59 protein-coding genes and 1 riboswitch (2 of these 60 only partly in view) are annotated in these 54,527 nt (G+C 59.7%); of the genes, 39 read left to right on the top strand and 20 right to left on the bottom strand.

Features of this window, described 5'->3' with window-relative positions:
* The 3 genes from lpdA to lipA form a co-directional block, all read left to right on the top strand.
* Positions 1–556, top strand: partial view of a dihydrolipoyl dehydrogenase gene (gene lpdA / locus ACQZ60_RS06955; RefSeq protein WP_003502607.1) — the final stretch only. 890 nt of this gene lie to the left of the window's left edge; only the last 556 of its 1,446 coding nucleotides appear in the window; its start codon lies beyond the left edge, outside the window; its stop codon occupies positions 554–556.
* A 99-nt stretch (positions 557–655) separates the two neighbouring features.
* Positions 656–904 (top strand): GlsB/YeaQ/YmgE family stress response membrane protein, encoded by a 249-nt coding sequence (locus ACQZ60_RS06960; RefSeq protein WP_020012453.1) that lies wholly within the window; start codon positions 656–658, stop codon positions 902–904.
* Positions 905–1,007: 103 nt separating this feature from the next.
* Entirely contained in the window at positions 1,008–1,979 is a 972-nt protein-coding gene (gene lipA, locus ACQZ60_RS06965) for a lipoyl synthase (RefSeq protein ID WP_448734964.1), read from the top strand.
* Positions 1,980–2,180: 201 nt separating this feature from the next.
* Here lipA and ACQZ60_RS06970 read toward each other — a convergent pair whose 3' ends face one another.
* The 3 genes from ACQZ60_RS06970 to ACQZ60_RS06980 form a co-directional block, all read right to left on the bottom strand.
* Complete coding sequence (locus tag ACQZ60_RS06970) at positions 2,181–3,110, bottom strand: DMT family transporter (protein ID WP_448734965.1); 930 nt, start codon at positions 3,108–3,110, stop codon at positions 2,181–2,183.
* Between the two features lie 93 nt (positions 3,111–3,203).
* Positions 3,204–3,938: an AraC family transcriptional regulator gene (locus ACQZ60_RS06975; protein WP_448734966.1), complete on the bottom strand. Its 735-nt coding sequence runs from the start codon at positions 3,936–3,938 to the stop codon at positions 3,204–3,206.
* A gap of 127 nt (positions 3,939–4,065) precedes the next feature.
* Positions 4,066–4,242 carry a hypothetical protein gene (locus tag ACQZ60_RS06980; protein WP_003496171.1) on the bottom strand — a complete coding sequence of 59 codons (177 nt, stop codon included), beginning with the start codon at positions 4,240–4,242 and terminating at the stop codon, positions 4,066–4,068.
* A 239-nt stretch (positions 4,243–4,481) separates the two neighbouring features.
* Between ACQZ60_RS06980 and ACQZ60_RS06985 the strand changes: the two genes are divergently transcribed.
* Both ACQZ60_RS06985 and ACQZ60_RS06990 read left to right on the top strand, forming a co-directional pair.
* Positions 4,482–5,051 carry a P-loop NTPase family protein gene (locus tag ACQZ60_RS06985; protein ID WP_448734967.1) on the top strand — a complete coding sequence of 190 codons (570 nt, stop codon included), beginning with the start codon at positions 4,482–4,484 and terminating at the stop codon, positions 5,049–5,051.
* Positions 5,052–5,060: 9 nt separating this feature from the next.
* Complete coding sequence (locus tag ACQZ60_RS06990; protein WP_080852117.1) at positions 5,061–5,516, top strand: type II toxin-antitoxin system RatA family toxin; 456 nt, start codon at positions 5,061–5,063, stop codon at positions 5,514–5,516.
* Here ACQZ60_RS06990 and ACQZ60_RS06995 read toward each other — a convergent pair.
* Positions 5,498–6,007 carry a CinA family protein gene (locus ACQZ60_RS06995; protein WP_448734968.1) on the bottom strand — a complete coding sequence of 170 codons (510 nt, stop codon included), beginning with the start codon at positions 6,005–6,007 and terminating at the stop codon, positions 5,498–5,500. The two genes, ACQZ60_RS06990 and ACQZ60_RS06995, sit on opposite strands and share 19 nt — an antisense overlap.
* Positions 6,004–7,191 (bottom strand): bifunctional 2-C-methyl-D-erythritol 4-phosphate cytidylyltransferase/2-C-methyl-D-erythritol 2,4-cyclodiphosphate synthase, encoded by a 1,188-nt coding sequence (locus ACQZ60_RS07000; protein WP_448734969.1) that lies wholly within the window; start codon positions 7,189–7,191, stop codon positions 6,004–6,006. Before ACQZ60_RS07000 ends, ACQZ60_RS06995 begins: the two co-directional genes overlap by 4 nt.
* A 276-nt stretch (positions 7,192–7,467) precedes the next feature.
* Here ACQZ60_RS07000 and dusB point away from each other — a divergent pair, with 276 nt between their 5' ends.
* The 8 genes from dusB to hflX all read left to right on the top strand — a co-directional run bounded on the left by dusB (position 7,468) and on the right by hflX (position 18,224).
* Complete coding sequence (gene dusB, locus ACQZ60_RS07005) at positions 7,468–8,484, top strand: tRNA dihydrouridine synthase DusB (protein ID WP_448734970.1); 1,017 nt, start codon at positions 7,468–7,470, stop codon at positions 8,482–8,484.
* Entirely contained in the window at positions 8,481–9,629 is a 1,149-nt protein-coding gene (locus ACQZ60_RS07010; protein ID WP_448734971.1) for a two-component system sensor histidine kinase NtrB, read from the top strand. Before dusB ends, ACQZ60_RS07010 begins: the two co-directional genes overlap by 4 nt.
* Positions 9,626–11,077, top strand: a complete 1,452-nt coding sequence (gene ntrC, locus ACQZ60_RS07015; protein WP_003521350.1) for a nitrogen regulation protein NR(I) — start codon at positions 9,626–9,628, stop codon at positions 11,075–11,077. The genes ACQZ60_RS07010 and ntrC overlap by 4 nt, the downstream gene beginning before the upstream one ends.
* 150 nt (positions 11,078–11,227) lie before the next feature.
* Positions 11,228–13,489, top strand: coding sequence for an ATP-binding protein (locus tag ACQZ60_RS07020; protein WP_448734972.1), 2,262 nt, complete (start codon positions 11,228–11,230; stop codon positions 13,487–13,489).
* The gene (ntrX, locus tag ACQZ60_RS07025) at positions 13,479–14,843 is read left to right on the top strand and encodes a nitrogen assimilation response regulator NtrX (RefSeq protein WP_003521348.1); all 1,365 of its coding nucleotides are present in this window, start codon (positions 13,479–13,481) and stop codon (positions 14,841–14,843) included. Before ACQZ60_RS07020 ends, ntrX begins: the two co-directional genes overlap by 11 nt.
* A gap of 48 nt (positions 14,844–14,891) precedes the next feature.
* Positions 14,892–16,268, top strand: coding sequence for a Trk system potassium transporter TrkA (trkA, locus tag ACQZ60_RS07030; protein ID WP_003521347.1), 1,377 nt, complete (start codon positions 14,892–14,894; stop codon positions 16,266–16,268).
* A 184-nt stretch (positions 16,269–16,452) separates the two neighbouring features.
* On the top strand, positions 16,453–16,695 hold the full coding sequence (gene hfq / locus ACQZ60_RS07035; protein ID WP_003496145.1) for an RNA chaperone Hfq: 243 nt from the start codon (positions 16,453–16,455) through the stop codon (positions 16,693–16,695).
* 92 nt (positions 16,696–16,787) lie between these two features.
* Complete coding sequence (hflX, locus tag ACQZ60_RS07040) at positions 16,788–18,224, top strand: GTPase HflX (RefSeq protein ID WP_448734973.1); 1,437 nt, start codon at positions 16,788–16,790, stop codon at positions 18,222–18,224.
* Positions 18,225–18,453: 229 nt separating this feature from the next.
* Here hflX and mazG read toward each other — a convergent pair whose 3' ends face one another.
* Both mazG and ACQZ60_RS07050 read right to left on the bottom strand, forming a co-directional pair.
* A complete protein-coding gene (gene mazG, locus ACQZ60_RS07045) occupies positions 18,454–19,299 on the bottom strand; it encodes a nucleoside triphosphate pyrophosphohydrolase (RefSeq protein ID WP_448734974.1) in 846 nt (281 codons plus the stop codon).
* A gap of 77 nt (positions 19,300–19,376) precedes the next feature.
* Complete coding sequence (locus ACQZ60_RS07050; protein ID WP_448734975.1) at positions 19,377–20,009, bottom strand: deaminase; 633 nt, start codon at positions 20,007–20,009, stop codon at positions 19,377–19,379.
* A gap of 218 nt (positions 20,010–20,227) precedes the next feature.
* Here ACQZ60_RS07050 and cysG point away from each other — a divergent pair, with 218 nt between their 5' ends.
* From cysG to ACQZ60_RS07075, 5 genes are all read left to right on the top strand, one after another.
* Complete coding sequence (gene cysG, locus ACQZ60_RS07055; RefSeq protein WP_448734976.1) at positions 20,228–21,691, top strand: siroheme synthase CysG; 1,464 nt, start codon at positions 20,228–20,230, stop codon at positions 21,689–21,691.
* Positions 21,684–21,998, top strand: a complete 315-nt coding sequence (locus tag ACQZ60_RS07060; protein WP_035217422.1) for a DUF2849 domain-containing protein — start codon at positions 21,684–21,686, stop codon at positions 21,996–21,998. The genes cysG and ACQZ60_RS07060 overlap by 8 nt, the downstream gene beginning before the upstream one ends.
* A gap of 8 nt (positions 21,999–22,006) precedes the next feature.
* Positions 22,007–23,677: a nitrite/sulfite reductase gene (locus ACQZ60_RS07065; RefSeq protein ID WP_003521340.1), complete on the top strand. Its 1,671-nt coding sequence runs from the start codon at positions 22,007–22,009 to the stop codon at positions 23,675–23,677.
* 10 nt (positions 23,678–23,687) lie between these two features.
* Entirely contained in the window at positions 23,688–24,194 is a 507-nt protein-coding gene (locus tag ACQZ60_RS07070) for a DUF934 domain-containing protein (protein ID WP_059752880.1), read from the top strand.
* 146 nt (positions 24,195–24,340) lie between these two features.
* Positions 24,341–25,153 carry a ferredoxin--NADP reductase gene (locus ACQZ60_RS07075; RefSeq protein ID WP_035264028.1) on the top strand — a complete coding sequence of 271 codons (813 nt, stop codon included), beginning with the start codon at positions 24,341–24,343 and terminating at the stop codon, positions 25,151–25,153.
* A 58-nt stretch (positions 25,154–25,211) separates the two neighbouring features.
* Here the strand turns inward: ACQZ60_RS07075 and ACQZ60_RS07080 are convergent, their stop codons facing one another.
* Positions 25,212–26,498: an MFS transporter gene (locus ACQZ60_RS07080; protein WP_448734977.1), complete on the bottom strand. Its 1,287-nt coding sequence runs from the start codon at positions 26,496–26,498 to the stop codon at positions 25,212–25,214.
* Positions 26,499–26,693: 195 nt separating this feature from the next.
* Between ACQZ60_RS07080 and ACQZ60_RS07085 the strand changes: the two genes are divergently transcribed.
* Positions 26,694–27,197 (top strand): hypothetical protein, encoded by a 504-nt coding sequence (locus tag ACQZ60_RS07085; protein ID WP_196377794.1) that lies wholly within the window; start codon positions 26,694–26,696, stop codon positions 27,195–27,197.
* 38 nt (positions 27,198–27,235) lie between these two features.
* Here the strand turns inward: ACQZ60_RS07085 and ACQZ60_RS07090 are convergent, their stop codons facing one another.
* The 5 genes from ACQZ60_RS07090 to ACQZ60_RS07110 all read right to left on the bottom strand — a co-directional run bounded on the left by ACQZ60_RS07090 (position 27,236) and on the right by ACQZ60_RS07110 (position 33,143).
* Entirely contained in the window at positions 27,236–28,039 is an 804-nt protein-coding gene (locus ACQZ60_RS07090) for an endonuclease/exonuclease/phosphatase family protein (RefSeq protein WP_269827749.1), read from the bottom strand.
* Positions 28,040–28,195: 156 nt separating this feature from the next.
* Positions 28,196–31,060, bottom strand: a complete 2,865-nt coding sequence (gene gcvP, locus ACQZ60_RS07095) for an aminomethyl-transferring glycine dehydrogenase (protein WP_035217412.1) — start codon at positions 31,058–31,060, stop codon at positions 28,196–28,198.
* Entirely contained in the window at positions 31,060–31,422 is a 363-nt protein-coding gene (gene gcvH / locus ACQZ60_RS07100) for a glycine cleavage system protein GcvH (protein ID WP_003496104.1), read from the bottom strand. The genes gcvP and gcvH overlap by 1 nt, the downstream gene beginning before the upstream one ends.
* 28 nt (positions 31,423–31,450) lie before the next feature.
* Entirely contained in the window at positions 31,451–32,590 is a 1,140-nt protein-coding gene (gene gcvT / locus ACQZ60_RS07105) for a glycine cleavage system aminomethyltransferase GcvT (RefSeq protein ID WP_035264032.1), read from the bottom strand.
* 155 nt (positions 32,591–32,745) lie between these two features.
* Positions 32,746–32,833: riboswitch (glycine riboswitch) on the bottom strand.
* Positions 32,834–32,957: 124 nt separating this feature from the next.
* Positions 32,958–33,143, bottom strand: a complete 186-nt coding sequence (locus ACQZ60_RS07110; protein ID WP_035264062.1) for a DUF3008 family protein — start codon at positions 33,141–33,143, stop codon at positions 32,958–32,960.
* Between the two features lie 173 nt (positions 33,144–33,316).
* Between ACQZ60_RS07110 and ACQZ60_RS07115 the strand changes: the two genes are divergently transcribed.
* A complete protein-coding gene (locus tag ACQZ60_RS07115) occupies positions 33,317–33,697 on the top strand; it encodes a hypothetical protein (RefSeq protein WP_080707361.1) in 381 nt (126 codons plus the stop codon).
* 87 nt (positions 33,698–33,784) lie between these two features.
* Entirely contained in the window at positions 33,785–34,756 is a 972-nt protein-coding gene (locus ACQZ60_RS07120) for a copper chaperone PCu(A)C (protein ID WP_035264036.1), read from the top strand.
* Positions 34,757–34,995: 239 nt separating this feature from the next.
* Here the strand turns inward: ACQZ60_RS07120 and ACQZ60_RS07125 are convergent, their stop codons facing one another.
* Entirely contained in the window at positions 34,996–35,298 is a 303-nt protein-coding gene (locus tag ACQZ60_RS07125) for a hypothetical protein (protein ID WP_035264065.1), read from the bottom strand.
* Positions 35,299–35,502: 204 nt separating this feature from the next.
* Here ACQZ60_RS07125 and crcB point away from each other — a divergent pair, with 204 nt between their 5' ends.
* The 6 genes from crcB to ACQZ60_RS07155 all read left to right on the top strand — a co-directional run bounded on the left by crcB (position 35,503) and on the right by ACQZ60_RS07155 (position 39,622).
* The gene (gene crcB, locus ACQZ60_RS07130) at positions 35,503–35,880 is read left to right on the top strand and encodes a fluoride efflux transporter CrcB (RefSeq protein WP_035264038.1); all 378 of its coding nucleotides are present in this window, start codon (positions 35,503–35,505) and stop codon (positions 35,878–35,880) included.
* Between the two features lie 66 nt (positions 35,881–35,946).
* Positions 35,947–36,936, top strand: a complete 990-nt coding sequence (locus ACQZ60_RS07135; RefSeq protein ID WP_035264040.1) for an RluA family pseudouridine synthase — start codon at positions 35,947–35,949, stop codon at positions 36,934–36,936.
* 6 nt (positions 36,937–36,942) lie between these two features.
* Positions 36,943–37,611 (top strand): HAD family hydrolase, encoded by a 669-nt coding sequence (locus tag ACQZ60_RS07140; protein WP_035264044.1) that lies wholly within the window; start codon positions 36,943–36,945, stop codon positions 37,609–37,611.
* 29 nt (positions 37,612–37,640) lie between these two features.
* Entirely contained in the window at positions 37,641–38,435 is a 795-nt protein-coding gene (locus tag ACQZ60_RS07145) for an ATP12 family chaperone protein (RefSeq protein ID WP_035264046.1), read from the top strand.
* Positions 38,436–38,495: 60 nt separating this feature from the next.
* Entirely contained in the window at positions 38,496–38,984 is a 489-nt protein-coding gene (locus ACQZ60_RS07150) for a hypothetical protein (protein ID WP_035264048.1), read from the top strand.
* A 248-nt stretch (positions 38,985–39,232) separates the two neighbouring features.
* Positions 39,233–39,622, top strand: a complete 390-nt coding sequence (locus tag ACQZ60_RS07155) for a RidA family protein (protein ID WP_035264051.1) — start codon at positions 39,233–39,235, stop codon at positions 39,620–39,622.
* Positions 39,623–39,682: 60 nt separating this feature from the next.
* Here ACQZ60_RS07155 and fghA read toward each other — a convergent pair whose 3' ends face one another.
* From fghA to ACQZ60_RS07170, 3 genes are read right to left on the bottom strand one after another with little or no spacing between them, the layout of a single operon-like run.
* Positions 39,683–40,516, bottom strand: a complete 834-nt coding sequence (gene fghA / locus ACQZ60_RS07160; protein ID WP_035264052.1) for an S-formylglutathione hydrolase — start codon at positions 40,514–40,516, stop codon at positions 39,683–39,685.
* Positions 40,517–40,545: 29 nt separating this feature from the next.
* Positions 40,546–41,205, bottom strand: a complete 660-nt coding sequence (locus tag ACQZ60_RS07165; protein WP_035264055.1) for a DUF1345 domain-containing protein — start codon at positions 41,203–41,205, stop codon at positions 40,546–40,548.
* 25 nt (positions 41,206–41,230) lie between these two features.
* Positions 41,231–41,686, bottom strand: a complete 456-nt coding sequence (locus ACQZ60_RS07170) for a YaiI/YqxD family protein (protein ID WP_059762553.1) — start codon at positions 41,684–41,686, stop codon at positions 41,231–41,233.
* Between the two features lie 166 nt (positions 41,687–41,852).
* Here ACQZ60_RS07170 and ACQZ60_RS07175 point away from each other — a divergent pair, with 166 nt between their 5' ends.
* Together ACQZ60_RS07175 and ACQZ60_RS07180 are read left to right on the top strand one after the other, a co-directional pair.
* Entirely contained in the window at positions 41,853–42,305 is a 453-nt protein-coding gene (locus ACQZ60_RS07175; protein WP_035261129.1) for a DUF5680 domain-containing protein, read from the top strand.
* A gap of 31 nt (positions 42,306–42,336) precedes the next feature.
* The gene (locus tag ACQZ60_RS07180; RefSeq protein ID WP_035261124.1) at positions 42,337–43,140 is read left to right on the top strand and encodes a hypothetical protein; all 804 of its coding nucleotides are present in this window, start codon (positions 42,337–42,339) and stop codon (positions 43,138–43,140) included.
* Positions 43,141–43,206: 66 nt separating this feature from the next.
* Here ACQZ60_RS07180 and ACQZ60_RS07185 read toward each other — a convergent pair whose 3' ends face one another.
* Positions 43,207–43,863 (bottom strand): peroxiredoxin, encoded by a 657-nt coding sequence (locus tag ACQZ60_RS07185; RefSeq protein WP_035217366.1) that lies wholly within the window; start codon positions 43,861–43,863, stop codon positions 43,207–43,209.
* Between the two features lie 245 nt (positions 43,864–44,108).
* Here ACQZ60_RS07185 and ACQZ60_RS07190 point away from each other — a divergent pair, with 245 nt between their 5' ends.
* Entirely contained in the window at positions 44,109–45,320 is a 1,212-nt protein-coding gene (locus ACQZ60_RS07190) for an MFS transporter (RefSeq protein WP_448734978.1), read from the top strand.
* Between the two features lie 106 nt (positions 45,321–45,426).
* Complete coding sequence (locus ACQZ60_RS07195; protein ID WP_448734979.1) at positions 45,427–46,077, top strand: glutathione S-transferase family protein; 651 nt, start codon at positions 45,427–45,429, stop codon at positions 46,075–46,077.
* A gap of 42 nt (positions 46,078–46,119) precedes the next feature.
* On the opposite strand, the gene ACQZ60_RS07200 is transcribed toward ACQZ60_RS07195, so the two are convergent.
* Positions 46,120–46,557 carry a GNAT family N-acetyltransferase gene (locus tag ACQZ60_RS07200; protein WP_448734980.1) on the bottom strand — a complete coding sequence of 146 codons (438 nt, stop codon included), beginning with the start codon at positions 46,555–46,557 and terminating at the stop codon, positions 46,120–46,122.
* Positions 46,558–46,705: 148 nt separating this feature from the next.
* Positions 46,706–46,846 carry a DUF1127 domain-containing protein gene (locus ACQZ60_RS07205; protein WP_080853169.1) on the bottom strand — a complete coding sequence of 47 codons (141 nt, stop codon included), beginning with the start codon at positions 46,844–46,846 and terminating at the stop codon, positions 46,706–46,708.
* 298 nt (positions 46,847–47,144) lie between these two features.
* Here ACQZ60_RS07205 and ACQZ60_RS07210 point away from each other — a divergent pair, with 298 nt between their 5' ends.
* The 8 genes from ACQZ60_RS07210 to ACQZ60_RS07245 all read left to right on the top strand — a co-directional run.
* On the top strand, positions 47,145–48,335 hold the full coding sequence (locus ACQZ60_RS07210) for an ABC transporter substrate-binding protein (protein ID WP_448734981.1): 1,191 nt from the start codon (positions 47,145–47,147) through the stop codon (positions 48,333–48,335).
* A 21-nt stretch (positions 48,336–48,356) separates the two neighbouring features.
* Positions 48,357–49,229, top strand: coding sequence for a branched-chain amino acid ABC transporter permease (locus tag ACQZ60_RS07215; RefSeq protein WP_448734982.1), 873 nt, complete (start codon positions 48,357–48,359; stop codon positions 49,227–49,229).
* Between the two features lie 143 nt (positions 49,230–49,372).
* On the top strand, positions 49,373–50,359 hold the full coding sequence (locus ACQZ60_RS07220; protein ID WP_080817073.1) for a branched-chain amino acid ABC transporter permease: 987 nt from the start codon (positions 49,373–49,375) through the stop codon (positions 50,357–50,359).
* Positions 50,356–51,129, top strand: a complete 774-nt coding sequence (locus ACQZ60_RS07225) for an ABC transporter ATP-binding protein (protein ID WP_080817072.1) — start codon at positions 50,356–50,358, stop codon at positions 51,127–51,129. Before ACQZ60_RS07220 ends, ACQZ60_RS07225 begins: the two co-directional genes overlap by 4 nt.
* The gene (locus tag ACQZ60_RS07230) at positions 51,119–51,862 is read left to right on the top strand and encodes a branched-chain amino acid ABC transporter ATP-binding protein (protein WP_448734983.1); all 744 of its coding nucleotides are present in this window, start codon (positions 51,119–51,121) and stop codon (positions 51,860–51,862) included. The genes ACQZ60_RS07225 and ACQZ60_RS07230 overlap by 11 nt, the downstream gene beginning before the upstream one ends.
* 36 nt (positions 51,863–51,898) lie before the next feature.
* A complete protein-coding gene (locus ACQZ60_RS07235) occupies positions 51,899–53,107 on the top strand; it encodes an aspartate transaminase (RefSeq protein ID WP_448734984.1) in 1,209 nt (402 codons plus the stop codon).
* A gap of 321 nt (positions 53,108–53,428) precedes the next feature.
* Positions 53,429–54,367, top strand: coding sequence for a nitrogen assimilation transcriptional regulator NAC (gene nac, locus ACQZ60_RS07240; protein ID WP_059762552.1), 939 nt, complete (start codon positions 53,429–53,431; stop codon positions 54,365–54,367).
* A gap of 146 nt (positions 54,368–54,513) precedes the next feature.
* A protein-coding gene (locus ACQZ60_RS07245; protein ID WP_448734985.1) for a hydantoinase/oxoprolinase family protein crosses the window boundary here: on the top strand, positions 54,514–54,527 show its beginning. It continues 2,050 nt past the right edge of the window; the window shows 14 of its 2,064 coding nt (coding positions 1–14); the start codon lies at positions 54,514–54,516; its stop codon lies beyond the right edge, outside the window.

Raw genomic sequence — 54,527 nt, forward strand, 5'->3', positions numbered from 1 at the left:
GGCTGCCGGCGTGAAGACGGATCGCGGCTTCATCGTCATCGACGGTTACGGCAAGACCAATGTGCCTGGCATCTACGCCATCGGCGATGTCGCCGGCCCGCCGCTGCTCGCCCACAAGGCCGAGCATGAAGCAGTGATCTGCGTGGAAAAGATCGCCGGTCTGCCGAATGTGCACCCGATGGACAAGCTCAAAATCCCGGGCTGCACCTATTGCAACCCGCAGGTCGCCTCGGTCGGTCTCACCGAAGCCAAGGCCAAGGAACAGGGCCGCGACATCCGCGTCGGCCGTTTCTCCTTTGCGGCGAACGGCAAGGCGGTTGCGCTCGGGGAAGACCAGGGCATGGTCAAGACCATCTTCGACAAGAAGACGGGTGAACTGCTTGGCGCGCATATGGTCGGTGCGGAAGTGACCGAACTCATTCAGGGCTTCGTTGTTGCGATGAACCTCGAAACCACTGAAGAAGACCTGATGCACACGATCTTCCCGCATCCGACCATTTCGGAATCGATGAAGGAAAGCGTGCTCGACGCCTATGGGCGTGTGCTGAACGCATAAGTGCTCCGTGATACCCGGCATTGTCTAACCATGCCGGGTGTCCCATATGTCTCGATGCAGGCTTCTTAAAAGGGGCTGGTTCTTTCAGGGAGCGTGGGAATGGAAAGTGTAGGCTGGATTGCAGCAATCATCATCGGCGGTCTCGCCGGCTGGCTTGCGGGCAAGCTCATGGATATGCGCTTCGGCATTTTCATGAACATCGTTCTTGGCATCGTCGGTTCGGTGGTTGCCGTTGCGGTGCTTCGAACCTTCGATGTTTTCGTGCAGGACAGCAGGCTCGGCTATTTCGTCACGTCGTTCATCGGCGCCAGCCTTTTGCTGTTTCTGGCGAAGCTGGTACGGCGCTGAAAGGCTTCGTGACCGGAAGGGGCTTACGCTTTTTCTGGAATTGTTCTAAAGCATCGGGCCAACAGATGTTTAGGTCGCCAGGGGCGATGGAAGCAGGTTTTTAATGGTCACTATTCTCGACAGGACGTCGTCCGACGAAAAGCGCATTCGCCACCCGGAAAAGGCGCATAAGCCCGATACCGAGGTCATGCGCAAGCCGGAATGGATCCGCGTCAAGGCGCCGACATCCAAGGGCTATCACGAGACGCGTGAACTGGTGCGTTCGCACAAGCTGGTGACGGTGTGCGAGGAAGCCGGCTGTCCGAATATCGGCGAGTGCTGGGACAAGAAACACGCGACCTTCATGATCATGGGTGAAATCTGCACCCGCGCCTGCGCTTTCTGCAATGTCGCGACCGGCAAGCCCAATCCGTTGGATATGGCCGAGCCCGAGAACGTCGCCAAGGCCGTCAAGCAGATGGGCCTTTCCCACGTCGTCATCACCTCGGTCGACCGCGACGATCTCGCCGATGGCGGTGCTGAACATTTCGAGAAGGTCATCTGGGCGATCCGTGCTGCGTCTCCGACGACGACCATCGAAATCCTCACCCCCGACTTCCTGAAGAAGCCAGGCGCGCTGGAGCGTGTCGTGGCCGCCAAGCCCGATGTCTTCAACCACAATATGGAAACCGTTCCGGGCAATTACCTCACGGTTCGACCCGGTGCGCGCTATTTCCACTCCGTGCGCCTCCTGCAGCGGGTGAAGGAACTCGATCCCACCATGTTCACCAAGTCAGGCATCATGGTCGGCCTCGGCGAAGAGCGTACCGAAGTGCTTCAGCTGATGGACGACCTGCGCAGCGCCGATGTGGACTTCCTGACCATCGGCCAATATCTGCAGCCGACCCGCAAGCACCACAAGGTAGAGGCCTTCGTGACGCCGGAAGAGTTCAAGTCCTACGAGACCGTGGCTTATACCAAGGGCTTCCTGATGGTGTCTTCCAGCCCGCTGACCCGCTCCTCGCACCATGCCGGCGACGATTTTGAGCGCCTGCGTGCGGCCCGCGAAAAGAAGCTGCTAGCAGCTGCTGAGTAAGGGACAAAGGTTCGGCAACATAGGTTGCTGCATCGGGCGATATACGCTCTCTCCACCGTCATGCTCGGGCTTGTCCCGAGCATCTGCAACCTATCGATTGTACGATACGTGATTGGATCCTCGGGACGGGCCCGAGGATGACGTGAGTAGGAGGCGAGGCTTGTGAAATGGCTCCGCCACCTGTTCCCGACCTTCAACCGATCACACCACAACCTTCTCCGGCCTATGCGCCCGCATGCACAAGATCACACTCAGCACCACCGAACATATTGCCACGACCTCAATCAGTGTCGGGCCACGCCCTTCCCAGAGAAAACCGTAAAGCAGCGCAAACAGCGTTTCAAACAGGATCATCTGCCCGACCATGGTGAGCGGCAGAAGGCGACTCATGCGGTTCCATAAGGCATTGCCGAGGATGGAGGCAGTGAAACCCAGCCCGGCTGCAACAGCCACAAAATGCAGCCATTCTCCCGAACGATGGCTTTCGCCGCCAAAGCCAAAGGCCGGGATGGCGAGCGTGAGCGCAAGCCCACCGGTCACCACACCCGTCATCATGTTCCAGTCATCGGCGCTGACATCGTGAAGGCGGGAGAGCCAGCGGGCGTTACCGACGGCAAATGCTGTCCATGACGCCAGCGCACCAAGCGCACAGGCAAGCCCGATGACGCGAGAGACATCGAGCCCGGCATCGTTTTCCGTTAGCGACTGCCAGGAAATGCCGATAATCCCCATCGCGCCGAAGGCGAGCGACGGCCACAGCCGCTTCAGCGACACCGCGCCGTGATCGCGGCTGCCGATGATGGTGACGGCGACGGGCAGGAAACCGATGATGATCGAGGTGAAGGCGACACCGCTCAATTTCACCGCCGTCGATATGAAGACGTAGTAGGCGATGTTGCCGATCATGCTCAGCCACCCGAGTGCTATCCACTCCCGCGCGCCAAAATGCGCCGACACGCGTTTCAGGCGCGGCCCGATGATGATGAGGGAAATCAGCCCATAGGTGAGATAACGCGCCGTCGACAGTTGCAGGGCCGAAAAATCCGGCACTAGTTTCGGGGCGAGAAAAATCCCACCCCAAAGCGCACCCGCCAGCATGCCGTAAAAAACACCGAGACCTGTTCTGTTCATGTCATTTCACATCCGCATTCACATTTGCCTGCGATGTGCCACAGCCCTCTGCGGCTGTCTTGACAAAAACTCCTGACGGATATGCTGGCGGTTTTAATGAAACCCGTAGGTCCGACGGTAGGCTGCGGGCGTTTCACCCACTGCATTGCGCATGGCGCGCGTCAGTGCAGTCTGGTCTGAAAAACCGGCCCGCAAGGCGATCTCGGCAATAGGCAGGGTGGAATTGCTGAGCAATGCGCAGACCTTGTCCATGCGCAGCCCGGCCAGCCAGCGGTGAGGCGGGAGGCCGAATTCCTCGAGAAACAGCGCATGCAGGCGGCTGTCGCTGATCGTCACGCAGGAGGCCAGCATCTCGATGGTCCAGGGGAAGAACGGCTCCGCCCTGATAAGTGCAACGAGCCTGTGCAGGCGTTGGCGGATGTCGGCTTTCTCATTGGCAAGGCTGTCGACCAGGAGCGGCGCCCATAGGCCGGCAATATCGTCGCGTCGCCCCTCTGTTCCGATGACGCCGCGCATATAGGCAATCAATTGCCACGTATCCTGCGCTATGTCGAGAAACGGCGATCGAACGAATTTCTCGAGCGTTTGCTCGGGAAGGGCGCCTTCATCGATATCGACCACCAGCGAGTGGTTTCTTGCCGTCGCTTCCTGCGTATGCGGCGCGTCGCGATGGATGAACACGCCGCGTCCGGTCGACAATTCGTCCTGCCGTCCGGCGACATCGATCAGAAGACGCCCGGAGACCGGAAGAACGATCTGAACGAAGCCATGTCGTTCCTTCGGTCTTTCTTCCCTGTAGGTTCTGATATCGGCGGATGCGGCTGTCATGACGCTGTCGTTTCCATTGTGCAAAGAAATGGCCGCCTCGAAAAAGCGGCCAGTTCATCGTTTGATTATGACATCGTCTTGAAGATTGGGCCAGTCGGCTTTATCGGTCGGCTCTGCGCGCCGGCAATTAACAGTCTTCCTTGGCGGTCGATTCGCCGCGTTTGCGTTTGCGCAGAACCGGCTTGTTCTCTCTCGCCTCGCATTTCGCGACGTCGATCAGATAGGCAAGCACGGGCATGCCGTTCATCGATGCGAGTTGCTTGGCGGATTCGAGAAGGTTGATGATGTTGGAAAAATCGTCCATCGGCTCACTCAGTGGCTCAAAGCGGTTATATGTCGGGTCTGAACCCAAGGATGAATACGCTGGGTGAAATCGGGAGCTTCCAGCGCCGTTGCATCCAATGGGTGTAATATTAGTCGCAAATAAATAGCAATCCCTGCGACGGGGTTACAATAGTCAATTTTCCGTAACTGTCATGCGCGGCGAAGATATCGCTGCGGGGCGATGGCAGAAAAATCCAGCAGTCAGATGAGGTTTCTGAAATGCCAAACTATCTTCACAGGGTGGAAGATGCTGCTGCGATCATCGCCGGGGCGCAGCGAATCATGGTCGTGGGCTGTTCCGGCGGCGGCAAGTCGACGCTTTCGCAGAAGCTCGCGCGCAATTTCGGACTTCGCTACATCTCCATGGATCGCGATGTTTTCTGGCTGCCCGGCTGGCAGGTGCGCCCGCGCGACGAGCAGCGAGAGAGGATAGCCACCATCATTACCGAGGAGCGCTGGCTGATGGACGGCAGCAATCCGTCGTCTTTCGATATACGGCTGCCGCGATCCCACATCGTTTTGTGGGTGCGCATGCCGCGCTGGCTCTGCCTGTGGGGCGCCGTCAGCCGGGCGATCAAGGGCTATGGCAAGGCCCGTCCGGAAATGGCGGAGGGGTGCCCCGAAAGAATAGACATCGAATTCCTGCGCTATATCTGGAATTTCGAGCGGCGCCATACGCCCATCTTCGAGCAGAATTTCGCGCTTTATGGTCCTGATGTGCCGGTATTCCAGCTGAAAAGCCGAAAACAGTTTCGCCGCCTTCTTGATCTTCTGCGTATCGAGGATTAACTGCCGCTCATGCCACAGTTCGAAACGCATCGCCACGTCAAACACTCGCCCGACCGCATGTACGACCTCGTCGCCGATGTGGAGAAATATCCGCAGTTTCTGCCCCTTTGCGAGGCGCTCACCATCCGCTCGCGCAAGGAGCGCGATGGCAAGGTGCTGCTGGTGGCGGATATGACGGTGGGCTACAAGGCCATTCGCGAAACCTTCACCACGCAGGTGCTGCTGAACCCGGCCGAGCGCGCCATCGACGTGAAATATATCGACGGCCCGTTCAAATATCTCGACAATCGCTGGCGTTTCGAGGCCTCGGACGAGGGCGGATCGGCCATTCATTTCTTCATCGATTATGAGTTCAAGAACCGTCTGCTCGGCGCGGTGATGGGGTCGATGTTCGACCGGGCCTTCCGCATGTTCGCCGAAGCCTTCGAAACGCGTGCCGACAAAATTTATACGGACCCGGTCTGATTGAGGGCTATCAGCATCTCAAGCGCGGTCCTCACCGTCGCAAGCCGGATTTCGGTGCGGCCGATATCTCCGTAACGCATTTCCTTATGCAGGCTACCGCCATTGCGCGCTCTGGCGGCCAGATGCACCAGCCCCACCGGCTTGTCGGGGGAGCCGCCACCCGGGCCGGCAATACCGGTTACCGCCACCGCAAAATCCGCCCGTGAACGGAAGAGGGCGCCATGCGCCATCTGCAACGCTGTCTGTCGGGATACCGCGCCGAAATTCGCCAGTGTTTCGGCGCCAACGCCCAGCATGTCCATCTTGGCTTCATTGGTATAGGTGACAAAACCACGGTCAACGACAGCGGAGGAGCCGGCAATCTCCGTCAGGGCACCGGCGATCAGGCCGCCAGTGCAGCTTTCCGCGGTCGAGACCATGAAGCCATGCGCGGTGAAATCGGTAATGATCTGTCGCGCCAGATCTTCTATGTCGGCGGGAAAAAGGCTCATAAAGGTCTGCCCCTGTAGACGACCGTAGCGGTGGCGATTGCAGCAATGCCTTCCCGGCGGCCGACGAAACCGATGGTCTCATTGGTCGTCGCCTTCACCGAGCAGCGTTCCAGCGCGATGCCGAGCATGTCCGAGAGCGCTTCGCGCATGGCCTGGCGGTGCGGGCCGATGCGCGGCGCTTCCGCAATCAGCGAGACATCGGCATTCATGATCGTGCCGCCATTGTCGCGCACCACTTTGGCCGCATGTTCGAGGAAGATGCGCGAGGCCGCTCCCTTCCATTGCGGATCGGAAGGCGGGAAGTGATCGCCGATATCGCCAGCACCACAGGTGGCGAGCAGCGCATCCGTCAGCGCATGCAAGGCTACATCCGCATCCGAATGACCTTTGAGTTTCTGGTCGTGTTCGATGAAGACGCCGCACAGCGTCACGCCGTCGCCGGCCTCCAGCTGATGCACGTCGTAACCATTGCCGGTGCGCACGTCCGGCAATCCGTGGGAGAGCTTTTCATCGGCCATGGCGATATCCCGCTTGAGAGTGAGTTTTACATTGTCGACCGAACCTTCGGTCAGCGTCACCGTTAGTCCCGCCCATTCGGCGATCGAAGCATCATCGGTAAAATCGGATTTTCCGGAGGCGGCAGCGGCGCGGTGCGCGGCGAGAATATCGCCGTAGCCGAAACTCTGCGGTGTCTGCGCGGCATAAAGCCCCTGCCGGGAAACTGTCTCCACGACGCGACCATCCGAGCCGCGCTTCAGGGTGTCGGTGACGGAAAGGGCAGGCAGAACGCCGCTGGCGCCGGCCCGGTGCAGGGCGACGATCCGTTCCAGCATGTCTACGGCGATGAAAGGCCGCACGGCATCATGGATCATCACATGCGTCAGCTCTTCCGAGGCGAGCGCTTCCAACCCGGCAAGCACCGATTGCTGGCGTGTCGCACCGCCCGTGACGGTAACGATCCGCTCTCCGGCATCAAGCCGCTGGAGGATCGGCGACAGCAGTGCCGCATCGTCGGCATGACTGACGATCACGATGGGGGAGGCATGATCCCAGTCGAGGAATGTCGACAATGTATGCTCGATCACGGCCCTGCCTCCGATAGGGCGATATTGTTTCGGCCCTTCCTCGGGAGAGCCCGCTCTTTCACCGCGTCCGGCGGCGACGATGACGATGCCGAGTTTCATAGTACTTTCCTGCATTGGTCTTATGCTTTGCGCGCAACCCTTAGCGGTTGACAGTCCTGCTCTAGCGTTTCAAAACCCGGATGGCCAGCCCGATAAGACGCGCATTCGCCCCTGCATGCTGCAGGATCAGCCACCATTGCGTGTTCGAACCTGCACAAATTGCTGCCGACAGCAAAACAGGCAGGCAGTCGCCTAGCAAATAAAAGGTGCAACCCTCTAAAAGTGCTTGGCAACTGCACAAACACTGTCTAAAAATAATGCAAATAACCCTTCTGCATGAAAGATCATCAATTGCATCTTCCGGAGTTGTCAGAACCGTTCAGCATCGGCTCAGTCACGATCCGTAATCGTGCCGTGCTGGCGCCCATGTCGGGCGTGACGGATCTGCCGTTCCGGCAGCTCGCCTGGCGTTATGGCGCGGGCCTCGTCGTTACGGAAATGGTGGCAAGCCGTGAGCTCGTCGCCAACCGAGGCGAATCCTGGGCGCGGCTGAAAAATGCCGGCATGGTTCCGCATATGGTGCAGCTTGCCGGGCGCGAGGCGCATTTCATGGCAGAGGCAGCGAAGATCGCGGCCGATAATGGCGCCGGCATCATCGACATCAATATGGGCTGTCCTGCCAAGAAGGTGACGGGCGGTTATTCCGGCTCGGCTTTGATGCGCGATCCCGATCATGCACTCTCGCTCATCGAGGCGACGGTCAATGCAGTCGACGTGCCTGTGACGCTGAAGATGCGGCTCGGCTGGGACGAGAACACCATCAATGCGCCGGAGATCGCCCGCCGCGCCGAAGCCGCAGGCGTCCAGCTCATCACCATTCACGGCCGCACCCGTATGCAGTTTTACGAGGGACGGGCGGACTGGGATGCCATCCGCGCCGTGCGCGAGGTGATTTCCGTGCCGCTGATCGCCAATGGCGACGTTGAAACAGCCGAAGATGCGCGGGAAATCCTGCGCCGCTCGGGCGCGGATGCCGTCATGGTCGGTCGCGGCGCGCAGGGGCAGCCCTGGCTACCGGCGGTGCTTGCCGGACATTCAGCGCCGCACCGCGACGATATTCCCGCTATCGCCATCGAACATTACGAGATGATGCTGGAATTTTACGGAAGGGAAGCCGGTCTCCGGCATGCCCGCAAGCATCTCGGCTGGTATCTCGACCGTTTCGCGCCAGAGATCGCCACGCCTGACAAGGCTGAAATCATGACATCGCGTGACACGGCGGAAGTGGCGGATCTGCTGCGCTCCGCCCTTAGCGAAAATGCGGGCGAAGACGCCGCAAGGAAGGCCGCATGAGCGCTGACAAACACAGCCCGGTAGATGGAAACCCGCTTGCCATGGCGGTTCTGAACGCGGTGCAGAACCCTGTTATTCTGGTGGATGCCGAAGGTTTCATCGCCTTCGCCAACTGGGAAGCCGAAGCATTTTTTGGGGCGAGCGCCTCCCATCTCGCCCGCTACCGCGTTTCCACCTTCATTCCCTTCGGCAGCCCGCTTCTTGCGTTGATCGATCAGGTGCGGGAGCGTCGCGCGCCGGTCAACGAATATCGCGTCGATCTGAGTTCGCCGCGTCTTGGCCAGGACAAGCTGGTCGATCTTTACGTTGCGCCCGTTGTCAGCGAACCGGGATCGGTGGTCGTCGTTTTCCAGGAAAGGTCGATGGCCGACAAGATCGACCGGCAATTGACCCACCGGGCGGCGGCGCGCTCCGTTACCGGCCTTGCCTCCATGCTCGCGCATGAGATCAAGAACCCGCTGTCCGGCATTCGCGGCGCTGCCCAGCTGCTGGAGACATCGGTTGCCGATGAAGACAGGGCGCTGACGCGGCTGATCTGCGACGAGACCGACCGCATCGTCTCGCTGGTCGACCGTATGGAGGTGTTTTCCGACGAGCGGCCGGTGGATCGCGTGCCAGTCAACATCCATTCCGTGCTCGATCATGTGAAGGCCATCGCCAAGGCCGGCTTTGCCCGCAATATCAAGATTTCTGAGAACTACGACCCGTCGCTGCCGCCTGTTTATGCCAATCGCGACCAGCTGGTGCAGGTCTTTCTCAATCTGGTGAAGAATGCGGCGGAAGCCGTGGGCAATCAGCCGGATGGCGAGATCATCCTCACCACCGCCTATCGCCCCGGCATGCGGCTTTCGGTCGCCGGCAGCCGCGAGCGCATCTCGCTGCCGCTCGAATTCTGCGTGCATGACAATGGCCCGGGCGTTCCGGCCGATCTGCTGCCGCATCTTTTCGATCCCTTCATCACCACCAAGACGAATGGTTCGGGCCTCGGGCTGGCGCTTGTCGCCAAGCTGATCGGCGCCCATGGCGGCATTGTCGAATGCGACAGCCAGAACCACCGCACGACTTTCCGCGTATTGATGCCCGTCTCGCCGGAAGTGGCGCTCGACGACCGCTCTTTGCCGAACACGACAGGAAATGACCAATGACAGCTACGATCCTCGTCGCCGATGATGATGCCGCAATCCGCACGGTGCTGAACCAGGCGCTGAGCCGCGCCGGTTACGACGTGCGCATCACCTCCAATGCCGCCACGCTCTGGCGCTGGGTTTCGGCGGGTGAGGGCGATCTTGTCGTAACCGATGTCGTGATGCCGGATGAAAACGCCTTTGACCTGCTGCCGCGCATCAAGAAGGCCCGCCCGGACCTGCCGGTTCTGGTCATGAGTGCGCAGAACACCTTCATGACGGCCATCAAGGCCTCGGAAAAAGGCGCTTACGACTATCTGCCGAAGCCCTTCGACCTGACGGAACTGATCGCCATCATCGGCCGCGCTTTGTCGGAGCCGAAGCGCAAGCCGGCGAAGCTCGATGACGACATGCAGGACGGTATGCCGCTCGTTGGCCGCTCTGCCGCGATGCAGGAAATCTACCGCGTTCTCGCCCGCCTGATGCAGACCGACCTGACGCTGATGATAACGGGCGAATCCGGTACGGGTAAGGAACTGGTGGCGCGCGCGCTGCATGACTACGGCAAGCGCCGCAACGGCCCCTTCGTCGCCATCAACATGGCAGCTATTCCGCGCGACCTGATCGAATCCGAACTCTTCGGCCATGAGAAGGGCGCCTTCACCGGCGCGCAGAACCGTTCGACCGGCCGTTTCGAACAGGCCGAGGGCGGCACGCTCTTCCTCGATGAAATCGGTGACATGCCGATGGATGCCCAGACACGGCTGCTGCGCGTATTGCAGCAGGGCGAATATACCACGGTGGGCGGTCGCACGCCGATCCGCACCGATGTCCGCATCGTCGCCGCCACCAACAAGGACCTGAAGCAGTCGATCAATCAGGGCCTTTTCCGCGAAGACCTCTATTATCGCCTGAACGTCGTGCCGCTGCGGCTGCCGCCGCTGCGTGACCGCGCCGAGGATATTCCCGATCTGGTGCGCCATTTCATCCAGCAGGGCGAGAAGGAAGGTCTGGAAGGCAAGCGTTTCGAGAGCGAGGCGCTGGAGGTCATGAAGGCCTACGCCTGGCCGGGCAACGTGCGCGAGCTGGAAAACCTGATCCGCCGCCTGATGGCGCTTTATCCGCAGGAAGTCATCACCCGCGAGATCATCGAGCAGGAACTGCAATCGGATGTTCCCGACAGCCCGCTCGACAAGATGGCGGTTCGCACCGGTTCGCTCACCATTTCGCAGGCGGTGGAAGAAAATATGCGGGATTATTTCGCCAGTTTCGGCGATGGCCTGCCGCCGCCCGGCCTTTACGACCGCGTTCTGCGCGAACTCGAATATCCGCTGATTCTAGCGGCTCTGACTGCGACGCGCGGCAACCAGATCAAGGCTGCCGATCTTCTCGGCCTGAACCGCAATACGCTGCGCAAGAAAATCCGCGAGCTTGGCGTTTCCGTTTATCGCAGCTCCCGCCCAACCTGAGAATGTTGACAAGGCCGCATTTGTCGTTGCACTTTCGCCACATTGTGTTGCTTGAAAAACACTAGGAAGGAAAGAGATTCGCCAGTCTGAGGCGCGTCTCGCCTGACTTCAGAAATGTGGTGCTGGCTGGCCAGCGATTGGGAGTAGTGCATGCGGAAACCCGCCGCCGAAAACGCCGTTGCCGATGAAGCAGCGGGCATGGTGGTTGCCGATCGCAGGATGTCTTTCGCTTTGCCGGGGCTGGTGCTCGCCGGCGTCGCTCTCGTTTGCGCCATCCTCACCCTGTTCGTACTTCTGGGCGTCACGCCAATCGCGCCGACATCGAACGTCGTCATCGCCTCCGTCGTCATCAATTCGATCTTCGTGATCGGCCTGATCTTCCTCATCGGGCGCGAAATCAACCGGCTGCTGAAAGCGCGTAAAAAGGGCAGGGCGGCTGCTCGTCTGCATGTGCGCATCGTCGTGCTTTTCTCCATCGTGGCGATTACGCCCGCGGTGCTCGTCGCCATCTTCGCCAGTCTGACGCTGAATGTAGGCCTTGACCGCTGGTTTTCGCTGCGCACGCAGTCGATTGTCGATTCATCGAGCAATATCGCCCAGGCCTATATGATGGAGAATGCCGGTTATCTTCAGGGTCAGACCCTGTCGATGGCGACCGACCTCGACCGCAACCGTGCGCTTTTTTATCTGGATCGTACCGGCTTCGTCGATCTGATGACCCGTCAGGCCAAGGGGCGCGGCCTTCTCGGCGCGTTTCTGGTGCAGGAGGACGGCGACGCCGTTGCTCAGGCCGACATCAAGACCGAAAAACCGCTTCCCGCCATCCCGCATGACGCGCTTGAAAAGGCGGCCGCCGGCCAGCCGACGCTGATACCGCCCGGTATCACCAACCTCGTCGGCGCCATTATCAAGCTCGAAGGCATCAGCGGCACCTTCCTTTACACGGTGCGCGCCGTCGATCCCAAGGTGATGAGCGCGATGCGGCTGATGGAGGAGAACCGTGCCGAATACAAGGCGATGGAGGCAGGCCGCGCGCCGCTGCAGATCGCCTTTGCAATTCTTTATCTCGGTTTCGCGCTGATCGTGCTTCTCGCCGCCATCTGGACGGCGATTGCGGTGGCCGACCGTATCGTGCGGCCGATCCGTCTCCTCATCAGTGCGGCAGACAGTGTCGCCACCGGCAACATGCATGTGCTGGTTCCCGTCCGCGCGGTCGATGGCGACGTCGGGCGACTGTCGCGCACCTTCAACAAGATGGTCTCGGAACTGCGTAGCCAGCAGGAACAAATCATCGAGGCCAAGGACGATATCGACGACCGCCGCCGCTTCATCGAGGCCGTGCTGTCAGGCGTTACCGCCGCCGTCATCGGCGTCGATGAGAACCGCAGGATCACCATCGTCAATCCGTCGGGCGAAGAATTCCTGGCGCAGCCATCCGAGCAGCTTATCGGCGCGCAACTGTCGGAGATCGCACCCGAAATCGAACAGGTCGTCAACGAGGCCAATACCTGGTCACGCGGCAACTTCCGCAAGCAGATCAACATCATGCGGCGCGGCAAGGAACGGACGCTCAATGTGCAGGTGACCCGTGAGGACGCCCGCGACAGCCGTGACAGCTACGTCATCACCCTCGACGACATCACCGATCTCGTCATCGCCCAGCGTTCGACCGCATGGTCGGATGTGGCGCGCCGCATCGCGCATGAAATCAAGAATCCGCTGACGCCGATCCAGCTTTCCGCCGAGCGTATCAAACGCCGTTTCGGCAAGCAGATCGACGAGAGCGACCGCGCCGTTTTCGACCAGTGTACGGACACCATCGTCCGGCAGGTCGGCGATATCGGCCGGATGGTGGACGAATTCTCGGCTTTTGCGCGCATGCCGAAGCCGACGAAAGAAAAGTCGGACCTGCGGGCGATCCTGAAGGATGCCGCATTCCTGCGCGAGATCAGCGCCGCCGATACGAAATTCTCAACCGAACTGGGCGATATCCCGCTGGAGGGCATGTTCGATGCCCGCATGCTGGGTCAGGCCTTCGGCAATCTCATCAAAAATGCGACGGAAGCCATCGAGGCGGTGGAAGGCGAAAAACGGCCGGGTAAGATTCTGGTGCGCGCCGCTTTCGACGAAGCCAATTCGCGTTTCGTGGCTGACATCATCGACAATGGCCGCGGCCTTCCCGTCGAGAACCGTCACCGCATTCTCGAACCTTATATGACGATGAGGGACAAGGGCACGGGCCTCGGCCTCGCCATCGTCAAGAAAATCATCGAAGAGCATGGCGGGTATCTGGAGCTCCACGATGCCCCGCCGGAGTTCGATCACGGCCACGGCGCCATGATCAGAGTGCTGCTGCCCTATATCGAGGCGGTCGGCGGCGAAAATAACAAGGAAGCAGCATATGGCGTCTGATATTCTGGTCGTGGATGACGAGGCGGACATTCGCGAAATCGTAGCGGGCATTCTTTCCGACGAGGGCCACGAGACCCGCATGGCGTTCGACAGCGACAGCGCGCTGGCCGCCATTTCGGAGCGCGTGCCGCGCCTCATCTTTCTCGATATCTGGATGCAGGGCTCGAAGCTCGACGGTCTGGCGCTGCTGGATGAGATCAAGAGCCGCCACCCCGAAATCCCGGTGGTCATGATTTCCGGTCACGGCAATATCGAAACCGCCGTCAACGCCATCAAGCGCGGCGCTTTCGACTTTATCGAGAAGCCGTTCAAGGCCGACCGTCTCATTCTGATCGCCGAGCGGGCGCTGGAAAACTCCAAGCTGAAGCGCGAGGTTCAGGAACTCAAGAAGCGTACCGGTGACGCGGTAGAACTCGTCGGTGCGTCGCTTGCGGTGTCGCAGCTTCGTCAGACCATCGACCGGGTTGCTCCCACCAACAGCCGCATCATGATCCTCGGCCCCTCCGGTTCAGGCAAGGAACTTGTGGCGCGCATGGTGCACAAGAAGTCCTCGCGTGCGAGCGGACCCTTCGTGGCGCTCAATGCCGCGACGATCACACCCGACCGCATGGAAATCGCGCTTTTCGGAACGGAGGGCCTTCCCGGACAACCGCGCAAGGTGGGCGCTCTGGAAGAAGCCCATCGCGGCGTGCTTTATCTCGATGAAGTCGGCGAAATGCCGCGCGAGACGCAGAACAAGATCCTGCGCGTGCTGGTCGATCAGCAGTTCGAGCGCGTCGGCGGCGGCAAGCGGGTGAAGGTGGATGTGCGCATCATTTCCTCGACCGCCCATCACCTCGAAAGCCTGATCGCCGAAGGCCAGTTCCGCGAAGATCTCTATCATCGCCTCGCCGTCGTGCCGGTGAAGGTGCCGGCGCTTTCCGAGCGGCGCGAGGATATTCCTTTCCTCGTCGATATGTTCATGCGCCAGATTTCCGAGCAGGCCGGCATCCGCCCGCGCAAGATCGGTGACGACGCCATGGCCGTTCTCCAGACGCATGACTGGCCGGGCAATATCCGCCAGCTGCGCAACAATATCGAGCGGCTGATGATTCTCGCCCGTCCCGAAGGCGGCGAAGCGCCGATCTCGGCCGACATGCTGCCGTCGGATATTGGCGACATGCTGCCGAAGATTTCGGCGCAGGGCGATCAGCACATCATGACCCTGCCGTTGCGCGAAGCCCGTGAAATGTTCGAGCGCGACTATCTCATGGCGCAGATCAACCGCTTCGGCGGCAATATTTCGCGAACGGCGGAATTTGTCGGCATGGAACGGTCTGCACTGCATCGCAAACTGAAATCTCTCGGCGTATAAGGAAAGAAGGCGCTTCGCCGTAACCGATTATTCCGTCAGAGAGACAGCATGAAAGTCATCATTTGCGGCGCAGGGCAGGTGGGTTACGGCATCGCCGAACAATTGTCGCGGGAGGATAATGAGGTATCGGTCATCGATACCGCCGCGCCGCTCATCACCGCCATTACCGAGACGCTGGATGTGCGCGGTTATGTCGGCCATGGCGCGCATCCCGACATGCTGGCCAAGGCCGGCGCCGACCAGGCCGACATGATCATCGCCGTGACCTTGCATGACGAGATCAATATCGTCGCCTGCGAGGTGGCGCATGCGCTCTTCAGCGTGCCGACCAAGATCGCCCGCATCCGCGACCAGAGCTATCTGAAGCCGGAATATGCCGATCTCTTCAGCCGCGAGAACATGTCCATCGACGTAACGATTTCGCCGGAAGTCGAAGTCGGCAAGATGGTGCTCCGGCGCATCGCCTTTCCGGGCGCAACGGATGTGGTGCGTTTCGCCGACGACACGATCTACATGCTGGCGATCGAATGCATGGAGGATTGCCCGGTCATCAACACGCCGCTGCAGCAGCTTTCCAGCCTCTTTCCAGACCTCATCGCCACGGTGGTGGGCGTGTATCGGGATGGTATCCTCAAGGTGGCGCATTCTTCGGAACAGTTGCGGGTGGGTGACCTTGCCTATGTCATCTGCCAGCGCCAGCACGCCCGTCGCACCCTAAGCCTTTTCGGCCATGAGGAGCAGGAAGCGCAGCGCATCGTGATTGCCGGCGCCGGCAATATCGGCCACTTCGTCGCACGCAAGATCGAGGAAATGCAGCCGAAAACGCGGGTGAAGATCATCGAGGCTGACCGCGACAGGGCGGTTGCCGCATCCGAACAGCTCAGCAATACCATCGTCATGCACGGCTCGGCGCTCGACCAGAAAATCCTGATGCAGGCGGATATTCAGGATGCCGATCTTATCGTGACGCTCACCAATAACGATCAGACCAATATTCTGGCGGCGGTGATTGCCAAGCAGCTCGGCTGCAAATCGAATCTGGCGCTTTTGAACAGTACGTCGTTCCACGACGTCGCCCGCTCTCTGGGGCTCGATGCCTATATCAACCCGCGGGCCGTGACCATCTCCCGCGTGCTTCAGCACGTTCGCAAGGGTCGTATCCGCTCAGTCTATGCCGTCCAGCGCGGCTCGGCGGAGGTGATCGAGGCGGAAGCGCTGGAGACGTCGCCGCTGGTCGGCCAGTCCTTCCGCGACATCGATATGCCGGAGGGTGTGCGCATTGGGGCGATCTATCGCGACGGCGTGGTGATCCGCCCGGATGGCAGCACGAAAATCAAGGCGAAGGACCGGGTCGTGCTGTTTGCATCCGCCGATGCGGTGCGCGACGTGGAACAACTTTTCCGTGTTTCGATACAATATTTTTGACTGTCCCGAATTGAAAATGTGGGTCAATACTCGTACTCATTCGGCTGTTTTGACCGTTGCGGAACGGAACACGATTTGATACCAGAGTTTGAGGTCGGCCAAGCGGGGGACAAGACTCGGCCGGCTTATTATTGATTGATTATTTTCCGGTATCCCTGCCGGCAAAAAAGAAAGAAGCGGCGCCATGGCGGAACGTTCTCAAAACCTTCAGGATCTCTTCCTCAATACCGTTCGTAAGCAAAAGATTTCGCTCACGATTTTCCTGATCAACGGCGTCAAGCTGACGGGCGTTGTTACCTCCTTCGACAATTTCTGCGTGCTTCTGCGCCGTGACGGTCATTCGCAGCTTGTCTACAAGCATGCAATCTCCACCATCATGCCCGGCCAGCCGATGCAGATGTTCGAAAGCGAAGAAGGCGCTGCCTGATCGGGCTCCCTCGACGGATATTCGACATAGACTGACCCGGACCGGGAACATTTTCCGTGCCGTCAGGTTAATCCCCATGGCCGCCCGCGCGGATGCGGTCGGCCGCAATCCTCTTTCTGGACAAGGCTGAACCCATTTCAACGCGCGACACCTCGAACGAATCGATTATTCCGGAGCAGGAAAAGCGCCGCGACGACATGCGTGCGGTCGTCCTCGTGCCGGTTCTCAAGCAGCGCGAAACGCGCGACGCGGCTGCCGGCCCGGCTGCCCCCGGCCGTTCGGTCGAAGCCAAGCTTGAGGAAGCAAAAGGACTGGCGCTCGCCATCGATCTGGAAGTGACGCAGGGTCTCATCGTTCCGGTGAACCAGCCGCGCCCCGCCACGCTGTTCGGAACCGGCAAGATCGAAGAAATCGGTCATCTTCTCGACGAGACCGATTCCGGCCTGGTGATCGTCGATCATCCTTTGACCCCGGTGCAGCAGCGCAATCTCGAAAAGCAGTGGAATTGCAAGGTCATCGACCGCACGGGCCTGATCCTTGAAATCTTCGGCCGCCGCGCCTCCACAAAGGAAGGCACGCTGCAGGTCGATCTTGCGCATCTGAACTACCAGAAGGGCCGCCTCGTCCGAAGCTGGACCCACCTTGAACGGCAGCGCGGCGGTGCGGGCTTCATGGGCGGTCCGGGTGAAACCCAGATCGAAGCCGACCGCCGGCTTTTGCAGGAACGCATCGTGAAGCTGGAGCGCGAGCTGGAGCAGGTGGTGCGCACGCGCCAGCTACACCGCGCGAAGCGCCGCAAGGTGCCGCATCCGATCGTCGCGCTGGTCGGTTACACCAATGCCGGCAAATCCACGCTGTTTAACCGCATCACCGGCGCCGGCGTTCTGGCGGAGGATATGCTGTTCGCCACGCTGGACCCGACCTTGCGCCGCATGAAGTTGCCGCATGGCCGCACCGTCATCCTGTCCGATACGGTCGGTTTCATTTCCGATCTTCCGACGCATCTGGTCGCCGCTTTCCGCGCCACTCTGGAAGAAGTGCTGGAAGCCGATCTCGTTCTGCATGTGCGCGATATGTCCGATCCGGACAACGCCGCCCAGTCTGCGGATGTGCTGCGTATTCTCGGTGACCTCGGCATTGACGAGAAAGAAGCGGAAAAGCGCATCATCGAGGTCTGGAACAAGGTCGACCGTCTCGAGCCGGAAGCGCATGACGCCATCATGCAGCGCGCCGAAGGTCGTTCGGATATCCGCGCCGTTTCGGCCATCACGGGTGAGGGCGTCGATGCCCTGATGGACGAGATTTCAAAGCGTCTTTCCGGTGTTCTGACGGAAACGACGGTGCTTCTGTCCGTCGAGCAATTGCCGCTGATCTCTTGGGTCTACAGCAATTCCATCGTCGACGGTCGCGAAGACCATGAGGACGGATCGGTTGCGCTCGATGTGCGCCTGTCGGAAGCGCAGGCGGCCGAACTGGAACGGAAGCTTGGTAAAGTGACTGTCCGCGAACGCGAGGACTGGGAGCGCTGAGCGCTCCTTGCATTGTCCCAAACTCTCTCCGTCATTCCGGCCTTGAGCCGGAATCCAGCCACGGCGCGTCTGCGCCGTGAGAAGAGCCTTTTGCGATCAAAGACTTGATCGCGCTGGACCCCGGACTAAATCCGGGGTGACGGTTGCGGATGCTGCGCTGCTGCCAGATGAATTCGGCAGTCATAATGGAAGTGCTGTGCCTTACCGGATTCACCGCATATCCCTGCGATCAGGATGAAACCGTATCAAGCGAACGTTCGATGCGTTTCGCCGCCTGCCAGAGATCTTCCATTCTCTCGAGGCTCGCTTCTTCCAGCGTTTCGCCATTTTGGCTGAGCGACGTTTCGATGTGATTGAAACGCCTGCGGAATTTCGTATTCGTACCGCGCAGCGCATCTTCCGGGTCGGCTTTGACATGCCGGCCGATATTGACGAGTGCAAAAATGAGATCGCCGAGCTCGTCCGAGACCTTCTCCGGTTTTCCCTCCGCCAGCGCCTCACGCAGTTCGGCGATTTCCTCCTCGATCTTGTCGAGAATGGGAGCGGGGTTCGACCAGTCGAAACCGGCACGCGCTGCCTGTTCCTGTAGCTTCAGGGCTTCGGTCAGCGCCGGCTGGCTGCGCTGTACGCCGCCCAGAAAACCTGCCTTGAAATCCTCGGTGATGCCGCGTCGCGCGCGTCGCTCCGCACGCTCGCGTTTTTCTTCCGCCTTGATGCGATCCCATTGCAGTTTGACGCCGTCCGGCGTGTCGGCGTCGGATACGGCGAAGACATGGGGATGCCGTCGGATCATCTTCGAGGTCACGGCATGCACTACGTCGCCGAAGGTGAATTCGCCCATCTCTTCGGCAATGCGGGCATGGAAAACCACCTGCAGCAGAAGGTCGCCCAGCTCCTCGCAAAGATCGTCCATGTCCTTTCGCTCGATGGCGTCGGCGACTTCATAAGCCTCTTCAATGGTATAGGGCTTGATCGTCTCGAAGGTCTGCACGACATCCCAAGGGCAACCGGTTTCCGGCTGCCGCAGGGCTTCCATGATCTCGATCAGGCGGGAAATATCCTTCGAGGCTTCCATAGTGTCTCAAACCTTCGTTCTTTGTTTCTGCGCATCGCCGGGACGGAAAATCGTCACGCACGTCCTGCGGAAATGCCCTAGTTCAATGGAATGTCGTTGCCGCTCTTCGACGACTGGTAGCTGGTGGAAAGATTGTCATAAGCGGCCTTGATGCGGGCTGTCTGCGCCTTCAACGTGGTCTTCAGCGGATCGTCTTCACCATCCACCAGATCGGCAATGAAATACGAATTCCAGAAGGCATTGTTGCGGCGATAGCCGCCCGGTTCCAGTCCGAAAACTTCCTTGAGGATTTTCAGGTCGTGAGGGATCGCGAAAGCGTCGCGGGAATCCTCGTGGCTGAAGAAGGAGTAGAAATTATCGAAGCCGGCCCAGGTGATGGCGGACATGCACATGGTGCAGGGTTCGTGGGTGGAGAGAAAAATCAGCTCCTTCGTGTTCGGCTTTTCGCCCAACTCGTAAAACCGTTTCAGCGTGTGTACTTCACCATGCCAGAGTGGATTTTCCAGCTCGTTATTGGTCTCGGCGATCACCAGCGACAGGTCCGATTTGCGCAGGATCGCCGCACCGAAAACCTTGTTGCCAAGGCTGACGCCACGCGCCGTCAAGGGCAGGATATCGTGTTCGATGACATCGAGAAGGCGGGCGGCGAGGGTGGGGCTGGTCAAGGGTCTGGTCCTTCGTGCCGCTCTAAGAAAAAGCGGTCTTCGCATGGGGAAATCGACAGTCGATGGTCGCTCCTTGTTCGGCGCGAGGACCCGCTTTGTCAAGGGATCGCGAGGGGATTCTCAGGGCTTGCGCAGGTGTGGAAAAGCATCGCCGGTTTGTTTTCCTCCAAAACCGGGGTCTTCGAGAAATAAAAATCCAGGTGCCGGAAAGGCTTGAATTTCTGTTTCTTCAATCTTGCACCGCAATGCGGGATATATGTCCAATGCACAACGAACATGATTTTTCCGCTGCTGGCGACCGCCTTTCAACCTTCCCCGCTTTCTTCCGGGTCGAGGGGCGGCAGGTCGCCGTGTTCGGAAATGGCGATGAAGCCTTCGCGAAGGTAAGGCTTCTCGCGAATACCAACGCGCATATCGTTGCCTATGCCGACCAGCCGGAAGCCGATTTTGCCCGTTATCTCAGCGAAAACGGCATTGATCATCGGGCTTTGGCTTTCGCCGGCAAATTGATCGAAGGCGCCACGCTGGTCTTCGCCGCTACCGGCGATGAGGCGCTGGACCGTGAGATCGTCACCGTCGCGCGCGCCGCGAAAATTCCCGCCAATGCGGTGGATCAGCCGGAATTTTGCGATTTCTTTACCCCCGCGCTCGTGACGCGCGCACCCGTCGCCGTGGCTATCGGCACGGAAGGGGCAGGGCCGGTTCTTGCCCAGATGATCCGCGCCCGCATCGACCAGATGCTGTCGCCGTCGCTTGGCAAGCTTGCGGGCCTTGCCGTGCAGTATCGTGACGCAGCCGAGGAGAACGTGCCGAAGGGCGCCTTGCGGCGCAATTTCTGGCGGCGGTTCTTTTCAGGTGCGGTGGCGGATGCCGTCGCCGTTGGCGACACGCTCTCCGCCCGTCAGGCCGTCGACCGCCTGCTGCAATCGCCCGAATGCAGCGAAGGCCGTATCTGGCTCGTCGGCGCAGGACCGGGCGCTGAAGATCTGCTGACGCTGCGCGCGCAGCGCGTGCTGATGGAAGCCGATGTGATCGTTTACGATGCGCTTGTGCCGCAGGCGATTGTCGATATGGGCCGCCGCGATGCCGAGCGGCTCTCCGTCGGCAAGCGCAAGGGTTGCCACAGCAAGTCGCAGGATGAGATCAACCGCCTGCTGGTGCGCCTCGGCAAAGATGGCAAGCGCGTCGTGCGCCTCAAATCCGGCGATCCGCTGGTCTATGGCCGGGCGGGCGAAGAAATGGCGGCGCTGCGCGAGGCCGGTATTGCCTATGAGATCGTGCCCGGCATCACGTCGGCCTTCGCCGCGGCTGCGGATTTCGAATTGCCGCTGACGCTGCGCGGTGTCGCTTCATCGCTGATTTTCACCACCGGCCACGATCTGGCCGGCGATGTCCTGCCCGATTGGGCCCGGCTTGCCGTCTCCGGCGCCACCATCGCCGTCTATATGGGCCGCAGTGTTGCTGCTTCGGTCGCGAAGCGGCTGATCGACGCGGGATTGGGTGTGGAAACCACGGTTGCCGTCATCGAAAATGCCAGCCGCGCGGATCGCCGCCTGCTGCATGGCACACTGAACGATCTGCCCGAACTCGAACATCGCGATGAACTGACCGGACCGGTCATGGTCATCATCGGCGATGCGGTGGCGGGCGCCAATTTTGACAGGTCCGAGGCGCTTGCATCGTCAGTGCGGCCGGCGGATTTCAAACGGGAGTATGTAAATGGCTGACAAGGTTTTGACCGCCAACCGCCTGAGCGATGGCATCGCCGTCTGGCTCGATGCCAACGGGGAGTGGACGGAGAACCTGCAGGGCGCAATCGTTGCCCGCCATGCGGAGGCCGTCGCCTCGTTCGAGGAAATCGGCAAGCGGGATTTTTCCGCCAACAAGGTCGTCGATGTGGCCGTCATCGATGTCGTCGAGGAGAACGGCAAGCTTTGGCCGACGCGTCTTCGCGAACGCATTCGCGCCGCCGGCCCCACCGTGCACTATGCCACCGGCTTCAAGCCGGCCGATGCAGCATTCATCGCAGTCTGAGGAAGAATATGTACCGTTACGACGAGTTCGATCACGCATTTGTTGAAGGCCGCGTGGCGCAGTTTCGCGATCAGGTCGAGCGCCGCCTTTCCGGCGAACTGGCCGAGGATGCGTTCAAGCCGCTGCGCCTGATGAACGGCGTCTATCTCCAGCTGCACGCCTATATGCTGCGCGTCGCCATTCCTTACGGCACGCTGAATTCGAAGCAGATGCGGATGTTGGCCCATATCGCCCGCAAATATGACCGGGGTTACGGCCACTTCACCACCCGCCAGAACATCCAGTACAACTGGCCGCGTCTTTCTGATACGCCGGATATCTTGTCCGAGCTGGCGAGCGTGGAAATGCACGCGCTTCAGACGTCCGGCAACTGCATTCGCAACGTCACCGCCGATCATTTCGCCGGTGCGGCCGCCGATGAGGTCGCCGATCCGCGTCCCTATGCGGAAATCCTGCGTCAGTGGTCTTCCGTGCACCCGGAATTCTCCTTCCTGCCGCGCAAGTTCAAGATCGCCGTCACCGGCGCCGAGCGCGACCGTGCCGCCATTCAGGTGCACGATATCGGCCTGCATCTGAAAAAGAACGACAAGGGTGAGATCGGGTTCGCCGTCTATGTCGGCGGCGGGCAGGGCCGCACGCCGATGATTGCCAAGAAAATCCGCGACTTCCTGCCGGAAGAGGACCTCTTGTCCTACACCACGGCGATCATGCGCGTTTATAACCTGCACGGCCGTCGCGACAACAAATACAAGGCGCGCATCAAAATCCTCGTGCACGAAACCGGTGCGGAAGAACTGGCCCGCCAGGTCGAGGTCGAGTTCGCTGAACTCAAGAACACCGAGTTGAAGCTTCCGGATGCCGATATTGCGGCAATCACCGCTTATTTCGCGCCGCCGGCATTGAAGGACCGGCCGGAAGGCTGGGAAAGCCTGGCGCGCTGGAAGCGGGCCGATGAAGGCTTTGCCCGTTTTGTCGAGCAGAACGTCGCGCCGCACAAGCATCCCGACTACGGCATGGTGACGATTTCGCTGAAGCCGATCGGCGGCATTCCGGGCGATGCGACCGATGAGCAGATGGAACTCGTCGCCGATATCGCCGCGGAATATGCCTTCGACGAAATCCGTATCAGCCATGAGCAGAACATCATTCTGCCGCATGTGGCGCTGGCCGATCTCGAACCGGTTTATCGCGCGCTGGTAGGCGCTGGCCTTGCGACCGCCAATGCCGGGCTGATCACCGATATCATTGCCTGTCCCGGGCTGGACTATTGCGCGCTCGCCAATGCGCGCTCCATTCCGGTGGCGCAGGAAATTTCCACCCGCTTCGGTTCGCCGGAGCGTCAGGCGGAAATCGGTGAGCTGAAGATCAAGATTTCCGGCTGCATCAATGCCTGCGGCCACCACCATGTCGGCCATATCGGCCTGCTGGGTGTGGAAAAGAAGGGCGCGGAACTCTACCAGATCACGCTTGGCGGATCGGGCGATGAGAACACCTCGATCGGTGAAATCATCGGCCGTGGCTTCGAGCCGGAAAAAGTCACCGACGCCATCGAAACCATCGTCGACACCTATCTCGGGCTTCGCCTTTCGAAGGAAGAAATCTTCCTCGAAGCCTATCGCCGCGTTGGACCGCAGCCATTCAAGGATGCGCTCTACGGTTCCGCTGCAGAAGCCGCCTGAGGAGAATGCCATGACGAAAATCTGGAACCGCGACGGCTTCGTGGAAAACGATCCCTGGGTGATCGAAACGGAAGAAGTGAAAGCGACGGCGGAGCAGAAGCCGGTGCTCCCACTTGCCGATTTTCTGGTTCGTGCCGCCGAAAGCAACGATATCGGCCTCGGTGTTCTGATCACGCCCGCCGACGATGTGACGCGGCTCGGCCCCTATCTCGACCGTATCGACCTTGTCGCCGTAAGCTTCCCGGCCTTCAATGACGGTCGCGGGTTCAGCCACGCTTCGCTGCTGCGCAGCCGTCTCGGTTTTGCGGGCGAGGTGAGGGCGGTTGGCGACGTCCTGATCGATCAGGTGCCGTTGATGTTGCGCACCGGTTTCACCAGCTTTGCGGTAACGAACGGCACGGCCATCCGCCGCCTGTCCGAAAATCGCCTGCCGGAAATCCCGGTTTATTACCAGCCGACAGCCAAGCCGGCGAGCGGCGGTGAGGCCTATAGCTGGCGTCGTCGTGCGTCTCTATGACACGTTGTGTGGAAATATGAGTTTTTGATACATATTTCCTACGCACATGGCAGTATTGACATTCTCATGCCTTCAAACCGGAGCAAAAATGGTATAATTGCCCGGTCGGAGAATGTCGCATCGAATAAGAATGGACGGAACCTGAAATGAACGCGCCAGCCAAGACGGAAGATTTCGCGATCAAGATACCTGACGGTGTTTACGCCGAGACGGTTTTATCGGTGGAACACTATACCGACCACCTGTTCCGTTTCCGCATGACGCGCCCGGCCGGCTTCCGTTTCCGTTCCGGCGAATTCGCCATGATCGGCCTGATGGTCGGCGACAAGCCGATCTACCGCGCCTATTCCATCGCCAGCCCCGCCTGGGATGAAGAACTGGAATTCTTTTCGATCAAGGTTCCGAACGGGCCGCTGACATCGCATCTTCAGGCAATCAAGCCCGGCGATACCGTCCTGATGCGCAAGAAGCCGACAGGCACGCTGGTTCTGGATGCGCTGACGCCCGGCAGGCGGCTTTACATGTTCTCCACCGGTACCGGCATCGCGCCTTTCGCGAGCCTGATCCGTGACCCGGAGACCTATGAGAAGTTCGAGGAAGTCATCCTCACCCATACCTGCCGCGACGTGGCCGAGCTGAAATACGGCTTCGATCTGGTCGAGGAAATCCGCAACCACGAATTTCTGAACGAGATCGTCGGTGACAAGCTGAAGCATTATGCGACCGTCACCCGCGAAGACTACCCCTTCAAGGGCCGCATCACCACGCTGATCGAGAACGGCAAGCTGTTTGCGGATCTCGGCGTCCCGGCGCTCGATCCCGAAATCGATCGCGGCATGATCTGCGGTTCCTCGGCAATGCTGAAGGACACCAAGGAGCTTCTGGAAAAAGCCGGCCTGAACGAAGGCGCCAATAACAAGCCCGCCGAATTCGTGATCGAGCGCGCTTTCGTCGGTTGATCAGACAACAAACGATGAGATTTCAGGAGGCCGTCAGGCCTCCTTTTTGTTTGCGCCTTCAGTGCCGTTGGTGAGAGGCGGCGTCGTCATCCTGTTTCGGCGCTATCTCGTTGCGATGAAGAATAAAAAGCCCGATGGCGATAGCGGCAATGCCGCCGCCGACGAGATGCGACAGCGAATAACCGCCCTTCGTCACCAGCCAGCCTGCGACGACATTGCTGAACGATGCGCCGATACCCTGAACCATCATGACGCTGGCAAGGCCGACATTAAAACGACCGGTGCCCTTCAAAATCCTCTCCACCGCAACCGGGGTGACGATGCCGAGCAGGCCCGCGCCAACGCCATCGAGAAATTGCACCGGGAAGATCACCCAGAAATCCGTGAAGGCTGAGGCGAGGAAACCGCGTATCGGCAACGCGATCAGCGCGATGATGAAAACGGTCGAGAGACCGAAACGGCGTATCAGCCATGGGGCTATTGCGGCGACAAAGATCATCGCGAATTGCGCGACGCCGGTAATGATGGCGGTGGTGCGGAAGGGCGTCTGCAGTTCGATGGCGAAATCCTGCGCGATCAACCGGCTCATCGGCGCGTTGCCGAAGTGGAAAACAAGCAGAATGATGGCGAGAAAGATCAGCCCGCGCTCCTGCAGCAGCACCTTGATGCCGGACGGGCCGGGTTCTCCCTTGTCTTCGGCAAGGCCGCGGGCGACGTTGTGGTCGATTCGATCAGGGTCGATGGCCGCTGTCGCGACCAATGCGCCTGCAGCGGTCAGCAGCATGAGGCCGATGATACCGTTCATGTCGAAGAAGGTAACCACCACATAGGTCGCGAAAAGCGAGGCGAAATTGCCGCCGTGGTTCCAGAACTCGTTGCGTGAAATCTGATGGGAGAACAGGCGTTCGCCGACAAGGCCGAGTGTGAGGCCAGCAAGTGTCGGCCCGACTACGGCGCCGACGACGGCCGTCATGATCTGACCGGTCCAGACGATCCATGCATCCGGAAAGATCAGCGTGATCAGCGCGCCGATGGTCACAAGGATGACGGGAATGGCGATCAGCATCCTTTTCCACGTCGTGCCATCCACCAGTGCGCCACAGAGCGGCGTGGCAAGCAGACCGACGAGGCCACCCACCGTGGCAATCATGCCCAGCGAAAGCGAAGACCAGCCCTTTGTCGCTAAAAAGGCATCCAGAAACGGCCCAAGGCCGTCGCGGGCATCGGCAAGGAAAAAATTCAGCGCTGCAAGGGCAAAAAGCGTGCGGTCTGAAATGCCGCCGCTGCGGGGCAGACCACCGGAAGGAAGGCTGCCGCGCGCTGCCAGAATGCCGATTGTCGTCATGAAATATGCTCCGAAAATATGCGCGAAAGGATGGGAAATTGATCGAGGCTGGCGAGAAACATCTGTGCCCGCATTTGGTTGCACCGACACAACGGAAATATTGGTCCGCCGATATTTTTGACGGTTGCAGAACAGGCCGAAGGAACGTTTGCCGGCGCAAGCGAGTTAGCCTTCGTAGAAAAACGGATACTCGCCATGAAGACCAAGGCTTTTGCGATTTTATTTTCTGCCGGATTGCTCGGTGCACAACCCGCGCATGCGGATGAACGCGAGTTCCTCTCGTCGCTGAAAGGCACCTGGGCGGGCAAGGGAACCGTGATTACCCGCATTGGCACGCCGCCGATCAGCGTGAACTGTACGCTCAACTCCAATACCGGAGCATCTTCGCTCAACATGTCCGGCACTTGTCGGGGACTGCTTGTGGTAAAGCGCGCAATCGCCGCCGATCTCTCAGCGAAGGGTGGGCGCTATAGCGGCGCTTATACCGGCCCTTCCGGCCGCCCGTCTGCCCTTTCCGGCACGAGACAGGGAAATGCGATCAACCTGACCGTCCGCTGGAATCGCGATATCAACGGTGACCGTGTCGCCGCCATGACCATTGAAAAGGTTGGCGATAATGGCCTGCGGTTGCGCACCACCGACAAGGACGCACGGACCGGCAAAACGGTGGTGACGAGCGATATCCGGCTTGTGCGCTAAGACAATCGTGAGAAAATAACGGATGGGACGTTCGAAACTTAGCGGAATTCGAGCAGCAGGGGGCAATGGTCCGAGACCTCAGGCTGTCTCACCACATCGAAGTGATCGACTTCTACAGCCGGATTGACCAGCATGTAATCCGCATAGCGGTTCGGTTTGGCATAATGCGAGGTCCGGGTGTCGGTAAAGCCGCGCGTGGTGACAAGTTCGGTGAGATCCAGTTCCTGCAACACGGCAAAGGTTTCGCTCTCAGGCAGAATATTAAAGTCGCCGCAGACGACGATCCTGTCGCCATTTTCCGCTATGTTTTTCACAAGTTGGACGAGGCGTTTTGCCTGCGCCAGGCGGGCGGAGGTATCGTGCTTGCCGTCGAGGTCGCGCAGCCCATGCATATGGGCGATGACGGCGGGTTGACCGGTCATGAAGTCGAAAATCCTGATGGCGTGGCCCGTTCGTGAACGTGGGTGATCGCCATATCCATCCGCAGAGAAGGCGCCATGCACGAAACCCTGCGCCTGCGCAACGATGGCGATGGACTTGCGCACGAAGGTCGCCAGTCCCCATTGGGAAGGATATCGAGTCTCGCCCAGCCAGAGATCGCCCTGCGCCGCGGGGCAGAACACTGCTACGTGATCGGGCAGAGCGTCCGCGACATCCCGCAGGAAATTCGCCCTTTGCGGCAAGTCAATGCCGTGATCGCGATAACTCAGCCAGTCCTGCGTGGCGGCCGGTGTGTGCACCACTTCCTGCAGACATAAGATATCGGGATCGGACGAGGCGATATAGGGGACAAGTTCGTCGTGGAGCTTTCCGCCCCAGCCGTTCAGGCAAATCAGACGCATTCCCACTCCATCCCCATGTCGCAGCGTCATCTGTTTAACACGGGCTATGCCAGGATCAACCATGCGGAAGCGTGATCGCCAGATAACGAAAACCTTGCCATAACGAAAAAGGCCCGGATCGCTCCGGGCCTTCGTATATCGGTTCGCACCGATGCCTTATTCCGCCGCTTCGGCGTAAGCCTCCATTGGCGGGCACGTGCAGATGAGGTTGCGGTCGCCATAGACATTGTCGATGCGGTTGACCGGAGACCAGTATTTGTCGATGCGGAAGGCGCCGGGTGGGAAGCACCCCTTTTCGCGGCTATAGGGACGATCCCATTCGCCGACGAGGTCTTCCACCGTGTGCGGCGCGTTCTTCAGCGGGTTGTTGGTCTTGTCCGCACGGCCTTCCTCGATGTCGCGGGCTTCCTCGCGGATCGCCAGCATGGCATCGCAGAAACGGTCGATTTCCGCCTTGGTTTCGGATTCCGTCGGCTCGATCATCAGCGTGCCGGCAACCGGCCAGCTCATGGTCGGCGCGTGGAAACCGCAGTCGATGAGGCGCTTTGCGACATCGTCCACCGTCACGCCGCAGCTGTCTGCCAGCGGGCGGGTATCGATAATGCACTCATGCGCCACACGTCCCGTTTCGGACTTGTAGAGCACGTCGTAAGCGCCCTTCAGCCGTTCGGCGATGTAGTTGGCGTTGAGGATCGCCACCTTGGTCGCCTGCGTCAGCCCTTCGCCACCCATCATCAGGCAATAGCTCCAGGAAATTGGCAGGATCGACGGCGAACCGAAGGGAGCAGCCGAAACGGCACCCTCACGGCCGTCCGTCGCCGGATGGCCGGGCAGGTAAGGAGCAAGATGCGCCTTGACACCGATCGGACCCATACCGGGGCCACCGCCGCCATGCGGAATGCAGAAGGTCTTGTGCAGGTTGAGATGCGAAACGTCCGAACCGATATCGCCGGGACGGGCGAGGCCGACCATGGCGTTCATGTTGGCGCCGTCTAGATAGACCTGTCCACCATGCTTGTGGGTGATCTCGCAGATCTCGCGAACCGTCTCCTCGAACACGCCGTGGGTGGACGGGTAAGTGATCATGCAGCACGAGAGGTTTTCCGCATACTGCTCTGCTTTTGCACGGAAATCATCGATATCGATGTCACCGTTGTCCCGCACTTTGACCGGCACCACTTTCATGCCGACCATCTGCGCGGAGGCAGGGTTGGTGCCATGCGCCGAGGTCGGAATGAGGCAGACGTCACGATGCGTGCCGCCATTGGCGAGGTGGTAGTTGCGAATGGTCAGAAGTCCCGCATATTCCCCCTGCGCGCCGGAATTCGGCTGCATGGAGAAAGCGTCATAACCGGTGACCGAGCACAGTTTTTCAGAGAGATCGTCGATCATCTCCTTGTAGCCCAGCGCCTGATCGGCCGGCACGAAGGGATGGATGTCGGAAAATTCCGGCCAGGTGATCGGCAGCATTTCCGCTGTCGCATTCAGTTTCATGGTGCAGGAACCGAGCGGGATCATCGAGCGGTCGAGAGCCAGATCGCGATCCGAAAGCCGGCGGATGTAACGGGTCATCTCGCTTTCGGCACGGTTCATGTGGAAGATCGGATGCGTCATATACTGACTGGTGCGCAGCAGTTCCTTCGGCAGGCGATATTCCGGCTCGAAATCCGAGATCGAGAAATTGCCGCCGAAAGCGCGCCAGACGGCTTCCAGCGTTGCCGGGCGCGTGCGCTCGTCAAGGCTCATGCCGATCTTGGTGGCGCCGACCTTGCGCAGGTTCACGCCTTCCGCCACGGCCGAACGCAGGATGACGCCCTGCATATGGCCGACTTCAACGGTGATCGTGTCGAAGAAGGTTTCCGGCTCGATGGTGTAGCCGAGCTTTTCCAGCCCCTTGGCCATCAGCACGGCCTTCTGGTGGGTCTGCTGGGCAATTGCCTTGATACCCTGCGGGCCATGGAAGACGCCATACATCGAGGCCATGACGGCGAGCAGTACCTGCGCGGTGCAGATGTTCGACGTCGCCTTTTCGCGGCGGATATGCTGCTCGCGTGTCTGCAGCGACAGGCGATAGGCGCGGTTGCCGCGTGCATCGACCGAAACGCCGACCAGACGGCCGGGCATGGAGCGCTTATGTGCGTCCTTGACCGCCATGTAAGCCGCATGCGGACCGCCGTAACCAACCGGAACGCCGAAGCGCTGCGAGGTGCCGATGGCGATATCCGCGCCCATTTCGCCGGGCGACTTCAGAAGCGTCAGCGCCAGAAGATCGGCGGCGACGGCGGCAATCGCGCCCGTCTGGTGCAGGCGGGAAATCAGGCCGGAGAAATCGCTGACATGGCCGTGCGTGCCCGGATACTGGAAAATCGCACCGAACACATCGACCGGGTCGAGATCGGTAAAGGGGTTGCCGACAATCACCTTCCAGCCGAGCGGGGCCGCGCGGGTCTCGATCAGCGCGATGGTCTGCGGATGGCAATTGGCGTCAACGAAGAAGGCGGTCGCCTTGGATTTCGCGACGCGCTGGCACATCGCCATGGCTTCGGCAGCCGCCGTCGCCTCGTCGAGCAGTGATGCGTTGGCAACATCGAGACCGGTCAGATCGCAGACCATGGTCTGGTAGTTCAACAGCGCCTCAAGACGGCCCTGGCTGATTTCCGGCTGGTAGGGCGTATAGGCCGTGTACCAGGCCGGGTTTTCCAGAATATTGCGCTGGATGACCGGCGGCGTGATGGTGCCGTAATAACCCTGGCCGATCAGCGAGGTCAGAACCTGGTTTTTGTTGGCCGTCTCACGCAGGCGGTCGAGCGCTTCGCGTTCGGTCAGTGCGGCACCCCAGGTCAGCGGCACCTTCTGGCGGATGGAAGAGGGAACGGTGGCGTCGATCAGGGCGTCGAGGCTCTTATAGCCAACGACCTTCAGCATCTCGGCCATTTCCGACGGCGACGGCCCGATGTGACGCCGGTTGGCGAAATCATAGGGCTGATAGTCGGTGAAATGGAATTCGGTGGGCGTCGTCATTACGCGATCAGCTCCTTATAGGCTGCCTCGTCGAGCAGCGTCTCGGCATCTGCGGCGTTGGAAAGCTTCAGCTTGAAGAACCAGCCGGCGCCCTGCGGGTCGGAATTGACCAGCGAGGGATCGTCGACGATGGCCTGGTTGATTTCCACCACTTCGCCATCCAGCGGACAATAGACGTCGGAAGCCGCCTTGACGGATTCAACGGTCGCCGCGTCGCCATCCTTGGAGAAGGTGGCGCCCACTTCCGGCAATTCGACGAAAACGAGATCGCCAAGCTGTTCAGCGGCGTGGCTGGTGATGCCAACGGTGGCGATATCGCCTTCGAACTTCAGCCATTCGTGTTCTGCGGTAAATTTCAGCATCGTATTCTCTCCGGAGATGGGATGAAGATTATCGTTTATAGGTGGGCTTGATGAAGGGCAGGGCGGCGACGGCGACGGGCAGATATTTGCCGCGCACTTCCGCAAAGACAGCCGTACCGGGAGCAGCGTGGGAAACAGGGACGTAACCCATGGCGACGGGACCTTCGACCGAAGGACCGAAACCGCCCGAGGTCACTTCACCGATTTCCGTCTTGCCTTCGGCATCAGCAAACAGCTTCGAATGGCCGCGCACCGGCGCCTTGCCTTCCGGCTTCAGGCCGACGCGGCGGCGCGATGTGCCATCGTTCAGTTCGCCGAGAATGCGCTCTGCGCCGGGAAAACCGCCCTCGCGGTCGCCGCCAGCGCGGCGCGCTTTCTGGATCGCCCATTCGAGCGAGGCTTCGATGGGGGAGGTCGTGGTATCGATATCGTTGCCATAAAGACAAAGGCCGGCTTCGAGGCGCAGGCTGTCGCGCGCACCAAGCCCGATCGGCTCGCAATCGGGATGCTCGAGCAGGGCTTTGGCAATCTCTTCGGCCTTGTCGGCGGGCACGGAGATTTCAAAGCCGTCTTCACCGGAATAACCGGAACGGGAGACGATGCAGGGCACGTCATGCAGCGGCACTTCCTGCACATCCATGAATTTCATTTCCGAGACGCCGGCCCAGAGTTCAGCCAGAACGGCCTCCGCGCGCGGTCCCTGTAGCGCGATGAGCGCCCGGTCATCGAGAAGCGTTATCTCGCAGGCGTCGGAAAGATGCGCCTTCATATGGGCGACATCGGCACCCTTGCAGGCAGCGTTGACGACGACAAACAGGTGATCGCCGCGATTGGTGATCATCAGGTCGTCGAGAATACCGCCGTTTTCGTCGGTGAAGAAACCGTAACGCTGCCGGCCTTCCTTCAGGCCGAGAATATCCACCGGCACCAGTTTTTCCAGCGCGAGCGCGGCATCTTCATTGTTGCCGGACTTCGCCTTCACGATCACCTGACCCATATGGGACACGTCGAAAAGACCGGCGGAGGTGCGGGTCTGGAGATGTTCCTTCAGAACGCCGGCCGGATATTGCACCGGCATGTCATAACCGGCGAAAGGCACCATGCGGGCGCCAAGCGAAATGTGCAGGGAATTGAGCGGCGTGATTTGAAGCTCGGCGGTATCGTCCAAGGACGCCTCCAGGGTTGCGCGAAAGATCGCGCGGGCTCAGGTCATGACGCGAAAAACGCGCCGGGTTCAAGAGCCCCCTCTGTCCTTGTCGCCTGAGATTGTTATCCCTTCGGCGAGCCGTCCTTGATGAAAGGTGGCTTCTCTCCAGAGTTCCGTCGTCACCGCTGGTCCTTTTGCCTGAGAGTTTCCGGGGCGGTTGCTCCTTCGGCACCGCAGTGAAGCGGTTTCTCCCAACGATGATGCGACGCTCATTATCTTCGAAGACCCGTTATTGGCAAGGACCAAATGACGCATCTGAACAGATTCTTGCTCCATCTGCGCCATCGACGCAGCGATCTGCGGCGACAGATGGTCTCGGCGGCTTCCTTCAGTCGGATTTTTTCTCCGGCAGACCCTTGTGTTTCGTCGATGCGAAATCCTCAAGTTCCTTTTCTGTCATGGACTTCTCCATGCTTTTTGAAGCACCTTTTAAACTGGATTTCTTCATTTCTCCGCGTTTGGCCGCCAGTGCGACACCCGCCGCTTTCTGCTGGGCCTTCGATTTGGCTGGCATTGTCGGGCCTCCCTTGAACGATGGTTGCGGCAGGAAAATGCCGCCTGGCATCTATTGTTCCCTTGCGACGGTCTGGCCTGCGGCAAAATTCCCCTTTGAAATCGGAGAGAAACAGGGATATCGCCTAGGATATGGATGCAAATCGAACACGACGGCTGATGGGGATAGAGAAAATGCTTCGCATTTTCTGTGCGACCCTGATGTTGTCTCTCGGTTTTGCCCACAAGCCGGCACTTGCCACAGCCCCCGCCGTTGCGCTGGATGAGAGTTACCGACTGCCGGACGGCACCTTTGCGGAAATCTGCCTTGGCCATGGCAACGGCGTCAATGCTTCCCATACCAAGGAAGACCCCGCCCATTCCGGCGACGCCATCTTGTTTTGCGAGGCCTGCCTCCTGGCCTCGTCCATTCTTCTGCCGATGCCCGATACGGCTGGCTGGCTGAAGACTGAATTTGCCTGGCTCGACAATCGCCTGCGTGCGGAATGGAGCTTCCGCTCCGTGCTGACGATCCAGAAGCCCGCCGCGCGCGGCCCTCCGTCCCTGTCAGCCTGATTTTTCGTTTTACGGGATCATCGCCGCCTTTGGCGGCACGGAGCGGCTGCGCGGACCCAGAGGGATAGCAGTCGCAGGGACAAGCAAATGAAAACCACCAAGATCATCGCCTGCAGCCTTTTCGTCGCCTCGGTTTCGACCGCGCAGGCTTTCGCCCACGCCACATTCGTTGACGGTTCGGCCGAACAGGAAAGCACCGTCGTTGCCGCCCTCCAGGTGCCGCATGGCTGCGAAGGCGGGCTCGCCACCACCGAAGTTCAGATCAAGCTGCCGGAAGGATTCATTTCCGCGAAGCCGCAGCCCAAGGCTGGCTGGGAACTGGAGGTCATCAAGGGAGACTACCAGAAGGCCTACAAGAACCACGGCAAGGAGATTAAAAGCGGACCGGTCGAAATCCGCTGGAAGGGCGGTAACCTGCCGGATGAATTCTACGACACCTTCGCCGTGCAGGGAAAAATCTCCGGTATAGAAGCGGGGCAGGACCTGCCATTCAAGGTAACGCAGCTCTGCGGCGACAAGGGCAAGGTTTCCTGGGACGAAGTGGCAGCGGCCGGCGTCGATCCGCATTCCCTGAAAAGTCCCGCTCCCACCATTCGCGTTGCCGCAAAAGCTGCGCATGCCGGCGGCCATGATCACTCCACCATGGATATGGATGTCGTGAAGGCCGGCAGCCTCGAAGTATCGGACGGAACGACCAAGGCCATGCTGCCGGGCCAGCCCGTGGGCGGTGGATACGTGACGATCAAGAATGCCGGCGATAGCGACGACAAGCTGATCGGTGTCGAATCTTCGTCCGCCGGACGTGCTGAAATTCACGAGATGGCCATGGTCAACGACGTCATGAAAATGCGCAAGCTGGATGACGGCATCGTCATTCCCGCCGGCCAGACGGTGGAGCTGAAGCCCGGCGGCCTGCATATGATGTTCTTCGATGTGAAGAAGCCCTTTGCCGAAGGCGACAAAGTGCCGGTAACGCTCATCTTCGAAAAGGCCGGCAAGGTGGAGATCGTGCTGTCCGCAGGCGCAGCCAAGGGCGGCGGCGACCACCAGCATAATTGACGGATGAAAAACGGCTACCGGAACGCGTGACAGGTCCGGTAGCCGCAAATTTTTATCTATCGTGTTTGTTCTTCAGCGCCGTGGCGGAAAAGGCAGGGTGGCATTTGCTCACGTGATTTTCCGGAACTCGGTCGAAGATCTCTAGAAGATCAATCTGACACCAGGCTGAATACGGGGATTCCGCCTATACGGTGCGAAACTGAAGAATTGACATTAAAATATCTATATATCCACCTGATCTATAAATTACCTTCAGATTTCGAGGTGAAGCTGTTTTCCTCGTAGGCCTCCACGGCCTGCTCCAGTGTCGCCTGTGGCTCCTGGCGCTGGCTGCTTGCTATCAGGAAATAGAGGGTGAGGGCCGGCGGCTTGATCGTCGTCATCAGGCCCCTGAGCTGGAAGTCGTCCCCGTGTTCGGCCTTGCGCGCCAGTTCGTGAATGGCCTCTTCAACCTCGCTCTTGCGCGGCACGCGTTGCGGCGGCTTCATGGCCTCCAGCGCATAGGCCGCTGTATTCGCGGAAACGGAAAGAACCTGTGTCATCGAACCTCCGGCCATCTTCGCCGACCCTGAAAAACCGTAGATTAACAGTTGCCCATTGTTGGAAGGCTAAATCGCACAGCTGCAATTTAATCGTATTTTAACAGCCGAAAGCGCCGGGCAAAGGGGTTTCGCCAGCGGTTCCCATGGTCTAAAAATGTCCTGGACCGTCCGGTCCGACGATTTCTTCCGGAGACACAATTCCCCATGATCAATATCGCCCTTGTCGCTGCAGGCGGCGCAATCGGTTCCGTGTTCCGTTATCTGGTCGGGGTCTGGAGCATGCGGTTGGCCGGACCGAATTTCCCCTGGGGAACCCTTGTCGTCAATGTGGTCGGATCTTTCCTGATCGGTCTGCTGGTCGAGCTTGTGGCGCGGCGACTGAATGCCTCGATGGAAATGCGCCTGTTTCTCGTCACCGGCGTGCTCGGCGGGTTCACCACGTTCTCGTCCTTCTCGCTCGATGCGGTCGCGCTGTTCGAGCGCGGCGCGCTCGGGCTGTCGGCCGTTTACGTGCTTGCCAGCCTTGCGGTTTCCATCGCGGCGGTTTTCGCCGGGCTGGCCTTGGGCCGCAGTTTGTTCTAAAGGCTTGGTCCAAACGGCGCGCCAGAGATGTGAGCGCGCGATCAGGACAGAAAGACTGGAAATTTCATGGCAGGTATCGAGCATATCAAGGTCGGGGCCGACGAGGCCGGTATGCGCCTCGATCGCTGGTTCAAGATTCATTATCCGGGACTTGGTTTCGGGCAGTTGCAGAAGCTTCTGCGCTCCGGACAGGTGCGTGTGGATGGCGGCCGGGTGAAGACGGATGCGCGCGTGCAGCCGGGACAGATGGTGCGCGTACCGCCGGTCGATTCCGATCTCAAGGTCAAGAGCGGCCCCATCGGATCGAAGGACCTCAAGCATTCCGAAGATGGCGAGCTTCTGGCGCGCATGCTGCTGCATGAGGACGACAAGGTCTTCGTTTTCAACAAGCCGGCCGGCATTGCCGTGCAGGGCGGTTCGGGCGTCACCCGCCATATCGACGGGCTGCTGGAAGCCTGGACCAACCAGAAGGGCGAAAAGCCGCGTCTGGTGCACCGCCTCGACCGCGATACGTCGGGCGTGCTGGTGGTTGCCCGCACCCGCGGTGCTGCGCAGAAGCTGACCGCCGCCTTCCGCGAACGCGATACCAAGAAGACCTATTGGGCGCTGGTCAAGGGCGTGCCGCGCAAGCATCAGGACAAGATTTCCACCTGGCTGGTCAAGGAACAGACGATGGATGGCGATCGCATGCGTATTGCCAAGCATGGCGAGGAGGGGGCCGATCACGCCGTTTCCTATTACCGCGTCATCGATACCGCCGCGCAGAACCTCGCCTGGCTGGAAATGGAACCCTATACCGGCCGCACCCATCAGCTGCGCGTGCACGCGTTGCATATGGGTCACCCGATCATCGGCGATCCGAAATATTATATCGACGATCCGAACTGGGATTTCCCGGGCGGCATCCAGAAGCGCCTGCATCTCCACGCACGCCATATCGACATTCCGCATCCGAATGGCGGCCGGCTTCGGGTCAGCGCACCCCTGCCGCCGCATATGGTACAGACCTGGAACCTGCTCGGTCTCGACGTGGCCGATGGCGATAGGGAAGACTGACAGCCCATGAAACTCGTTCTTTTCGATTGCGACGGAACGCTGGTGGATAGCGCCGGCCTGATCCATGCCGTCATGGCCGATACTTTCGCCGATTTCGGCAAGCCGCGCCCCGATATCTCCGAAACCAAGGCGATCATCGGTCTGACGCTGGATATCGCCATCGCCCGCATGCTCGGCAAGGCGCATGTGGATGATGAAGCGAAGGCGATGACGGAACGTTACAGGGAAATCTACCATCCCCTGCGGGAGCGGCCGGAAATGACCGTGCCGCTTTTCGACGGTATCGCCACGCTGATCGATATGCTTTCGAAACGCGACGATGTGCTGATCGGCGCTGTGACCGGCAAGGGCCGGCGCGGTCTTACCCATATCCTACAGACCCACGGCCTTGCCGATCACTTCATCGTTTCGCGCACGGCGGATGATTGCCCCTCCAAGCCGCATCCGGCCATGGTGATGGAATGCTGCCATGAAACCGGCATGGTTCCGGCCGATACTGTGGTTATCGGCGATGCGATCTATGACATGCAGATGGCCAAGGCTGCAGGCGCGAAAGCAATCGGCGTCGCCTGGGGTTATGCCTCGGTCGACGATCTCTGGAAGGCGGGCGCGGATGCGGTCGTCAGCCACCCGCGCGAAATTCCGGCCTATGTTCCGGCCGATATTCTTGAATAACCTTTCTATCCGACTGACGAGGACGTGCCATGCGTGATCTCCTGAACGACCTTTCGGAGGGCCTGAGCCATCCCGACCCGATCCTGCGCGCGCAGATCCAGATGCAGAAACCTCTGCCGAAGCGGTTCTACAAGGATGTCACCGTCGGCGAGGCGGAAGAGGGCGGTTTTACCATCCTTCTCGATGGCAAGCCGCTGCGCACCCCCGCCAAGAAGCCGCTGACCGTTCCGACGCGTGCGCTGGCGGAACTGCTTCGCGATGAATGGGATGCCCAGAAAGAAGTGGTCAATCCGGTGGTCATGCCCGTCTCGCGACATGTGAACACGGCCATTGATGGCGTCGCCAACGACACGCAGGCTGTTTTTGAGGACATACTCCGTTTTTCGTCTTCCGATCTCCTCTGCTATCGCGCCGGCGATCCGGAAGCGCTGGTTGCGCGGCAGACGGACCATTGGGATCCGGTTCTGGACTGGGCGGCCAATGTGCTCGGAGCGCGCTTCATTCTCGTCGAAGGCGTGATGCATCAGGACCAGCCGCGCGAAGCCATCGCGGCTTTCGCGGTAACGCTGAAGAAATACGACACACCGATTGCGCTTGCCGCTCTTCACACCATGACATCGCTGACCGGCTCCGCCATTTTGGCCCTTGCACTGGCGGAAGGGCAATTGACGCTGGAGGAAGCCTGGGCGCTTGCCCATCTGGACGAGGACTGGACCGCCGAGCAATGGGGCGAGGACGAGGAGGCGCTGGAGCGCCGCGCCGTCAGGCTTGTCGATATGCGCGCGGCACTCAATGTTCTGGAGTCGCTCAAGAGCGCCTCTTAACGCTTTTCTAACCCTGATGGCCGAATATGCGGTTACCTCACGTTAGGGGAGCCGCTGATCATGACCACCTCGTTGAAACGCCTTGGCATTCTTGTGCTGGCGTGTTTCACGCTCATGTCTTTCAGGCTGGAACCGGAAGCGACCAATACTGACCGGCTGCTTTACGATGTGCGCGGCGCATTCGTCGCCGCACGCCCGGATGTCGCTCCGGCGCTGATGCAGTCCATTCATGCGCAGGTGCAGAATGCGATCAAAACAACGGCGCGTGGAGAAACCCGGCCGCGCGTGGTACTGACCATCCGTCTCGCATCCGTTACACGCGGCCCGTTCCTGTTCGGGGAAAGGGCGTCGGCCAAGGTCATCGTCCGCGCCGCCGCCGTCGCGACGGGAGAGGTGATCGCCGAGGCCAAATTCACCGCCACCGTCGTCAGCTTCGATAATCAGTCGATAGAGCAGGAACTTGCCTATGGCGTCGCCGAACGCGTGATCCGCGAATTCAGACTGAACCGGCCCGGCCCGACGACGCTGGCGACGGCTCTGTTTCCATAAGCAGGACACAAAAGGCGAGGGCGCGACTCCTATTCGTCCGCATTGCAGCTTCCGAAATATTTCAAGCTTCAATCAGGCGCATCTTCGGCGCTCTTAAATTTACATACGTCGCGTATATATAATTGACATGCGGCGCGTATGTAACCATCTGACATACGTAACGTATGTAAATGGGCGTCCGAAGCCTTCTTTTAAAAAGAGCAACGCTTCTCTCGTCCATGACCACTCAGCCAAAAGAGAGACGCGAAATGACCGCACGCGAAGCAGTTTTCCCCGCTAACAGGCATGCGCTTTACGAGGAGCATGGCTATTCCGCAGCTATCCGATCCGGTGACCTTCTTTTCGTTTCCGGTCAGGTCGGCAGCCGTGCCGATGGAACGCCTGAACCTGATTTTGAACGTCAGGTCCGGTTGGCCTTTGAAAACCTCAAGGCCACGCTTACAGCGGCGGGCTGCACTTTCGATGATATCGTGGATGTGACGACGTTCCACACGGATCCGGAAAACCAGTTCGGAACGATCATGACCGTCAAGCAGGAGATTTTCAGCCAAAAGCCTTACCCGAACTGGACGGCCGTCGGCGTCAACTGGCTTGCCGGTTTCGATTTCGAGATCAAGGTCATTGCCCGCATCCCGTAATGTCAGGTTAAATCTGCAGCGGCGGCGCTTACAGGGCGCCGCCAACCTGCTTCTCCGTCCTTATCCCAGCCGCTCCGCATGCCACTTCAAATGGTCATCCATGAAGGTGGAAATGAAATAATAGGAGTGGTCATAGCGCTCATGCATGCGCAGCGTCAGGCCGATATCCGTGCCCTTGACCGCTTCTTCGAACAGCCAGGGGCGCAGGCCCTTTTCGAGAAAACTATCGGCCTTGCCCTGATCGATCAGGAACTCGGGAAAACGCGCGCCGTCCTCGACCAGCGCACAGGCGTCGTATTGACGCCATGCGGCCTTATCTGCACCGAGGTATTTTTCCAGCGCCGGCTCGGACCAGTCGGCCGAAGAGGGAGCCACGATCGGCGCAAAGGCGGAGCAGCTCTTGAAACGCTCGGGGTTCTTGAGCGCAATGGTCATCGCGCCATGGCCGCCCATTGAATGGCCGAAAATGCCCTGACGGCTCATATCCGCACGGAAATGCTGGCCGATGAGAGCAGGCAGTTCTTCCGTCACATAGCTGTACATCCGGTAGTGCTCGGACCAGGGCTCCTTTGTGGCGTCGAGATAAAATCCGGCGCCCTTGCCCATCTGCCAGTTGGTCAATTCGTCCGGCACGTCATTGCCGCGCGGGCTGGTATCCGGGCAAACGATGATCAGCCCCAGTTCGGAGGCCATGCGGCGATATTCGCCTTTTTCCATGACATTGGCATGGGTGCAGGTGAGGCCGGAAAGATACCACAGGACAGGGCAGGGCTCGTGGATCGCCTTCGGCGGCACATAAACCGCAAAGGTCATCTCAGATTTCAGGGTTTCCGATGTGTGCGAAAATACGCCCTGCATACCGCCAAAGGCTGTATTTTGCGAAATAATGTTCATGAAGCCATTCCTTGTGAAAATTTCCCGGTTCAGCCCGCAAGCGAGACGGCTGCATTGACCGCCGCCGCCACCAGAACCGTATTGAAGAAGAAAGAAACGATGGAGTGCAGCAGCGTGACCTTGCGCATGGCGGTCGTGGTTATCCCCACATCCGATGTCTGCGCCGTCATGCCGATCACCACGGCGAAATAGAGAAAGTCGTAACCGCAGGGTTCCTTCGTGCCCGGAAAATCCATGCCGCCGCGATGCTGGCGTTTGCCGTCCACCATGGCCGGCCGCCAGTAAAGATGGGCATAATGCAGCGCGGTCATGGTGTGGATGGTCAACCAGCCGAAGATCACCGAGGCGAAGGCGATGAGCAGCGCCCAGACTGTTTCGCCCGTATGGTTGAGGGCCTGAAACAGCGATACCACCGCGACGGCAACGGCAAGCAGCGTGACGGCGATGATGGCGACCGCAGGCAGGTCGTCGCTATCGGCATGGGCCTTCAGATGCTGCGCCGTCAGGCCCGACAGGCGAAAGGCAATCAGGATGAGGTAGGTCAGGAAGAACAGAACGGCCGCGATTTCTATCGCCAGCGGCGGCGCAAAAACCAGCGCCAGGCCGAGGCTCACGGCGCCGACCAAAAAAGCAATGACGAAAGGTTGATGGCGGCGATAGCTGTTACTTTTCATATTGGCCGGGGTCATGGGCGGCACCTTTCCGTTGGCGCCGTCATTTTTTGACACGGCGGCAAAAGCGGTCAAGCGTCTCCAGAAAGGTAGAGCGGTCGCGCGGTGAAAAAGCCGCATTATATCCCTTGCTTTCACCGGTTTCGCGCAGATGCGCGCCAAGATCGCGCATCGCCGTCGCCATCCCGATATTCGACTGGTCAAAAACACGACCCGTCGGCCCGGTCACCAACGCACCCTTGGCGACGCAGCGCCCGGCCAGCGGCACATCGGCGGTGATGACGATATCGTTCTCACCGGCATGATCGGCGATCCAGTCATCCGCCGCGTCGAAACCGGCGGATACGATGACGTTTTTCACCATGGGATCGCGCGATGGGCGCAGACCGGAATTAGCAACGAAGGTCACTTCCAGCCCATGCCGCTCCGCCACCTTGAGAATCTCCGGCTTCACGGGGCAGGCATCGGCATCGACATAGATTTGCGGGTTTTGCGGCATGGGCACTCTTTTCGGATAATTCCTGCCATGCTTCTAAGCGCAAACGCCGCGATTACCAAGCCCGCCATTGCTGAAATGCGGGTTCGATGCCGGGCAAGGGGCGCACTTGCGACCACCCTGAAAATCGCCTATGTTCCCTTTATGTTCTTATCCCGAAAGGTTTCCCATGCTGGAAGAGTTCATCGTGCAGGCCAAGTCCGCCACCTATGTCGGCGGCGGCAACAAATCCGCGACGCCCACGCGCAAGGGATCGCACGATCTCGGTTATCAGAGCGGCGACTGGCACTATATCGACAGCTATTTCGGTGGAACCGATTTCATCGGCCAGGAGGTCGTCTGGCATGAGGGAGCAGCGGTGTGGGCGATGAGTTATTACGGCCGCATCCTCCGGCCAGACATGATCGATGGCGCCACGGCTGGCATGGTCATTCAGCGGTCGCTTTCCACGCTCTATCGGGAGGGCCGGTTCCTTGGCGGCTTCACCCACCCGGTGGAAAATCTGGTCTATGTCGATACGAATGAAGGTGAATTCCGGTCCTTCACCGGCATCGAGCGCATTTACCGGGGCCATGTCGAGACGTACCGGCTTGACTATCATGGCGGGATCATAAAGCCATAGAGCGCAGGAAATGCCATGGACGGGATTTGCAATGGCAAATGGCGACACTCAATTTTTCAAGGCGACACTCTATTTCGACAGCGAACCCACGATCTCTGATTTGACCCTGATAGAAGCGTGGGGCGAGGAGGGGTATGAATGTGAGCGGCTGAGCGAAAAGGGCGTGTTTGACGGCCTGCGCGGTTCGACCAGGGTTTTTGTCGGCACTCCCGAGCCGATGGTAGCGGCGCCGGTTGCGCCGGCCCAATATCCGGCCGTCGCAGAGGCCAGGGTCGACTGGTCAAAGACCTTTTGCGTCGATGCCAAAGCGGCATATGACGATTTTAGCCGCGCAACACATCAGTGCGAGTTCAAATTCCTCATCATGGCGGATGAGGACAATCCTGAAATAGCCCATAACGAGATCGCCTCAGCCCTGCTCGGCATTCATCAGGTTGCTCCCATGCAGGCCGTTGCATTGCATTATCTCGACATGATCGTCGGCCGCGCCAATCTCGATGATTATCTGAATTATGCAAACGGCCATCTGGACCAGCCGCAGCAAATGGCAACGATGCTGGCCTTCGGAACCTTCGTGATGGAGGAGGGGGAAAAGATCAGGGCCTGGACAACGGGTCTGGAACATTTCGGCCAGACGAATCTTCTTTTCGAAACCCCGGCCGGAGATGCGACGGAAGCGCTTCTCACCCTATTCGGCCTCGGGCATCTCGTCGTCAACGGGCGACGCTTCGCTGCCGGCGAAGCCATAACATCTTTCGACCTTCTTGCGTGTTTTACGCCCGCCGAACTCGATGCCCGGCCCATGCTGCGCGTCGTCAGGCAAGACGCCGGCTAGAGCCTGCTGTCGTACCTAAGGGAGAATGGGACGATGATGTTTCACCGCCCCATCGCAGGCTTCAAATCAGCCGGGCTGCTTGGTCTTGCGCAGATAGGGAAGAACCGTGTCGTAGGAACCGAAACGGGCGATCGCATCTTCGTTGGAGACGGCGGCGGTGATGATGACATCCTCGCCCTGCTTCCAGTTGGCCGGGGTCGCCACCTGATGTTTGGATGTGAGCTGGATGGAATCGATCGCGCGAAGAATTTCCTCGAAGTTGCGGCCGGTGGTCATGGGGTAGGTGAGAACCAGCTTGATCTTCTTGTCGGGACCGATGACGAAGACGGAGCGCACGGTGGCGTTGTCGGCAGGCGTGCGGCCTTCGGAACTGTCGCCCGCGCCGGCCGGCAGCATGTCATAGAGCTTGGCGACCTTCAGGTCCTTGTCGCCGATCAGCGGATAATCGACGTTGAAGCCTGTGGCCGTGCGAATATCGTTCTTCCATTTTTCATGGCTTTCGACCGGATCGACGGAAATACCGATGATCTTGACGCCACGCTTTTCGAATTCCGGCTGCAGGCCGCCCATCGCGCCGAGTTCCGTCGTGCAGACCGGCGTGAAGTTCTTCGGATGCGAAAACAGGACCGCCCAGCCGTCGCCGATCCAGTCGTGGAAACTCACCGGACCATGGGTGGTCTCGGCGGTGAAGTCGGGTGCTATATCGTTGATACGCAGGCTCATCTGATGTTTTCTCCCTAATGATTTGAACTAAAAACTGATGGTTCTCGGCAATCCGTGTCCGGCGCTGGAGCTTAGAGTTTTTGCATGAAATGGCCAGCCCTTTCATCGGGCTTCGGCGGTATTTGCTTCAGCCCCACAGAGATTTGATGGCGCTGATTTTCCCTGTTTGTCGCGGTTGCACGATATCCGCCCGGTTGATTGTTTCAGGAGGACATGATTATTCCAGAGACGATCGGGGGGCCATCATGACGACTTCTTCTACGCCTGTTTCTGCAACGGTTCGGGCACGCATTCCAGCGACGGTCTGGGTGCTCGGCATCGTTAGCCTTCTGATGGATATTTCTTCGGAAATGGTGCAGACGCTGCTGCCCTATTATCTCGTTTCCGGTCTCGGCGCTTCCGCGGTCACTGTCGGTTTCATCGAGGGCATGTCGGTTGCCATCGCCACCACGACCAAGCTGTTTTCCGGGATTATCGCGGACTGGACGAGGCGGCGGAAAATGCTCGCCGTGCTTGGATACGGTCTCGGCGCAATCTCGAAACTCGCTTTTCCCTTCGCCACCTCGCTTGGCTGGATCGTCGCCGCCAAGGCGGTGGACCGGGTCGGCAAGGGCATTCGCGGAACGCCGCGCGACGCCCTTATTGCCGATGTGACGCCGCCTGAAATTCGTGGCGCCGCGTTCGGGCTCAGAAAGTCGCTCGATACGGTGGGCGGCTTCATCGGGCCGCTGGCGGCCATCGGGCTGATGTTCGCGCTCAGCGAAAATGTACTCGCCATTTTCTGGATCGCGGTCATTCCCGCTTTCCTTGCGGTGTTCATCCTCATCGCCGGTGTGAAGGAACCGGATGCGCCCGCAAGACCGAAAGCCGAAAAGCCATTCCGGCTCGCCGATTTTGCGAAACTCAACCAGGCGGTCTGGATCGTCATCATCGCGGCGTCGCTCCTGACCTTCGCGCGTTTCAGTGAAGCATTCCTGTTGCTGAAATCCGAAGAGGCAGGCTTCCGGCCGGCATGGATACCGATCACGATGGTCATCATGCATGCCGTCTATGGCCTGACAGCCTATCCCGCCGGCCGGCTTTCGGACAGGATCGGCCGCTCAGGGATTATCGCGGCGAGTGTGGCCGTGCTTGTGGCCTCCTATCTGACGCTCGCTTTTGCCAATTCCATTCCGCTGTTCCTGTTCGGCATTCTTCTGTGGGGGCTGCATATGGGCCTGTCGCAGGGGCTGCTCGCAGCCCTGATTGCGGAAACGGCGCCGCCACATCTCAAGGGAACGGCCTTCGGCGTCTTCAATCTGATGACAGGTCTGGCGGTGCTGGTAGGCAATGTCATCGCCGGCTTGCTGTGGGACCTCCATGGTTCGTTCGTCACCTTCCTGGCGGGCGCCGCACTCTCTTTTACCGCATTACCGGTGTTGATCTGGGTGTCCCGTCGAAAACGCGCCGCCGCCTGAGCCTCTGCCGAAAACACGACGACGTTGTTTTCGCTCATCCCAGCGCATAGTGTGACGCAACGTCAGGCGACAGCATTCCGGGGATGGGGAGTGATGGAGAACAGCAATGACAGTCACCATTACCGCTTTTGAACGCTCGCCCGATGGCGGCAAGGGTCTCGCCCGCGACATGCGCGTCCGCTGGGCACTCGAAGAAGTGGGCCAGCCCTATGACGTTCGCCTTCTTTCCTTCAAGGCGATGCGGGAACCGGCGCATCTGGCGCTTCAACCCTTCGGGCAGATCCCGACCTATGAGGAGGGCGATCTCGTCCTGTTCGAATCCGGTGCGATCATATTCCATATAGCCGAACGCCATGCCGGCCTGTTGCCAGAGGATGCGAATGCGCGGGCGCGCGCGATCATGTGGATGTTCGCCGCGCTCAGCACCATGGAACCGCCCATTGTCGAGCATTTTGTCACCGGCTTTCTCGAAAGGGACAAAAGCTGGCACGGCGAGCGCCTGCAGATCGTCGATGAACGCATCCGCAAGCGGCTCGGCGAATTGTCCCGCCGACTGGGGGAGGCCGAATGGCTTGACGGCGCATTCAGCGCCGGTGATCTGTTGATGATATCGGTGCTGCAACGGATAAAAAGTTCGGGAATTCTCGATGAATATGCGAACCTCGCGGCCTATGTCGCCCGGGGTGAGGCGCGTCCCGCCTATAAACGCGCCTTTGCCGATCAGTTGGCGATTTTCAAAGCTGCATCGAACGGCTGAACCGCATCGACCGGAGAGACCCTCGCTGTGGACTGCCTGCGATCAAGCCGAGGTGCTGACGCGATAGGCCATTCCGAGCGACCGCGGCGCGGTCTCCTTGAAGCCGAATTTTTCGTATAGCCTGTTTGCCGGCACATCGGCGATCAGGCTGACATAGGCCGAAGCGGGAAGCTCGCTCTTCACGTGGCTCATCAGCGCCTCCATGACCGCCTTGCCCAAGCCCCGACCCTGATGGGCGGGATCGACGGCAATGTCCACGACCTGAAAAAAGCAGCCGCCATCGCCGATCAGCCGGCCCATGCCGATGGCGGAACCTGCATGCAGTACCAGCACGGAGAAGACCGTGCCCTGCAAACCCTTCTCCGCCGCCTCCCGTGAGAAGGGGCTTAGCCCGGCCACGGCGCGAAGGCGCAGATAGTCCTCGACAGACGGGATTGTCGCGACAATGGAATAGTCGGGGGAATAATCGGGGTGGTTCATTCGACTCTCCTCTTGGCCGCGCTCTGAAAGCGCCGCCCAATATGTGGAGAAGAGTTCTACAGGAGCTTTACCGATTCTGAGGCGCAATTTTCAGCGCCTGAAGATCGAGCTGCGCGCGGACGCCCATGAAGGCGGCCACTTTTGCCTGTTAGCGGCGGCCTTCCACGGCGGAACGGATATGCGAGCGGCTGACGCCGATGTCGGAAAGGCTTCTGTCATCAAGCGCGCTCAGTTCGGCCACGGCGCGACGGTTGCGGAAATAGTTTCGAACGGTTTCGTGAAGTTTCATTTTCATGGTTTCCAGTGATGAGATTGCATAAAATATGCCCATTCCGACGCGAAAAATACAGGCATTTGCCTGCATGGAAGACATGCAAAAATCGACACACGACGTCTGGATAGGGGGAAACGACTGCCGGCATAAGGAAACGCTATAGCGGCAGAAAGGACTTGTGTTGGCAAAATATCCGGCGATGAACCTACTCTGCCTGAAAGATTAGCATGACGTTAATCGACAAGAACCGCAAAAGCGGCAAAAGCTCGCCCGGCCAAAGCCGGAACAGATAAATCCGAAAAGGAGTGGGAACATGAAAAACGGTATTACTCGCAGACTTCTACTGGTTTCCGCAGCGGTCGCTCCGATCCTGAGCCTGTCGCCGGCGCTCTCCGCCTCCGCTTATGCGGCAGAGACGATAAGGCTCGGCCTCGTCGCACCGATGAGCGGACCGAATGCGCGCTACGGCGCTTTCTCCATGCACGGCGCGGAACTCGCGGTAAAGGACATCAACGCGGCTGGCGGCATCAACGGCCAGCAGATCGAACTTTTCAATGCCGACAGCCAGGGCACGCCGGTCGAAGGCGTTTCGGCCACCCGCCGCCTGATCGATCAGGACGAGGTGGATTTCCTCATCGGCGACGTCTCCAGCTCCGTGACGCTTGCGATGCAGCCTGTCGCCGAAGATGCCGAGGTTCTGCTGCTGAACGCCGCGTCCTCCAACCCGAAGATCACCTATCAGGCGGGCGTCGGCGGTTTCAAATGGACATTCCGCAACTATCCGACGGATGAGAACCGTGCGCTTGTCGTTGCGAAATACGCCGCCGAACAGCGTGGTTTCACCAAATTCGCCGTCCTGTCGGTCGATAGCGACTACGGCCGCTCCGCCATCACCTTCACCAAGAAATACCTGCCGGACTTCAAGGGCGAGATCCTCAGCGAGGATTATTACAAGGAGGGCGAGGTCGACTTCCGCAGCGTGCTGGCGAAGATCCGCGATAACGGCGCGCAGGCGATCATCATGTACGGTCTCGCCGACACGACGCCGATTGTCGCCCGTCAGATGCTGGAACTCGGACTTGCCGGCAAGGTTACACTGATCGGCAACGGTGAATTCAACACCGAAAAGACGATCAAATCCGCGCCGAAGGCCATGGAAGGCGCTGTTGAGGCCGCAGCCTGGCTGCCGCAGTTCGATAGTCCCGCCAGCAAGGCCTTCGTCGAGAAATTCACCGCCACCTACAAGGAAGCGCCGAACAACCATGCCTATGTGCATTGGGATACCGTCAACCTGCTCGCCCAGGCGATCAGGCAAGCCGGAAGCGCTGATCGCAATGCGGTCCGCGAAGCGCTCTCCAAGATCAAGTACAAGAGCCCGGTCGGCGAAGTGACCTTCGACGATCACAATCAGGCCCGCCTTCCGATGATCCTTCTGCAGATCGAGAACGGCAAGCCCAGCATCAAGGGCGCTTATACGGCGGAAATCCAGTACCCTGCGAACTGACAGACCGGGAGGGGTACAGCCATGTTCTCGACAATTCTCGAGCAAGTCGTAAACGGGATCGTCACCGGTTCCGTCTACGCGATCGTCGCCGTCGGCATGACCATGATTTTCGGGGTGCTGAGAGCCATCAACTTCGCTCATGGCGAATATTACATGCTCGGAACCTTCGGGGCGTGGTTCGCCATCGACTATCTCGGCCTGTCCTATGAGGCTTCGATCGTCGTCGGCGTTTTTTCCACCGTGGTCGTGGCCTATGTGGTCGGCCAGCTGGTGATGCGCAGAATGGTGGGGGCGCCGGCGGAGTCCGGCGTTCTCGCCACCCTCGGCATCGCGCTGATCCTGCAAAACACGATCATTTTCGTCTTCGGCGGCGGCTACAAGTTTTTCGCCGGCGGTTATATCGAGCCGATTTCCATTCTCGGCTTCACGCTGGCGCAGCAGCGCGTGCTCATTCTGGTCGTCTGCCTCATCGTCTTCGTCGGTCTGGAACTGATGGTGACCTATAGCCGTCTCGGCATGGCGATGCGGGCGGTCTCGCAGAATGTCGAATGTTGCGGCGTGGTCGGCATCGATGTGTCGCAGGTCGTGTTGCGCACCTTCATCCTGGGCGCCGCGCTTGCAGCACTTTCGGGCGTGCTGACAGCGCCGGTCAATGTCAGCGTCTATGGCGGCATGGGAGAACTCATCACCTTCAAGACCCTGCCGATCATCATCATGGGCGGCCTTGGCAATGTGCGCGGCACCTTCTTCGCGGCCATGATCCTCGGCATCGCCGAAAGCCTCGTCGCCACCTATGTCGGGCTGCAATTCCGCGACACGGTGGGCTTCGCAACGCTGATCCTGATGCTGATGTGGCGTCCGCACGGCCTGTTTTCGACGCAGGCGCGCTTTTAGAGCATTTCTAGGAAAAGTGGACCCGGTTTTCCGTCCGGAAATGCGGAAAAATAAAGAGTTAGAGCGCTTTGGCGTTTCGAAGAAAAGCCAAAACGCTCTGGAAGCCGCGCCCGCCGAATTTACTCGAATTTTGAGGACTCGACATGTCTCTCACAGACACCGTTCCCCAGGCACGCCGCCGCGATCTGCGCATTCCGCTCGCCGCCGTCCTGATCGTCGTAGCACTTGCCGCGCCCTTCATCGGCACGCGTTACGTTACCCACTCGCTCATTATCGCGCTCATCTTCATGCTGCCGGCGCATGGCCTCAACCTGCTCGTCGGCTATACCGGCCTGCTGTCGCTGGCGCAGGCGGCTTTCTTCGGCATTGGTGCCTATACCGCCGGTCTGCTGGCGGTTCACTATGAAACGCCGTTTTACGTGAACCTCATTGCCGCCGGCCTCGTCTCCGGCGCGCTCGCCCTGCCGCTCGGCATTCCGGCGCTGCGTCTGCGTTCAACGTCCTTCGTCATGTGTACGCTCGGTTTCGTCATCATCGGCCAGGCAATCGCCAAGAACTGGATTTCGCTGACCCGCGGCGACATGGGCCTTTCCGGCATCCCGAAGCCCTATTTCGAGCTTGGCCCGCTCTCTTTCACGGTTAGCGGAACCACCAGCTTCTATTATCTGGCTCTGGCCATCTGCGTGCTGGGAACGCTTGCCGCATGGGCAATCGTCCGCTCGCCGGCCGGCCGCAACATGGTCGCCATTCGCGAAAACGAAACGCTGGCGGAATCCCTTGGCGTACCCACATGGCGCTACAAGCTGATCGTTTTCATGCTGAGCGCCGTTTTTGCCGGGGTAGGGGGCAGCCTCTATGCTCACTATTTGACAGTGGTAAGCCCGCTGACCTTCCAGATGTATTATTCGACGACGATGCTGATCATCGTTCTTGGCGGTGGTGCTGGCATGATTTCGGGGACCGTCTTCGGTAGCCTGCTCTTCGTCGGTCTGACGGAGGCGCTGCGCGTCGCGCCAGAAGTGCGGATGATCGCCTATGGTTTCTGCCTTCTCGTTCTCGTCTTCTGGTTCAAAAAGGGCTTTGCTCCCCTGATCAATCGCTTCTGGAACGCGATCGGAGGCTCGAAATGACGGCTCATCTTCCCATCCTTGAGATAAAGAACCTCAGCAAGTCCTATGGCGCGGTGAAGGCGGTCAACGATGTCAGCATGCACATCAATCGCGGCGAGATCGCCGGGCTGATCGGGCCTAACGGCTCGGGAAAATCCACCTTCTTCGATTGCAGTACCGGGCTTGCCCGGCCGGATACCGGCAAGGTGATCCTTGACGGGCAGGACATTACCGGCTGGTCGCTCAATCGCATTGCCCGCGAAGGCCGCATGCTGCGGTCTTTCCAGAAGACTGTCACCTTCAAGGCGCTCGATGTGGAGGAGAACCTCATCATCGCCGGCCAGATGTTCACCTTTCCCTCGCTTCTGTCGACATTCGGCCTTGGCGGCATGTCGCGCCGCCGCGTGGCCGGGCTCCGAGAGCGGGCGCGCGAGTTGATCAAGATGGCGGGCCTCTGGGACGTTCGCCACCAGCCCGCCGGCAATCTGTCCGGCGGTCAGCAGAAACTGATCCAGTTCGCTTCCATGCTGATGCCGGAGCCGAAGCTTATCCTGCTCGATGAACCGATGGCGGGCATCAATCCGAAGATCATCGAGCGCGTGGTGGAGACGATCCAATATGCGAATAAATCGCTCGGCGTCAGCTTCCTCGTCATCGAACATAATATCGATGTCGTCACCAGCATCTGCCAGCGTGTGGTCGTGCTCGATCAGGGAACGAAACTGGTCGAGGGACTGCCGCATGACATCATTCAGGACCAGCGTGTGAGGGAGGCCTATCTTGGCGGCTGACAGCAATCTTTCCATCAAAGGCCTGCGCGCGGGTTACGGCAATCTCGATATCCTGAACGGCGTCGATCTGGATGTGCCGGCCGGGCAGTTCGTGGCCCTCATGGGGCCGAACGGTGCGGGCAAATCGACCCTGCTCAAGACGCTCTACGGCATGACGACCATCAAGGAAGGCGGCATCGACTGGCGTGGCAAAAATATCGCCGGATTGTCGTCGCGCGCCATTCTGGGGGAGGGCATATCCTTCGTACCGCAGGGCCGTTGCAACTTCCCGGTCATGACCGTCGATGAAAACCTGCAAATGGCCGCCTATACCATTCGCGATGCAAAGGTGAAGGCGGACCGGGATTATGTCTATGACCTTTTCCCGATCCTGAAGACACGGCGCTCGACGCTCGCAGGCAATATGTCGGGCGGCGAGCAGCAATTGCTCGAAGTGGCGATGGCGGTTCTGCAGCGGCCGAAGGTGCTGCTGGTGGATGAGCCCTCGGTTGGTCTCTCACCCGCCGCAATCGGCATCGTGTTCGACGAGCTGTTGCGCCTGCATGCGAACGGCATGACCATCCTGCTGGTCGAGCAGAACACCAAAAAGGCCATGGAGGTGGCCGAGCGCGCCGTCATTCTCCGCCTCGGCAAGGTGATCTGGGATGGCACGCCGGCGGAGATCACCCATGATGAACTTGGCGAATTGTTCCTGACCGGAAAGATGCGTGGCGAACTCGAAGCCGCGCACTGACAGGTCCAAAGCTTTAAATTGAGACGAGGAAAGACCATGAGCACTTTCGTGCCAGCATCGCGCGTGTCGAAAATTAAGGTTTCGCCGAGCACGGCGGCGGCGGCCCGCGCCCGCGAATTGAAGGCCGCCGGCCGCGACATCGCCGACCTGACGGTGGGCGAGCCGGATTTCGATACGCCGCAAGCCGTCAAGACGGCGGCGCATGCCGCCATCGATCGGGGGGAGACCAAATACACAGCAGTTAACGGCACGCCGGCGCTTCGCAAGGCGATCATCGGCGACTTCCAGAAACGTCTCGGCATCACCTACGGCGATAACGAAATCTGCGTCGGCGGCGGCGCCAAGCAGATCCTGTTCCTGGCGCTGATGGCAAGCGTGGAGAATGGTGCGGAAGTCATTATTCCGGCTCCCTACTGGGTGTCTTATCCCGATATGGTCATTGCCAATGACGGCATGCCCGTCATCGTCGCATGCCCGGAGGAAACCGGGTTCAAACTGACGGCCGAAGCGCTGGAAGCGGCGATCACCCCGAAGACGCTGTGGCTGATCCTCAACGCCCCCTCGAACCCGACGGGTGCTGCCTATAGCGAAGCGGAACTGAAGGCGCTGGGCGACGTCTTGCTGCGCCATCCGCATGTCATGGTCCTATCCGACGATATTTACGATCAGGTCTGGTTCAGAAACGAGCCGATGAAAACCCTCGTTGCCGTCGTTCCGGAACTGAAGGACCGTGTGCTTCTGACCAACGGCGTTTCAAAATCCTATGCAATGACGGGATGGCGGATCGGTTACGGGGCAGGGCCGGCAGCACTCGTCGCCGCCATCAACAAGTTGCAGTCACAAATGTCATCCTGCCCGTCCTCGGTCAGCCAGGCCGCCGCAGCCCACGCGCTTTCCGGCGATCAGACATTCGTGACGGAAAGCGTTGCGGTCTATAAACAGCGGCGCGACTACGCCTGCGCGCGCCTGAACGCGATCCCCGGCCTTTCCTGCATGGTGCCGGATGGCGCCTTCTACCTCTATCCGAGCTGCGCCGGGGTGATCGGCAAAACGACCGCGGATGGCAAGGTGATCGAAAACGATCTCGACTTCGTTCTTTATCTCCTCGACAGCGTCGGCGTGGCGGCTCTTCAGGGCGCTGCCTATGGCCTTTCGCCCTATTTCCGCATTTCCTTCGCCACCTCCATGGAAGTGCTGGAGGATGCATGCGACCGCATCGAGCGTGCGGTGGCGGCCCTGCGGTAAGACAGACCGCTCGGCCCAAAGGAGGCTTTTTGCCGTCCGCTCACCGTCCCTCATCCCTGTGCTTGTCACAGGGATCCAGCCAGCCCAAGTCCTTGGGCTGAGAGGACTCTTCCCGCCGCGCAGACGCGCGTCGGCTGGATTCCTGTGACAAGCACAGGAATGAGGGTGCGAAAATGCCCGATTACATAAAGCACTTGTGTCGTCTACAGTGTTCGGGACATGTGAAACGCTCTATCCCATTGAAATTACGCGCCGTCCTTGCAGAAATCCATTCCTGTTTCCGCCCCGATGCGCTAGGATTTCCCCAAAAAGTGGGGACCGATGAGCGTCGATTTCAAAAAACTCAAGAGCTTCGTCAAGATCGTCGATACCGGCAGCGTTTCGCGTGCCGCCGGCATTCTTCGCGTGGCGCAGCCGGCGCTATCGCAGCAGATCGCGTCCCTGGAACAGCACTTCAAGCACCAGCTGCTGTTGCGCAGCAATGTCGGCATCGCGCCGACCGAGGCCGGGTTGATCCTCTATCGCCATGCGCAGATCATGCTGAAGCAGATCGAGCAGGCGCAGACCGATATCGACCGCTCGGCCCGCTCGGTCTCCGGCCGCGTCTCCATCGGGCTCGCGACCTATTCCTCCTCCAGCGCGCTGTCCCTGCCGCTCATCAAGGAGATGAGGGCGCGGTTTCCCGCCATCACGGTCCATATCAACGACAGTTTCGGCCATATCCTCAGCGAGCTGATCATGACCGGCAAGATGGATATGGCGCTGATCTACACCTCCGATCCCATCAAGGGCGTGACGCTGGAGCCGTTGTTCCGGGAAGAAATGTTCCTCGTCTCGCCCGCCGATATGAAACTGCCGGCCGAACCCGGTCAGCCGCTTCCGCTCTCGGCGCTGGATGGCCACGCGATGCTGCTGCCGAGCAAAGCGCATTTTCTTCGCCGGCTCATCGATGAAGGTCTTGCCCGAGCCAGGGCGCGACCGGAGGTCATTTCAGAACTGGAATCCGTGCCTGCTTTGAGCGCTGCGGTACTGGACGGTCTCGGCTCAACGATCCTGCCAGCCTCGGTGGTTCTGGAAACCCCGAGCTTCAGCGGCGCGCAGCTACATCCCCTCACAACACCTGTCATCGATGCAACAGTGTCGCTCTGCGTCTCCGATCATATGCCGCTTTCCGAGCCGGCTCTGGCGGCGCGTTCCGTGCTTCTCGAGATCGTCACCAAGCTCAAGAGCGGCCACCACCCCGGCATTCGCGCCATCTGAATTCGCTATAAGCAAACCCTATGGCGGCAGACCGAGGTTGTGTTGGTAAAGGCCCGCCGAACGTTTCAAATTTTCCATCAGTGAACGGATTCAAATTTGGGTCCACAAGGCAGCCGGAGAGGCTGCATGGTCGCTCGAGGGAAACAATGGCAAAACTGGC

Source organism: Agrobacterium sp. 22-223-1, assembly GCF_053522385.1.

What these genes read in the sequence shown, in the direction of transcription:
- ACQZ60_RS06960 (WP_020012453.1), top strand. Translation starts at nt 656, where the DNA reads ATGGAAAGTGTAGGCTGGATTGCAGCAATCATCATCGGCGGTCTCGCC.
- lipA (WP_448734964.1), top strand. Translation starts at nt 1,008, where the DNA reads ATGGTCACTATTCTCGACAGGACGTCGTCCGACGAAAAGCGCATTCGC.
- ACQZ60_RS06970 (WP_448734965.1), bottom strand. Translation starts at nt 3,110, where the DNA reads ATGAACAGAACAGGTCTCGGTGTTTTTTACGGCATGCTGGCGGGTGCG.
- ACQZ60_RS06975 (WP_448734966.1), bottom strand. Translation starts at nt 3,938, where the DNA reads ATGACAGCCGCATCCGCCGATATCAGAACCTACAGGGAAGAAAGACCG.
- ACQZ60_RS06980 (WP_003496171.1), bottom strand. Translation starts at nt 4,242, where the DNA reads ATGGACGATTTTTCCAACATCATCAACCTTCTCGAATCCGCCAAGCAA.
- ACQZ60_RS06985 (WP_448734967.1), top strand. Translation starts at nt 4,482, where the DNA reads ATGCCAAACTATCTTCACAGGGTGGAAGATGCTGCTGCGATCATCGCC.
- ACQZ60_RS06990 (WP_080852117.1), top strand. Translation starts at nt 5,061, where the DNA reads ATGCCACAGTTCGAAACGCATCGCCACGTCAAACACTCGCCCGACCGC.
- ACQZ60_RS06995 (WP_448734968.1), bottom strand. Translation starts at nt 6,007, where the DNA reads ATGAGCCTTTTTCCCGCCGACATAGAAGATCTGGCGCGACAGATCATT.
- ACQZ60_RS07000 (WP_448734969.1), bottom strand. Translation starts at nt 7,191, where the DNA reads ATGAAACTCGGCATCGTCATCGTCGCCGCCGGACGCGGTGAAAGAGCG.
- dusB (WP_448734970.1), top strand. Translation starts at nt 7,468, where the DNA reads ATGAAAGATCATCAATTGCATCTTCCGGAGTTGTCAGAACCGTTCAGC.
- ACQZ60_RS07010 (WP_448734971.1), top strand. Translation starts at nt 8,481, where the DNA reads ATGAGCGCTGACAAACACAGCCCGGTAGATGGAAACCCGCTTGCCATG.
- ntrC (WP_003521350.1), top strand. Translation starts at nt 9,626, where the DNA reads ATGACAGCTACGATCCTCGTCGCCGATGATGATGCCGCAATCCGCACG.
- ACQZ60_RS07020 (WP_448734972.1), top strand. Translation starts at nt 11,228, where the DNA reads ATGCGGAAACCCGCCGCCGAAAACGCCGTTGCCGATGAAGCAGCGGGC.
- ntrX (WP_003521348.1), top strand. Translation starts at nt 13,479, where the DNA reads ATGGCGTCTGATATTCTGGTCGTGGATGACGAGGCGGACATTCGCGAA.
- trkA (WP_003521347.1), top strand. Translation starts at nt 14,892, where the DNA reads ATGAAAGTCATCATTTGCGGCGCAGGGCAGGTGGGTTACGGCATCGCC.
- hfq (WP_003496145.1), top strand. Translation starts at nt 16,453, where the DNA reads ATGGCGGAACGTTCTCAAAACCTTCAGGATCTCTTCCTCAATACCGTT.
- hflX (WP_448734973.1), top strand. Translation starts at nt 16,788, where the DNA reads ATGCGGTCGGCCGCAATCCTCTTTCTGGACAAGGCTGAACCCATTTCA.
- mazG (WP_448734974.1), bottom strand. Translation starts at nt 19,299, where the DNA reads ATGGAAGCCTCGAAGGATATTTCCCGCCTGATCGAGATCATGGAAGCC.
- ACQZ60_RS07050 (WP_448734975.1), bottom strand. Translation starts at nt 20,009, where the DNA reads ATGCGAAGACCGCTTTTTCTTAGAGCGGCACGAAGGACCAGACCCTTG.
- cysG (WP_448734976.1), top strand. Translation starts at nt 20,228, where the DNA reads ATGCACAACGAACATGATTTTTCCGCTGCTGGCGACCGCCTTTCAACC.
- ACQZ60_RS07060 (WP_035217422.1), top strand. Translation starts at nt 21,684, where the DNA reads ATGGCTGACAAGGTTTTGACCGCCAACCGCCTGAGCGATGGCATCGCC.
- ACQZ60_RS07065 (WP_003521340.1), top strand. Translation starts at nt 22,007, where the DNA reads ATGTACCGTTACGACGAGTTCGATCACGCATTTGTTGAAGGCCGCGTG.
- ACQZ60_RS07070 (WP_059752880.1), top strand. Translation starts at nt 23,688, where the DNA reads ATGACGAAAATCTGGAACCGCGACGGCTTCGTGGAAAACGATCCCTGG.
- ACQZ60_RS07075 (WP_035264028.1), top strand. Translation starts at nt 24,341, where the DNA reads ATGAACGCGCCAGCCAAGACGGAAGATTTCGCGATCAAGATACCTGAC.
- ACQZ60_RS07080 (WP_448734977.1), bottom strand. Translation starts at nt 26,498, where the DNA reads ATGACGACAATCGGCATTCTGGCAGCGCGCGGCAGCCTTCCTTCCGGT.
- ACQZ60_RS07085 (WP_196377794.1), top strand. Translation starts at nt 26,694, where the DNA reads ATGAAGACCAAGGCTTTTGCGATTTTATTTTCTGCCGGATTGCTCGGT.
- ACQZ60_RS07090 (WP_269827749.1), bottom strand. Translation starts at nt 28,039, where the DNA reads ATGCGTCTGATTTGCCTGAACGGCTGGGGCGGAAAGCTCCACGACGAA.
- gcvP (WP_035217412.1), bottom strand. Translation starts at nt 31,060, where the DNA reads ATGACGACGCCCACCGAATTCCATTTCACCGACTATCAGCCCTATGAT.
- gcvH (WP_003496104.1), bottom strand. Translation starts at nt 31,422, where the DNA reads ATGCTGAAATTTACCGCAGAACACGAATGGCTGAAGTTCGAAGGCGAT.
- ACQZ60_RS07110 (WP_035264062.1), bottom strand. Translation starts at nt 33,143, where the DNA reads ATGCCAGCCAAATCGAAGGCCCAGCAGAAAGCGGCGGGTGTCGCACTG.
- ACQZ60_RS07115 (WP_080707361.1), top strand. Translation starts at nt 33,317, where the DNA reads ATGCTTCGCATTTTCTGTGCGACCCTGATGTTGTCTCTCGGTTTTGCC.
- ACQZ60_RS07120 (WP_035264036.1), top strand. Translation starts at nt 33,785, where the DNA reads ATGAAAACCACCAAGATCATCGCCTGCAGCCTTTTCGTCGCCTCGGTT.
- ACQZ60_RS07125 (WP_035264065.1), bottom strand. Translation starts at nt 35,298, where the DNA reads ATGACACAGGTTCTTTCCGTTTCCGCGAATACAGCGGCCTATGCGCTG.
- crcB (WP_035264038.1), top strand. Translation starts at nt 35,503, where the DNA reads ATGATCAATATCGCCCTTGTCGCTGCAGGCGGCGCAATCGGTTCCGTG.
- ACQZ60_RS07135 (WP_035264040.1), top strand. Translation starts at nt 35,947, where the DNA reads ATGGCAGGTATCGAGCATATCAAGGTCGGGGCCGACGAGGCCGGTATG.
- ACQZ60_RS07140 (WP_035264044.1), top strand. Translation starts at nt 36,943, where the DNA reads ATGAAACTCGTTCTTTTCGATTGCGACGGAACGCTGGTGGATAGCGCC.
- ACQZ60_RS07145 (WP_035264046.1), top strand. Translation starts at nt 37,641, where the DNA reads ATGCGTGATCTCCTGAACGACCTTTCGGAGGGCCTGAGCCATCCCGAC.
- ACQZ60_RS07150 (WP_035264048.1), top strand. Translation starts at nt 38,496, where the DNA reads ATGACCACCTCGTTGAAACGCCTTGGCATTCTTGTGCTGGCGTGTTTC.
- ACQZ60_RS07155 (WP_035264051.1), top strand. Translation starts at nt 39,233, where the DNA reads ATGACCGCACGCGAAGCAGTTTTCCCCGCTAACAGGCATGCGCTTTAC.
- fghA (WP_035264052.1), bottom strand. Translation starts at nt 40,516, where the DNA reads ATGAACATTATTTCGCAAAATACAGCCTTTGGCGGTATGCAGGGCGTA.
- ACQZ60_RS07165 (WP_035264055.1), bottom strand. Translation starts at nt 41,205, where the DNA reads ATGACCCCGGCCAATATGAAAAGTAACAGCTATCGCCGCCATCAACCT.
- ACQZ60_RS07170 (WP_059762553.1), bottom strand. Translation starts at nt 41,686, where the DNA reads ATGCCGCAAAACCCGCAAATCTATGTCGATGCCGATGCCTGCCCCGTG.
- ACQZ60_RS07175 (WP_035261129.1), top strand. Translation starts at nt 41,853, where the DNA reads ATGCTGGAAGAGTTCATCGTGCAGGCCAAGTCCGCCACCTATGTCGGC.
- ACQZ60_RS07180 (WP_035261124.1), top strand. Translation starts at nt 42,337, where the DNA reads ATGGCAAATGGCGACACTCAATTTTTCAAGGCGACACTCTATTTCGAC.
- ACQZ60_RS07185 (WP_035217366.1), bottom strand. Translation starts at nt 43,863, where the DNA reads ATGAGCCTGCGTATCAACGATATAGCACCCGACTTCACCGCCGAGACC.
- ACQZ60_RS07190 (WP_448734978.1), top strand. Translation starts at nt 44,109, where the DNA reads ATGACGACTTCTTCTACGCCTGTTTCTGCAACGGTTCGGGCACGCATT.
- ACQZ60_RS07195 (WP_448734979.1), top strand. Translation starts at nt 45,427, where the DNA reads ATGACAGTCACCATTACCGCTTTTGAACGCTCGCCCGATGGCGGCAAG.
- ACQZ60_RS07200 (WP_448734980.1), bottom strand. Translation starts at nt 46,557, where the DNA reads ATGAACCACCCCGATTATTCCCCCGACTATTCCATTGTCGCGACAATC.
- ACQZ60_RS07205 (WP_080853169.1), bottom strand. Translation starts at nt 46,846, where the DNA reads ATGAAACTTCACGAAACCGTTCGAAACTATTTCCGCAACCGTCGCGCC.
- ACQZ60_RS07210 (WP_448734981.1), top strand. Translation starts at nt 47,145, where the DNA reads ATGAAAAACGGTATTACTCGCAGACTTCTACTGGTTTCCGCAGCGGTC.
- ACQZ60_RS07215 (WP_448734982.1), top strand. Translation starts at nt 48,357, where the DNA reads ATGTTCTCGACAATTCTCGAGCAAGTCGTAAACGGGATCGTCACCGGT.
- ACQZ60_RS07220 (WP_080817073.1), top strand. Translation starts at nt 49,373, where the DNA reads ATGTCTCTCACAGACACCGTTCCCCAGGCACGCCGCCGCGATCTGCGC.
- ACQZ60_RS07225 (WP_080817072.1), top strand. Translation starts at nt 50,356, where the DNA reads ATGACGGCTCATCTTCCCATCCTTGAGATAAAGAACCTCAGCAAGTCC.
- ACQZ60_RS07235 (WP_448734984.1), top strand. Translation starts at nt 51,899, where the DNA reads ATGAGCACTTTCGTGCCAGCATCGCGCGTGTCGAAAATTAAGGTTTCG.
- nac (WP_059762552.1), top strand. Translation starts at nt 53,429, where the DNA reads ATGAGCGTCGATTTCAAAAAACTCAAGAGCTTCGTCAAGATCGTCGAT.